The sequence below is a fragment of the Dyella amyloliquefaciens genome, from assembly GCF_004296575.1.
GTDB classification, from domain to species: Bacteria; Pseudomonadota; Gammaproteobacteria; order Xanthomonadales; family Rhodanobacteraceae; genus Dyella; species Dyella amyloliquefaciens.
On the sequence record NZ_SAYT01000003.1, the window covers coordinates 228,118 to 285,788 of the forward strand.

The 57,671-nt window shown below is 64.5% G+C and carries 41 protein-coding genes (1 of these 41 running past the window's edge); 26 read left to right on the top strand and 15 right to left on the bottom strand.

The window, feature by feature from the left end:
* From EPB08_RS09530 to EPB08_RS09545, 4 genes are all read left to right on the top strand, one after another.
* Positions 1–1,429 carry the 3' portion of a ShlB/FhaC/HecB family hemolysin secretion/activation protein gene (locus tag EPB08_RS09530; protein ID WP_130618849.1) on the top strand. 260 nt of this gene lie to the left of the window's left edge, so the window shows 1,429 of its 1,689 coding nt (coding positions 261–1,689); its start codon lies beyond the left edge, outside the window; its stop codon occupies positions 1,427–1,429.
* Between the two features lie 13 nt (positions 1,430–1,442).
* Positions 1,443–7,163, top strand: a complete 5,721-nt coding sequence (locus EPB08_RS09535; protein ID WP_165418463.1) for a two-partner secretion domain-containing protein — start codon at positions 1,443–1,445, stop codon at positions 7,161–7,163.
* Between the two features lie 285 nt (positions 7,164–7,448).
* Positions 7,449–7,961 carry a hypothetical protein gene (locus EPB08_RS09540; protein WP_130618851.1) on the top strand — a complete coding sequence of 171 codons (513 nt, stop codon included), beginning with the start codon at positions 7,449–7,451 and terminating at the stop codon, positions 7,959–7,961.
* 446 nt (positions 7,962–8,407) lie between these two features.
* Entirely contained in the window at positions 8,408–9,154 is a 747-nt protein-coding gene (locus tag EPB08_RS09545) for an alpha/beta hydrolase (RefSeq protein ID WP_267873348.1), read from the top strand.
* Between the two features lie 43 nt (positions 9,155–9,197).
* On the opposite strand, the gene EPB08_RS09550 is transcribed toward EPB08_RS09545, so the two are convergent.
* Complete coding sequence (locus tag EPB08_RS09550; RefSeq protein WP_130618853.1) at positions 9,198–9,713, bottom strand: cytochrome P460 family protein; 516 nt, start codon at positions 9,711–9,713, stop codon at positions 9,198–9,200.
* Between the two features lie 173 nt (positions 9,714–9,886).
* Between EPB08_RS09550 and EPB08_RS09555 the strand changes: the two genes are divergently transcribed.
* Positions 9,887–10,615: a response regulator transcription factor gene (locus EPB08_RS09555; protein ID WP_229238282.1), complete on the top strand. Its 729-nt coding sequence runs from the start codon at positions 9,887–9,889 to the stop codon at positions 10,613–10,615.
* Complete coding sequence (locus EPB08_RS09560) at positions 10,612–12,504, top strand: sensor histidine kinase (protein ID WP_130618854.1); 1,893 nt, start codon at positions 10,612–10,614, stop codon at positions 12,502–12,504. The genes EPB08_RS09555 and EPB08_RS09560 overlap by 4 nt, the downstream gene beginning before the upstream one ends.
* Here EPB08_RS09560 and EPB08_RS09565 read toward each other — a convergent pair.
* The 3 genes from EPB08_RS09565 to EPB08_RS09575 all read right to left on the bottom strand — a co-directional run bounded on the left by EPB08_RS09565 (position 12,501) and on the right by EPB08_RS09575 (position 15,042).
* Positions 12,501–13,496 (bottom strand): AraC family transcriptional regulator, encoded by a 996-nt coding sequence (locus tag EPB08_RS09565; RefSeq protein WP_130618855.1) that lies wholly within the window; start codon positions 13,494–13,496, stop codon positions 12,501–12,503. The genes EPB08_RS09560 and EPB08_RS09565 overlap by 4 nt on opposite strands.
* Positions 13,497–13,520: 24 nt before the next feature.
* Positions 13,521–14,405: an oxidoreductase gene (locus EPB08_RS09570; RefSeq protein ID WP_130618856.1), complete on the bottom strand. Its 885-nt coding sequence runs from the start codon at positions 14,403–14,405 to the stop codon at positions 13,521–13,523.
* 100 nt (positions 14,406–14,505) lie between these two features.
* Positions 14,506–15,042: a DUF2058 domain-containing protein gene (locus EPB08_RS09575; protein WP_130618857.1), complete on the bottom strand. Its 537-nt coding sequence runs from the start codon at positions 15,040–15,042 to the stop codon at positions 14,506–14,508.
* A 144-nt stretch (positions 15,043–15,186) separates the two neighbouring features.
* On the opposite strand from EPB08_RS09575, the gene EPB08_RS09580 reads away from it, so the two are divergent.
* Positions 15,187–15,570 (top strand): YidH family protein, encoded by a 384-nt coding sequence (locus EPB08_RS09580; protein WP_165418464.1) that lies wholly within the window; start codon positions 15,187–15,189, stop codon positions 15,568–15,570.
* 269 nt (positions 15,571–15,839) lie between these two features.
* On the opposite strand, the gene EPB08_RS09585 is transcribed toward EPB08_RS09580, so the two are convergent.
* The 3 genes from EPB08_RS09585 to EPB08_RS09595 all read right to left on the bottom strand — a co-directional run bounded on the left by EPB08_RS09585 (position 15,840) and on the right by EPB08_RS09595 (position 20,335).
* Positions 15,840–17,048, bottom strand: a complete 1,209-nt coding sequence (locus tag EPB08_RS09585) for an acetyl-CoA C-acyltransferase (RefSeq protein WP_130618859.1) — start codon at positions 17,046–17,048, stop codon at positions 15,840–15,842.
* 199 nt (positions 17,049–17,247) lie between these two features.
* Positions 17,248–19,635 (bottom strand): 3-hydroxyacyl-CoA dehydrogenase/enoyl-CoA hydratase family protein, encoded by a 2,388-nt coding sequence (locus EPB08_RS09590; RefSeq protein ID WP_130618860.1) that lies wholly within the window; start codon positions 19,633–19,635, stop codon positions 17,248–17,250.
* 76 nt (positions 19,636–19,711) lie between these two features.
* Positions 19,712–20,335 (bottom strand): TetR/AcrR family transcriptional regulator, encoded by a 624-nt coding sequence (locus tag EPB08_RS09595; protein WP_130618861.1) that lies wholly within the window; start codon positions 20,333–20,335, stop codon positions 19,712–19,714.
* 231 nt (positions 20,336–20,566) lie between these two features.
* Between EPB08_RS09595 and ndk the strand changes: the two genes are divergently transcribed.
* From ndk to moeB, 8 genes are all read left to right on the top strand, one after another.
* A complete protein-coding gene (gene ndk, locus EPB08_RS09600) occupies positions 20,567–20,992 on the top strand; it encodes a nucleoside-diphosphate kinase (RefSeq protein WP_130618862.1) in 426 nt (141 codons plus the stop codon).
* Between the two features lie 37 nt (positions 20,993–21,029).
* Positions 21,030–22,166: a dual-specificity RNA methyltransferase RlmN gene (gene rlmN / locus EPB08_RS09605; protein WP_130618863.1), complete on the top strand. Its 1,137-nt coding sequence runs from the start codon at positions 21,030–21,032 to the stop codon at positions 22,164–22,166.
* Positions 22,156–22,953, top strand: coding sequence for a type IV pilus biogenesis/stability protein PilW (gene pilW, locus EPB08_RS09610; protein WP_130618864.1), 798 nt, complete (start codon positions 22,156–22,158; stop codon positions 22,951–22,953). The genes rlmN and pilW overlap by 11 nt, the downstream gene beginning before the upstream one ends.
* 77 nt (positions 22,954–23,030) lie before the next feature.
* On the top strand, positions 23,031–24,002 hold the full coding sequence (locus EPB08_RS09615) for a helix-turn-helix domain-containing protein (RefSeq protein WP_324615232.1): 972 nt from the start codon (positions 23,031–23,033) through the stop codon (positions 24,000–24,002).
* Between the two features lie 152 nt (positions 24,003–24,154).
* Positions 24,155–24,799 carry a YfgM family protein gene (locus EPB08_RS09620; RefSeq protein WP_130618866.1) on the top strand — a complete coding sequence of 215 codons (645 nt, stop codon included), beginning with the start codon at positions 24,155–24,157 and terminating at the stop codon, positions 24,797–24,799.
* Entirely contained in the window at positions 24,796–26,022 is a 1,227-nt protein-coding gene (gene bamB / locus EPB08_RS09625; RefSeq protein WP_205746324.1) for an outer membrane protein assembly factor BamB, read from the top strand. Before EPB08_RS09620 ends, bamB begins: the two co-directional genes overlap by 4 nt.
* A gap of 24 nt (positions 26,023–26,046) precedes the next feature.
* Positions 26,047–27,447, top strand: a complete 1,401-nt coding sequence (gene der / locus EPB08_RS09630; protein ID WP_130618867.1) for a ribosome biogenesis GTPase Der — start codon at positions 26,047–26,049, stop codon at positions 27,445–27,447.
* 222 nt (positions 27,448–27,669) lie between these two features.
* Positions 27,670–28,836, top strand: coding sequence for a molybdopterin-synthase adenylyltransferase MoeB (gene moeB / locus EPB08_RS09635; RefSeq protein ID WP_130618868.1), 1,167 nt, complete (start codon positions 27,670–27,672; stop codon positions 28,834–28,836).
* On the opposite strand, the gene EPB08_RS09640 is transcribed toward moeB, so the two are convergent.
* The gene (locus EPB08_RS09640) at positions 28,800–29,399 is read right to left on the bottom strand and encodes a GNAT family N-acetyltransferase (protein WP_130618869.1); all 600 of its coding nucleotides are present in this window, start codon (positions 29,397–29,399) and stop codon (positions 28,800–28,802) included. The two genes, moeB and EPB08_RS09640, sit on opposite strands and share 37 nt — an antisense overlap.
* 64 nt (positions 29,400–29,463) lie before the next feature.
* On the opposite strand from EPB08_RS09640, the gene folD reads away from it, so the two are divergent.
* The 3 genes from folD to guaA all read left to right on the top strand — a co-directional run bounded on the left by folD (position 29,464) and on the right by guaA (position 33,841).
* On the top strand, positions 29,464–30,330 hold the full coding sequence (gene folD / locus EPB08_RS09645; protein WP_130618870.1) for a bifunctional methylenetetrahydrofolate dehydrogenase/methenyltetrahydrofolate cyclohydrolase FolD: 867 nt from the start codon (positions 29,464–29,466) through the stop codon (positions 30,328–30,330).
* A 243-nt stretch (positions 30,331–30,573) separates the two neighbouring features.
* The gene (gene guaB, locus EPB08_RS09650) at positions 30,574–32,031 is read left to right on the top strand and encodes an IMP dehydrogenase (RefSeq protein WP_130618871.1); all 1,458 of its coding nucleotides are present in this window, start codon (positions 30,574–30,576) and stop codon (positions 32,029–32,031) included.
* 229 nt (positions 32,032–32,260) lie between these two features.
* Positions 32,261–33,841, top strand: a complete 1,581-nt coding sequence (gene guaA, locus EPB08_RS09655; RefSeq protein ID WP_130618872.1) for a glutamine-hydrolyzing GMP synthase — start codon at positions 32,261–32,263, stop codon at positions 33,839–33,841.
* Positions 33,842–34,285: 444 nt separating this feature from the next.
* On the opposite strand, the gene EPB08_RS09660 is transcribed toward guaA, so the two are convergent.
* Entirely contained in the window at positions 34,286–35,761 is a 1,476-nt protein-coding gene (locus EPB08_RS09660; protein WP_130618873.1) for an APC family permease, read from the bottom strand.
* A 72-nt stretch (positions 35,762–35,833) separates the two neighbouring features.
* Positions 35,834–37,966, bottom strand: coding sequence for a beta-galactosidase (locus EPB08_RS09665; RefSeq protein WP_130618874.1), 2,133 nt, complete (start codon positions 37,964–37,966; stop codon positions 35,834–35,836).
* Positions 37,967–38,046: 80 nt separating this feature from the next.
* Here EPB08_RS09665 and EPB08_RS09670 point away from each other — a divergent pair, with 80 nt between their 5' ends.
* Together EPB08_RS09670 and EPB08_RS09675 are read left to right on the top strand one after the other, a co-directional pair.
* Positions 38,047–39,069 (top strand): phosphotransferase, encoded by a 1,023-nt coding sequence (locus tag EPB08_RS09670; protein WP_130618875.1) that lies wholly within the window; start codon positions 38,047–38,049, stop codon positions 39,067–39,069.
* Complete coding sequence (locus EPB08_RS09675) at positions 39,062–40,384, top strand: aminotransferase class III-fold pyridoxal phosphate-dependent enzyme (protein ID WP_130618876.1); 1,323 nt, start codon at positions 39,062–39,064, stop codon at positions 40,382–40,384. The genes EPB08_RS09670 and EPB08_RS09675 overlap by 8 nt, the downstream gene beginning before the upstream one ends.
* 20 nt (positions 40,385–40,404) lie before the next feature.
* Here the strand turns inward: EPB08_RS09675 and EPB08_RS09680 are convergent, their stop codons facing one another.
* Positions 40,405–41,124, bottom strand: a complete 720-nt coding sequence (locus EPB08_RS09680) for a FadR/GntR family transcriptional regulator (protein ID WP_130618877.1) — start codon at positions 41,122–41,124, stop codon at positions 40,405–40,407.
* Positions 41,125–41,693: 569 nt separating this feature from the next.
* Between EPB08_RS09680 and EPB08_RS09685 the strand changes: the two genes are divergently transcribed.
* Together EPB08_RS09685 and EPB08_RS09690 are read left to right on the top strand one after the other, a co-directional pair.
* Positions 41,694–44,261, top strand: a complete 2,568-nt coding sequence (locus tag EPB08_RS09685; protein ID WP_130618882.1) for a TonB-dependent receptor — start codon at positions 41,694–41,696, stop codon at positions 44,259–44,261.
* 148 nt (positions 44,262–44,409) lie between these two features.
* On the top strand, positions 44,410–46,437 hold the full coding sequence (locus EPB08_RS09690) for an MGH1-like glycoside hydrolase domain-containing protein (protein WP_165418465.1): 2,028 nt from the start codon (positions 44,410–44,412) through the stop codon (positions 46,435–46,437).
* 61 nt (positions 46,438–46,498) lie between these two features.
* On the opposite strand, the gene EPB08_RS09695 is transcribed toward EPB08_RS09690, so the two are convergent.
* A complete protein-coding gene (locus EPB08_RS09695) occupies positions 46,499–47,716 on the bottom strand; it encodes an MFS transporter (protein WP_130618884.1) in 1,218 nt (405 codons plus the stop codon).
* Between the two features lie 149 nt (positions 47,717–47,865).
* Here EPB08_RS09695 and tadA point away from each other — a divergent pair, with 149 nt between their 5' ends.
* Positions 47,866–48,354: a tRNA adenosine(34) deaminase TadA gene (gene tadA / locus EPB08_RS09700; RefSeq protein ID WP_130618885.1), complete on the top strand. Its 489-nt coding sequence runs from the start codon at positions 47,866–47,868 to the stop codon at positions 48,352–48,354.
* Between the two features lie 6 nt (positions 48,355–48,360).
* Here tadA and EPB08_RS09705 read toward each other — a convergent pair whose 3' ends face one another.
* From EPB08_RS09705 to EPB08_RS09715, 3 genes are all read right to left on the bottom strand, one after another.
* Positions 48,361–49,278 (bottom strand): CHAD domain-containing protein, encoded by a 918-nt coding sequence (locus EPB08_RS09705; protein ID WP_165418466.1) that lies wholly within the window; start codon positions 49,276–49,278, stop codon positions 48,361–48,363.
* A 78-nt stretch (positions 49,279–49,356) separates the two neighbouring features.
* Positions 49,357–50,184, bottom strand: a complete 828-nt coding sequence (locus EPB08_RS09710; protein ID WP_130619007.1) for an NAD-dependent protein deacetylase — start codon at positions 50,182–50,184, stop codon at positions 49,357–49,359.
* A gap of 10 nt (positions 50,185–50,194) precedes the next feature.
* Positions 50,195–50,911: an HAD family hydrolase gene (locus EPB08_RS09715; protein ID WP_130618887.1), complete on the bottom strand. Its 717-nt coding sequence runs from the start codon at positions 50,909–50,911 to the stop codon at positions 50,195–50,197.
* Between the two features lie 316 nt (positions 50,912–51,227).
* Here EPB08_RS09715 and EPB08_RS09720 point away from each other — a divergent pair, with 316 nt between their 5' ends.
* The 3 genes from EPB08_RS09720 (at position 51,228) to EPB08_RS09730 (ending at position 57,618) form a co-directional block, all read left to right on the top strand.
* On the top strand, positions 51,228–52,265 hold the full coding sequence (locus EPB08_RS09720) for a LacI family DNA-binding transcriptional regulator (protein WP_130618888.1): 1,038 nt from the start codon (positions 51,228–51,230) through the stop codon (positions 52,263–52,265).
* A 75-nt stretch (positions 52,266–52,340) separates the two neighbouring features.
* Positions 52,341–54,884, top strand: a complete 2,544-nt coding sequence (locus EPB08_RS09725; protein ID WP_130618889.1) for a glycoside hydrolase family 3 protein — start codon at positions 52,341–52,343, stop codon at positions 54,882–54,884.
* A gap of 307 nt (positions 54,885–55,191) precedes the next feature.
* Positions 55,192–57,618, top strand: coding sequence for a TonB-dependent receptor (locus tag EPB08_RS09730; RefSeq protein ID WP_130618890.1), 2,427 nt, complete (start codon positions 55,192–55,194; stop codon positions 57,616–57,618).
* Positions 57,619–57,671: the final 53 nt, after the last annotated feature.

Sequence of the window (57,671 nt, forward strand, 5' to 3'; positions counted from 1 at the left end):
CCCTGCCGAGCTGAGCATCACACAGATGCAGCACGTGGCCGATGCCATCACGCAACGCTATCGCGCGAATGGCTTCATCGTGGCCCAAGCCTACGTGCCGGCGCAGTCGATGGGGGCCGATCAGCTCGTCGAGATCCAGGTATTGGAAGGCAAGATCGGCAAGGTGGTGGTGCAGGGCGCGAAGCGTTACCGCACCGGAATCATCGCTGCCCCGGCCGAGCACCTCAAGGGCCAGGCGCTGCAGAAGGACGACGTGGATACGGCGCTGCTCTATGCGCGCGACTTGCCGGGTGTGGCAATCACCTCGACCTTTCAGCCGGGCGAACATACCGGCGAAACGGACCTGATCATGGTCGCGCAGGAAGATAACCGTCCCTATGCGATCACGGTCGGCGGCAACAACTACGGCACGGATGTCACGGGCCGCTATCGCGCGCAGCTGGGCGTGGCCTGGAACGACCCGCTGGGCATCGGCGACACGCTCAACGCCAATGTCGATTACGCACTGGACCCGAGCCAGAGTCTGTACGGCGCGTTGAATTACCGTGCGCCGACGGTGGTGGTGCCCGGCCTCAATGCCGTGGTCGGCGCGACGCGCAGCGAACTGGAAGTGGACAGCGGCGTGTTCGCCTCGCTGCACGTTCACGGCCCTACCACTACCTGGTACGGCGGCGCCGACTGGAAGTTCATCAACAACGCCGACCTGCAGGCACTGGGCACGTTCCGCCTGGTCAGGGAGGAATCCAAGCTCAGCAGCAGCGTGATGCTGATGTCGGACGAGCGCTTCGACGTGGCCGAGTTCGGATTCTCGATGAACCACACCGACACCAGCCTGCACGGCATCGACCTGCTGCAGCTGACAGTGCGGCAGTCGCTCAACGATCGTTCGCCGGAGCAGATGGATCTGGTCAGCCCGGGGCACGACAGCCATTTCCTGGTGGGCAAGTTCGCCTATACGCGCCTGCAGTTCCTGACGCGCACGCAGCGGCTCTATTTCAAGTTTTCCGGCCAGTACACCCATGACGCGCTGACGCCGATGGAGCAGTTCGTGATCGGCGGTCCGGACAGTGTGCGTGCCTATCCGATTGCCGATCTGCTCGGTGACCGCGGCTATTACACCTCCGTGGAATACCACGTCGATGCCCCCGGCTTTGCCGATGCGGTGTCTCCATTCTACGCCCGCCCGTGGCGCGAACTGCTCGAGCTGGAAGCCTTTGTCGACTACGCCAGGGGCTCTGCGGTGGGCGGCAACCGGCTCAATGGCGGAAAGACCCAGGAAGCCAGCGGCATCGGCGCCGGCTTCGTATTCCGGGTGCCGCGTTTCCAGCACTTCGAGATGCATGTGGACGCCGCCAAATCGCTGAGCTCGCTGCAGGCTTCCGATGGCAAGGGCTACCACGTGTATGCGCGCTTCGGCTTTACGTTCTGAGGGGGAGACGACCATGAATTCGATCCATGACCGCGTGCATCGCAACGCGTTTCCTTCGATGGCACACCTGAAGCGCAAGGCACTGCCGCTCAGCCTGTCGCTGCTCGGCATGGTGACGGGTTCACTGTTGCCGTGGAGCGAAGCGGCAGGGGCGGGACCCACCGCCGGTACGCTGCCGACAGGCGGCGTGGTCGTCAGCGGCTCAGCAAACATAAGCACCACCGGCACGACACTGACGGTGACCCAATCCTCGGCTCAGGCCGCCATGAACTGGACCAGCTTCGACATCGCGTCGAATGCCTCGGTCGTCTTCAGCCAACCCAGTGCCAACGCGATCGCGCTCAACCGCATCGGTATCGGCTCGAGCACGCCCGCGGCCTCGCAAATCTTCGGCAGCCTCAGTGCCAACGGACAGGTGTTCCTGATCAACCCCGCCGGCATCGTGTTTGGCGCTGCTGCCTCGGTGAATGTCGGCGGGCTGGTTGCCAGCACGCTGGACATGGATCCCGCGACGCTGGCCGGTGGCTCGCAGCGGTTTCACCTGGACAACAACACGGGTACGGGGGCGAGCGTAGTCAATCACGGCACGATCACCGCGGCCACCGGCGGTGGCGTGGTGCTGGCCGGCGGCAGCGTGAGCAACGATGGCATGATCCTCGCCAGCGCTGGCCATATTTTCCTGGACGGTGCCGACCACGCCACGCTCGATTTTGATGGCAACAACCTGATCAACGTCACCGTCACGGGCGGACTGGCTTCCGGTTCGGGCACGGCGGTGAACAACAGCGGCACGCTGCAGTCGGACGGCGGCACGGTGGTGTTGCAGGCATCGGCCACGCCCGGCCTGTTTAGCCAGATGGTGAACAACGCCGGCGTGATCAAGGCCGAAAGCCTCAGTGGCGCGGGCGGCACGGTGCAGTTGATCGGCACCGGCGGCGGTGTGACCAACAGCGGCCAGATTTCCGTCAATGGTACGAACGGCGGCAACGTGGCGATCACCAGCGACCAGGCAGTCAATGCCGGTGGCACCATCACCGCTACGGGTGGAAGTACAGGCAGCCTGGCGCTGAGCGGCAGCGCGCTGACGCTGGGTGGGGCGATTGATGCAGGGGGCGGGCAGATTTCGCTCACCTCGGGGGGCTCCACCACCCAGACTGCCGGCTCGCTTTCGGGCGCCACACTGACCGGCAGCTCGGTCGACGCGACAACGCTGGCGCAATCCGGCAATGCCATTACCAGCCTGTCCAACTATGAAAGCGGCGGCAACCTGACCCTGGCCACCAGCGGCAGCCTGGCACTGGCAGGCAACGTCAGCGGTAACGCTGTCACGTTGAACGCCGCAGCGATCACCGAGGCGGCGGGCGCGGTGTTCTCCGCGAATTCGTTGGCCGGTGGCTCCACCGGCTCTACCGTGCTGAACCAGGCCAACCAGCTCGGCACACTGGGCAACTACACCACGGGCGGCAATTTCACCCTCGTCAATGGGCAGGCCATCACGCAAAGCGGCGCGCTCCGGGTGCAGGGCAGTACGTCGCTCAGCGCCGGAAGCAACAGCATTACGCTGAGCAACGGCAACAACGCCCTGCTAGGCTCGGTAAGGGTGACCGGCGGCAACACGCAGATCAACTGTGCAAGTGCACTGACGTTTGGCGCCAGCGCCATTACCGGCAATCTGATTGCCACTACGGCCAATGCAGGCATCAACCAGATCGGCGCGCTGAACGTCACCGGCACGAGCACGTTCAACGCGGGTGCGGGCGCCATCGCATTGACCAACGCGAACAACACGCTGGCAACCTCGACGGGTCAAACCGTCAATGCCACCGGCACGGGCATCGCCATCACCAACAGTGGCGACCTGCACGTGGGCATGCTCGCCGATGGGGCAAATGGTGCCGTCAGCCTGGTGGCGGGTGGCTTGCTGTACCTGCCAACCACGGCCATCACTACCGGCACAGCCGACCTGACCCTGGTGTCGAACGGCGGTGTACTGGCTACGTCGGCCAATCTGTCCGGCAACAACGTGACGCTGTCGGGTAGCCAGGGCATCACGCTTGCGCACAACGTCACGGCGGCCAACACATTCAACCTGACCAGCAGCAACGGGGCGATATCGCAGACCGCCGGGACACTGGCCGCCAATACGTTGACGGGGACCTCGCAGAACGCCACCACGTTGAGCCAGTTCAACCAGGTCGCGCAGCTTGGTAACTTCTCGGCCAACGGCTTCAGCCTGAGTAGTAGCGGTGCGCTGGCCATCACGGGGGCGGTGAACAGCAGCACGGTTGCGTTGAACGTGATAGGTGCGCTCACTGAGACGACAGGTGGAAGTGTCACTGCGAGCAGCCTTACCGGTAGTTCGACCGGCGCCACGGCGCTCAACCAGACAAACAATCAGATCACACAGCTTGGTGGTTTCACCGCGAACGGGTTCAGCCTGTACAACGCTGGCGCGTTGTCCGTCGCCGGCCCACTGAACAGCACCGGCAATGTGGCGTTGACATCGCAAAGCGGCGATCTGACGTTGGCAGGCACGGTGAGCGGCACCGGCGTTACGCTGCAAGCCCATGGCGGTGCGATCGCGCAGCTGGCGGGCGGCCTCACGGCGACCACGCTGACAGGGGCGTCTCAGGGCAGCACGACGCTGACCCAGTCCGGCAACCAGGTTTCGCGGCTTGGCGGCTTCAGCGCCAATGGCTTCAGCCTGACCGATGCCAACGCATTGACCGTCAGCGGCCCGTTGAACAGCACTGGCGATGTGACGCTGACCAGCCTGGGTGGTGATCTGAGCCTGGCAGGAGCGCTGAATGGCGCGAACGTCGTGCTGACAGCGGGCAACGGTGCGGTAAATCAGGCAGCGGGCTCGCTTACGGCGACCAGCCTTAGCGGTCAGTCCAGCGGCATGACGTCATTGACCCAATCCGGCAATGCGATCAACCAACTTGGCAGCTACAGCAGTGGTGGCGACTTCGACCTGACCAACAGCGTAGCCCTGACGCAGTCCGGCCCGCTTCGGGTACTGGGCAACACCACGCTCGATGCCGGCACCCACGCGATCATGCTGGGCAACAACGGCAACGATCTGCACGGCGCGGTGAGCCTGCTCGCTGGCAACACGCAGATTGCCAATGATCGTGCCTTGACGTTCGGAACCAGCACCCTCTCAGGCAACCTGGACGCGACCACGGCCAACGCCATCATCAGTCAGGCGGGCGCGCTGAGCGTTGCCGGCGCCAGCACCTTCAATGCAGGCACTGGCGCCATCGCGCTGGGCAACAGTGCAAACCAGCTGCAAGGTGCGGTAAGCCTCAACGGTAGCGATGCGCAGATCGCCAATGGCCGCGCCCTGGTGCTAGGTACCAGCACGCTTTCGGGGAGCCTGGGCGCAAACACGGCGAACGGGGCCATCAGTCAGTCGGGTGTGTTGAGCGTGGCGGGTACCAGCACCTTCAATGCGGGTACTGGCTCCATCACGCTCAACAACGGCGCCAATGAACTGCTTGGAAGGATAAGCATCAACGGTGGTGACACATGGATCACCTCCGGCCTTGCCATGATCCTGGGCGCCAGCACTATTTCCGGCAATCTGGTTGCCACGACCGCCAATACGCTGATCACCCAGACGGGTGCGCTTAATGTGGCGGGTGCGAGCGTGTTCAACGCCGGTAGTGGCGCGATCACGCTCAACAACAGAACCAATAGTCTGCAAGGGGCGGTGAGCGTCATCGGTGGTGATACGCAGATTGCCAACAGCGGCGCTTTGGTCTTTGGAACCAGCAGCATTACCGGCAATTTGGGTGCAACCGCGGTCGACGCAGCGATCAGCCAGACCGGGTCGATAAAGGTGATGGGCGCAAGCGTGTTCGATGCGGGCACCGGCGCAATCACGCTGAGTCATATCGGTAACGAGCTGCACGGGCCGGTGAGCTTCAGCGGCGCCGACACGGTTGTGGCCAATGACAGGGATCTGGTCCTCGGCGCCAGCACTATCTCCGGCAATCTGGGAGTGACTGCGGCCAACGCGACCATCAGCCAGAGCGGCCGCTTGAACGTATCAGGTACAAGCACGTTCGATGCCGGCACTGGCACCATCTCGCTCGGGAGCAACGACAACGCCCTGGTGGGAGCTGTGAGCCTCATCGGCGGCAATGCGCAGATCGCCAATGGTCGCGCGCTGGTCTTCGGTGCAAGCCATCTCTCTGGCAACCTGGACGCGGCGACGGACAACGCCGCCATCAGTCAGACCGGTGCTCTCAGCGTGGCCGGTACCAGTGCGCTCGATGCCGGCACCGGCACGATCACCCTGGACCGTGGCAACGACCTGCGTGGCGCTGTAAGCCTTATCGGTGGCGATACGGAGATCACCAATGGTGGTCCGCTGCTGTTCGGTGCAAGCCAGATCAACGGCAATCTGAGCGTCACCACGACAGACCCGGCCATAGGGCAGAGCGGAGCCTTGAGCGTCACGGGAAACAGCTACTTCGACGCGGGCACCGGCAGCATCGCACTCACGGATGCGAACAACCGGCTGGGTGGACAGGTCAGTGCCACCGGCACGGGCATCGCGATCACCAATGCCGGCGATCTGCGCATCGCCGCACTGTCCAATGGTGCAAACGGAGCGGTCAGCCTGGTCTCGGTCAATGGCACCCTGATACTGCCGGGCACCGCCATTGCCGCCGGCACCTCGGATCTTTCGCTGATGTCAGGGGGCGGGGTGCTTGCCACGGCGGGTGCATTGAGTGGCGCCAACGTGGCGTTGTCGGGCAGCGGCGGCGTCAGCCTTGGCCATGACGTCTCGGCAACGAACGAGCTGAACGTGGTCAGCAGCAACGGCGCAATCACCCAGACCGGCGGCGTGTTGAACGCGGGCACTCTGACCGGCGGTTCGTATGGCAGCGCCAACCTGTCCCAGGCGAACCTGGTTCGCAACGTGGGCAGCTTCAGCGCCAACGGCTTCAGCATGAACAATGCCGCCAGCCTGACCATCCTGGGCCCGGTAAGCAGCACGGGCGATGTATCGCTGACGACACAGCACGGCGACCTCACACTGGCCGGGTTGCTGAGCGGCAACAGCGTCACCTTGAATATCGCCGGCGCGATCAACGAAGAGGCGTCCGGTAGCCTCGTCGCGACAACCTTGAGCGGCAGCGCAGGTGGAGCGACCTCGCTGGGTACGCACGATCAGCCGGCGAGCAACCGTATCGGCACGCTCGGACGCTTCACCTCGCCCGCCGGATTCAGCCTCACCAACGACCAGACGCTGACGCTCGCCTCGGTAAATGGCAGCACCTATACGGTGGATGCGGGTACGTCTTCGCTCTATCTCTGGGTTCGCGATGGTGATCTGTTGCAGATCGGTACGACGCCGCTCTATGACGGGAAGGGGACCTTTGCAGCGAGCAACCGTATCGGTACCGCAGCGGCACCGCTCTATGTGTTCGGCACGCAGCCGCAGGTGGTCGAGTTCGTCGGCAACCCGCCGGCTTATTTCTATGCGGTTGACCGTCAGGGCAATCCACTGACCGTGATTGGCGGGCAGTCGCGCAATCTCACCGCCAGCCTGTCATATGGCCGAGAGCGCAGCGCCATTCATCGCCAGGACTCCTATATCGATACGAGTGCGGTGACTCAGAGCGGCCACCAGTACGGCATTGTGGCCCCGGGCATACGATTGCCGCGCGATCTGAGTGCATGTGTTCCTCATCCACAGGCTGATTGCAGGAGCAACTGAGCCAGCAAGCTTGCTTGATGTCGGGTGCCGTCGGCACGCGGCGTTCGTGACAGCTTGAAGAGGCCGCGGGCTTCATCGCCTTCGTCAGGGGGCGGTGGAGCGTTTGAGCATCCACGGTGCGGGGAAATCCGCTCGTTAATCCGCAGCCATCATTTCGAAAATGACGGATGCCACACCACCGAAGTCTGTTCCGCCGGGTGATGTTTTCAGGGGCATGGCGGTACATACTCGCCTACGCTCGGCCCGCAGATCTCCCCCGTGAATCCTCGCATGGAAGGAAAGGACATGAAGCTCTTGCCGAAAGCGCTGGTGCTGGCCTCCTTTGCTGCTCTCTCGCTCACTGCCGCAGCCACATCCGGATCGTCAACGGAAATCGCGACGCACTTCACCGCGTCGCCTTTGCTCGGCAGCTGGACCCTGGACACATCGCGCATGCCGGTGCCGCCCGCGCAGCGCCCAAGAAGCGTCAGGTTCACGTTTGCCGATGCGGGCAACAACACATGGACCACGCACGTCGATATCGTTTATGCGCCCGGTGAAGAGGTCCATTCCGTTGGCACGGCGCCGCTCGATGGGACGTTGTCTGCCGTGGAGAACAGCCCCGAGGCCGACACTGGGGCAGTAAAGCAGCCGGCCCCCAATGTCCTGGTCATGGCACTGCGTAAAGGTGGTGTCCTTGTGTCGACGCGAATCTACTCCGTGATGCCGGACGGCCAGTCACTGGTCGAAACCGCGGTCTACCCAGGCAATGACGGCGTGCCGATCATGAAGACAAATTACTTCACGCGAGTTCGCTAGGCTTGCGGAAGTAAAGTCAACGCTGCGTTCGCAGATATGCCTTCACGGCATCATGTATCCCATGCGTGCATGTCGATACATGCATACCTGTTCTTGCCCCAGGCCTCGAAGGGGAAGGCAATGCTGATTGCTCATCGCACTGCCATTGTTCGGCTCCAAACGGACACAAATGACCAGCGTCCAGGCACCAGATCGTTCCAGGGTGGCGAAACCTTGGCTGCCTGCGTAGCGGATGCAGCCGGCATAAAAGGACAAATGGCTGGAACGTACGCCACTCAAGGGCAAGGATCATGGGAAAAAGAAGGACTGCAATCTGGTGTCTTCTCCCGGCGCTGATCGCGTTTATTGGACTTGTCGGCGTGTGGGTTGCCGGCTCATTTCTTGTCCGCCCCATTCGTGGTTCTATCGGCGCGCCACCTCAGGATCTTGCCGCACGGCCGGTCCTTATGGACAGCGCAGACGGTGAATCGATTCACGGCTGGCTTGCGAGTGGTATCGCTGGGCAGGGGGTTGTGCTGTTGCTACATGGCGTTCGCGCTGACCGACGGGCCATGATCGATCGGGCCAGGTTTCTGCACGCTGCAGGCTATACGGTGTTGTTGATCGACTTCCAAGCCGCAGGTGAGAGCCCTGGTAAAGCCATAACCTTCGGTTTTCGCGAAGCGGATGACGTGAAGGCATCGCTGCGGTATATCCGCTGGCAGTTCCCGGGTGAGCACGTGGGCATCATCGGCACATCCATGGGCGGGGCCGCTACGATCCTGGCCGAACCGGAGATGGAGGCTGATGCGGTCGTCCTGGAGCAGGTCTATCCAACGATCGAGCAGGCGACGGAAAACAGGCTCGCCATCCATCTGGGACCCATGGGGCCGTGGCTGGCTCCGGTCTTGCTCATGACTTTGCATAGCCATCTCGGCATCGTTCCCGAACAGCTGTGCCCGATCGAACATATCGGCCATCTAGCAATGCCGAAGCTATTGATCGCAGGCGGCCGGGACCGGGACACGACCATTGCCGAGTCCTACGCGATGTTCCGAGCAGCGTCAGGGTACAAACAACTCTGGGTGGTGCATGGGGCAGGGCATGTAGATCTATGCCGGTATGCCGGAGCTGACTATCAGGCGCGAGTGCTCAGCTTTTTCGCGACGTGGCTGCATGGAAATGCAGGGCAACTGCTAACTGCTGTCCACTAGGCGAGATGTCCGGATTTGGCACCCCAGCCCCGGTATTCCTTAGTCAGGGGGAATAACGCGTGAAGACAAAGTCGCGATCTTTCACGGGTACGTGACAGGCGTAGCACGCCGTGGCGGTTACGTGGGACGGTGCGCCGTCGTTGAACTGCGCGAAACCCCAGCCGCCAGTCGAGGCGTACTCGCGCGAATGCTTGACCATGAATTGAACGTTGGTCGGATGGCCAGCCACGAAGGATTGGGTGCGGCCGAAGGCCTTGTTGTTTTCCTCTGACGGCACATAAGCCCATGCGATGCGGGCGATGATGGCGCCGTCGGGAAATGGCAGGGTTCCTTCACGGTAGGCTTTCACCGCGATCTCGTTGCCAAGTATCGCCCGGATGTCGTTGAGGCTGCCTTCCTCGTGGGCGACGGAGATCAACTTCCAGTCGCGGTATCCGTCAGGGAGTTTTCCGCCGAGGACCGCGGCGCTGCCGCTGCTTTCCTGTGCCGACGACCACATGGCGGCGCCGAGCCCCACGATCGCTGCAGCCGCCATCGCCAGGGCCTGGGCTTTCCTCATGAGATGTCTCCAAAAGTGTGGACGAACGCACATTGTTGTCGTTCGAGATGACTGTTGCTTGTCTTATCCATGGGGCGGGGATTTGTTCCGGGGGATATGGCCTTATCGTCTTTCACTGTGTCCCGGGCCGGGTGGCGCCCGCTCTCGTCACAAAGCGAGGAGTGGTCGATACAATGGGGATGTCCAGCGAAAGGCGAGGGGCTTCCAAGGGAGGGGCAATGGATGCTGCCACGGGGTTGGGATTGACGTTGGTGGTGGATGATGACGCGTCGATGCGTCGACGCCTCGTAAATCTGGTTGAAGCGATAGGTGGCTCGGGCACGACCTGTGTTGCCGGATCGGTTGCCGATGCCCAGGGCAAGGCCCAGACGACACCGTCGCTGCGTACGGCGCTGGTTGATCTTGGCCTGCCAGACGGCCATGGCATCGAGCTGATTGCGTGGCTTGGTGATTTCCACCCCCATGTGACCTGCGTGGTGATTTCCGCGTGGGGCGATGAGCGCAGCGTGCTTGGCGCACTGCGTGCAGGCGCGGTGGGTTATCTGCTCAAGGAACGCGATGACGATGAATTGCGCCTGGCGCTGTTGAGCATGGCGCGGGGCGGGGCGCCCATCGATCCTTTCGTTGCGCGTGGCATCCTCGCCCTGTTGCCGAAGCTGAATGACACTCCCGTATCGAAGACGACTCCCACCAGTGGATCGGAACATGGCGGAATTTCGCGCCGGGAAACCGAGATCCTCGGGCTTGTTGCACAGGGGCACAGCAACCGTGACATCGCCGGAATGACAGGTCTCTCGCGGTTGACCATCGAAAGCTATACCAAGAGCATCTATCGCAAGCTCGCCGTGGGGTCGCGTACCGCAGCCGTCTTTGAGGCCAGGGCTCGAGGGATTCTCGATTGAAACGTTGGCCGGCGATCGTGCTGCTGGGGATCGCTGCGCTGCTGCTCTGCGCGTGCGCCCGGCATGCCGGCGAGTCTTCAACGACGGTTCGCACCCTGGATCGTGCCGATGCGGTGCGCTCGAACTGGGATGCCGCCACGCCCCCTGAGTCGGGCTGGACGCCGGTCGCGCTTCCCGACACATGGACGCGTCGCTGGGCAGCGCATGACGGCGTGGTCTGGTATCGGTTGCAGTGGTTTCAGGCCGATGATGCAGTGCCTGTCGGCTTGTTGCTGGACTATGTGTGCCTCGCCGACGCGGTGTATCTCAACGGCAGCCTGATCCACCGTGATCCGCAACTGGTAGAGCCGCTCACGCGCAGCTGGATCAAGCCGCAGTTTTTCCTGCTCGATCGCCCCTTGTTGCGCCGAGGCCAGAACGAGCTGCTGGTCCGCGTGTCGGGCCTCGCTGCCTATCAACCAGGGTTCGGCAGGGTGAGGGTGGGCGATCCGGCCGAGGTGCGCGCACGATACGAGACCCATGTTCGCTGGCAGTACGACAGCGAACTGTTCAGCGGTGCCTCGGGCATCGTGCTTGGCGGCATCTTCGGCATGTTCTGGCTGTTTCGCCGCAAGGATGCGGTGTACGGCTGGTATGCATTGAGCGCCTGGCTGTTCGCAGCCTACGGCAGCAATTACGTCACGCGCAGTCCCTGGCCGTTCGCAAGCACGGATGGTTGGCAGGCTTTTGTGGCCGTGCTTTACGTGGCTGCCGCCTTCAGCTTTGCGGTTTTTCTACTGCGCTATTGCGAAAAGCGCTGGCCTTGGACCGAACGCGTGCTCGGGCTGCTGTGCGCGGTGTTTTTCGTTTATGCGTTGCTGTGGCCCGCCTCGGCCGGGCCGCATCGAGCCGTGATGATCCTGATGGGTGGCGGGCTGTATTACGTGGCCATCGTGGCCTTTATCGTCCGTGCGGTGCGCGTCCGACGGATGGACCAGCGGATTCTTGCCGCCTGCCTGCTGATACCGCTGCTCACCTCGAGCCATGATTTCCTGGTGTTCTTCGGTATCGCCAATGACAGCGCTTACCTGCTGGCACTGACCTCGCCGCTGACGATGATCGGTCTTGGCTCGGTGCTCGCACACCGTTTCTATGTGGCGATGCGGCGTGTCGAGCATTTCAATGTCGAGCTGCACCAGGAGGTGGAGCAGGCGACGCGGCGCCTGAGCGAGACGTTGGCGCGCGAACACCAGCTGGCGATAGCCAATACGCGCGCGAGCGAGCGCCTGAACCTGGTGCGCGACGTGCATGACGGCTTCGGTGGAAGCCTGCTCGGCACCATCGTGGCGCTGGAGAATTCACCTGCCACGAGCGAGACCACCGCCATCGTCGGCCGGCTGAAGGAGCTGCGTGACGACCTTCGCCTGATCATCGATACGACGGCGCAGGAGCGCGATACGGATCTGGCCGGCCTGCTGGCATCGTTGCGGCATCGCTGGAGTCACCGCTTTGAAGTGGCCGGCGTGGAGAGCCGGTGGCAACTGGCCGGTGCGGAGCGCTTGCACCTCGGCGCAGCGCGCAGCCTGGATCTGCTCCGGTTTCTGCAGGAGGCGCTCACCAACGTGCTCAAGCACGCGCAGGCGAGCAACGTCAGTGTCGTCGTTCGCCGGGATTGTGACGATCTGATCGTCGAAGTGATCGACGACGGCGTTGGATTCGATTCGCGTGTATCCGGGGAAGGCCTGGGCCTCGCAAGCCTGCAGGCGCGGGCAGACAGGCTGGCTGCGCGGTTTGACCTTCGCGCCTGTCCCGGTGAGGGAACGGCGATTTCCCTCACGGCAAGCGTCTTTGCAACGACAGGTGCCACTGAAGATCGGTCGTTGCTGGTCGATCGAACGACGGGCGCTTAACCCGCGGCGGTGCGCCAGCGTGTTGGGGTATCGCCTTCCCATTGGCGGAACGCGCGATTGAAGGAGTTGAGCTCCTCGAAGCCGAGCACGAAGGCGATCTCGCCGACATCCAGATCGGTGGCATCGAGCAGGCGTCGCGCCAGGTGATGGCGTACCTGGTCCAGCACCTGTTGATAGCTGGTGCCGGCTTCGCCCAGGCGTCGCTGCAGGGTACGCGGACTCAGGTGCAGCGTATCGGCCACCTGGGCCATGCGCAGATGGCCACCGCGCATGCCGCGCGCCAGTACGTTCCAGACCCGGTCGCGCAATGGCGTGGCTGCCGTCTGCTGACGCAGCGAACCTTCGAGCAAGGGCAGCAGGTTGGCCAGGTGGCTGTCGTCCTGCGTGACGAAGGGGAGTTCCAGGTCCGAGCGCTGGTAGATGATCCGATCCTGCGGCGCGTTGAAGCGCAGCTCGCAGCGGAAGTGCGGTTGCAGCAGTGCCCCATCGGCCGGTCGTCGAGTCAGTTCGATTCGACGTAGATGCAATGCACGTCCGGTGCCGCGTTCCGCCAGCGCGAAATTCGAAGCGAAGATGGCGTCGACGAGCAATCGCGGCGTGTGGCCCTCAGCCAGCATCCAGCGCATGGAGACGGCGGCCTCGTCATGCGTGTGTTCCACCACGATGTCTTCCGGGCAGGTCAGGCGCTTGTAGCGCGCCAGCTTGTCCAGCGCATCGCCGAGGGTGCCGGAATGCAGCGCGGCGGCGGTCACCATGTCGTACACCTCGGTCCGCGTTCCGTCGCCGAGCCGAAGGCCCAGCGACGGATCCTGGCAGACGGCCTCCACCGACTGCCAGAACGCGAAGAACTGCGCCGTGCTCACCACGGGGCGAGGCGCCGACATCAGGTCCAGCGAGAGGCCCGCGTGCGTCAGCACGGCGGGCACGTCGAGGCCGAGTGCGTTCATGCGTGCAAAGGCGCCACGGCTCAGCGGGATCTGGTCGGCTCTCATCGTGGCGTCATCCGACAAGTGTGTTCATAGCACCGACCGCACCATGCGCTCGCGATCCTCGGCGGCTTGCGGCGAGAGGTCGAAGTCGGTCGAGAGACTGAGCGTACGCCATTTGGCGTCTTCGGCAGCGATCTTGGCCAGCTGCTGTTCGGCCAGGTACACCGCATCCGAGCCCAGCAGCAGACGCAGCGGGGGCTGCGGGTCGTTCGCGATGGTGAGGATGGCATGGGCCGCCTTCGCCGGATCACCGCTTTCGTTGCCCACGTAGCTCTGGCGGGCGGCGAACATGGGAGCGAGTACGGCGGTGTATTCCGAATCCTTCGCCGGCACGAACACGGTCATCGACGGGCCGCCCCAGTCCGTGCGGAAGCCACCCGGCTCGACCAGGGTCACCTTGATGCCGAACGCCGCGACTTCCTTGGCCAGCACCTCGGAGAAGCCTTCCACGGCCCATTTGGCGGACTGGTAGGCCGCCAGGCCGGGCACGCCGATGCGGCCGCCAATGGAGGAGAACTGGATGATGTGGCCGGCGCGCTGGCGGCGCAGCACAGGCAGGGCGGCGCGGGTGACGTTCACGGTGCCGAAAAAGTTGGTTTCCAGCTGCGCACGGAAGTCCTCGTCGCTGCCTTCCTCGATCGTGGCGAGGTTGCCGTAGCCGGCGTTGTTGACCACCACGTCGAGACGTCCAAATGCCTCGACGGCAGCCTGTACGGCAGCGTGAGCGGTTGCCGGATCGGTCACGTCCAGCGCAACGGTGCGCACCTGGTCGCCGTAATGTTTGACGAGGGATTCAAGTTGGGCGGGCTGGCGCGCCGTGGCGACCAGTCGATGGCCGGCGGCCAGCACGGCCTCCGCCAGCGCCTTGCCGAAGCCGCGCGAACTACCGGTGATGAGCCATACCTGGGACATGGGATACCTCCTGCGGGGTCTATGGGTGGGACAGACCTTAGGAGGAGGGCAGGGATGCCAGGTAATCCGATTGCGCCAAAAGAAAGGGCGCCTGGTCGGGTTACCAGGTCAGGTCGTCGGGGACCTTGAACTGGCTGTAGTACTCGTCGTCTTCGCTCTGGGCCGCAGCGTCGGCCGGCTGGCCGTGGTCGAGCACGATGGCTGAGGCGTCGCGCTCGCGGACCTTTTCGGCGGCCGCACGCGGCAGCAGTTCGTAACCATCGCCGGAGCGGACGACCACCAGTGAGCCCTTCGCCAGCTGCGCACGCAGCGGTTCGTTGACCAGCACGCTGTGAATCTTGTCGCCGTCCGTGAAGCGATAGCTGATCTCGCCCTCACGTTTCACCTTGTTGGCGTCGACGATCTGGCGGATCTGCGCGGCGAGCTCGCGGGCATGGGCCTGTGCGTTGCGCTCGGCAGCCAGTGCGCGGTCGCGCTCCGCGCGCTCGGCCTGCAGGCGCTGGGCATCGATCTTCTCGTCGGGAGCCACTGGCGCCTTGCCCTGGCGCTGCTTGGCCTGCTCGCGAGCGATCTGGTCCACCTTGCCTTTCTTGGCGAGGCCGGCTTTCAGTAGCTGTTCCTGCAGGGGATTGCGCATGGGCGGGTGGATCCGGGTAAGACGAGACCCCCGATTGTAGCGCGCCGCGCCGGACTCCTCCGGCCGTTCGAACACGACACGGTGACGGCGCACATGGATGATGGAAGGCGCCGGTGCTGCAAGACCCTACTGACAGGAGATTCCGTGATACCGAATTTCAGCGATCATTCGGCCAACGAGCGAACCTATCTGGCGTGGGTACGCACCGCGATCTCGCTCATGGCGTTCGGCTTCCTGCTGGAGCGGTTCGACATCTTCCTGCTGTTCACGACGCGCGCCGCGGAGCGCGTGGCCGAAGGCCTGCATACGCGTGCGTCGCAATGGCTGGGTCTTGGCCTGCTGCTGGTCGGCGCGCTGATGATCGTGGGCGCAACGATGCGCTTCTATCGCAACCGGCGCGCCATCGAGGCGTCGGAGCCGACGATGTACGGCGATTCCTGGGTAGCCAGGGCCATGGCGATCTTGCTGGTGCTGATGGCCATCTTCCTCACCGTTTACGTGGCAAGGCAGATTGCGGCACTGAGTTGATCGCACTGCCTCAGAAGGCCGTCATTCCCGCGAGGAGCATTTAAACGGCCGAAGGGCTGGTCAAGCGGGAATCTAGCGCCTTAGCTTTCAGCACGCCGAAAGTCACTGGATGACCAGCTTCGCTGTTGTGAAGCGCCTCCCGCTTGACCAGCCCTTCGGCTGTTTAAAAGCACTCCGCGGGAATGACGGTGTGGGTGAATGGGGCGCACATGTGCAAAAAACGGCGCCGTATCGCTACGGCGCCGTTCGCTGTTACAGAGCAGGGCAGATCAGAGCGCTTCGAACACGCCCGCTGCGCCCATGCCGGTGCCGATGCACATGGTCACCATGCCGTACTTCTGCTTGCGGCGGCGCATGCCGTGCAGCAGGGTGGCGGCGCGGATCGCACCGGTGGCGCCCAGCGGGTGGCCAAGCGCGATGGCGCCGCCCAGCGGATTCACCTTGGACGGGTCAAGGCCGAGGTCGCCGATCACGGCCAGCGCCTGCGCGGCGAAGGCTTCGTTGAGCTCGATCCAGTCCAACTGGTCCTTGGTGAGCCCGACCTGCTTGAGCGCCTTGGGAATCGCTTCCTTCGGACCGATGCCCATCACTTCCGGCTTCACGCCCGCCACCGAGTAGCCGACGAAGCGGCCGATCGGGGTGAGGTTGAACTCCTTGATCGCCTTCTCGCTGGCCAGCAGCAGGGCGCCGGCGCCATCGGACATCTGCGAGGAGTTGCCGGCCGTCACCGAGCCGCCGAACTTGTCATTGCGGAACACCGTGCGCAGCTTGCCGAGCACGTCCATGGTGGTGCCGGCGCGCGGGCCTTCGTCGGTGTCGATCAGGCGGCTGTCGGTCTTGATGCCGCGCGTGGCGAGGTCGGGGTAATGGTCATCGAGCTGGAACGGGGTGATCTCGTCCTTGAATTCGCCGGCGGCGATGGCGGCCAGCGCGCGGCGATGGCTTTCCACCGCGAAGGCATCCTGCTGCTCGCGGGTGACCTTCCACTGCTCGGCCACCTTCTCGGCGGTGATGCCCATGCCGTAGGCGATGGCCACATCTTCCTTGTTGGCGAAGATCGCGGGGTTCATCGCGATCTTGTGGCCCATCATGGGCACCATGCTCATGCTCTCGGTGCCGGCGGCGATCATCAGGTCGGCGACGCCGAGCTGGATGCGATCGGCGGCCATGGCGATGGCCTGCACGCCGGAGGAGCAGAAGCGGTTGATGGTGACGCCCGGCACCGTATACGGCAGGCCGGCCAGCAGCGCGCCGATGCGGGCGACGTTCATGCCCTGCTCGGCTTCGGGCATGGCGCAGCCGACGATGACGTCTTCGATGCGATGCGGATCGATGCCCGGGGCCTGCGCCATCACGGCGCGGATCACGTGGGCGAGCATGTCGTCCGGACGGGTGTTGCGGAACACGCCACGCGGCGCCTTGCCGACCGGCGTGCGGGTGGCGGCGACGATGTAGGCGTCTTGCACTTGCTTGGTCATGGTTTTTGCTCCGTGGCGTCGCGCGTGATTCGCAGCGACGCTATTGGTGTTTTTGATCGCCATCAGTGGTGCGTGATGACGAGCCATAACGGTTTTTGCCCTTTGCTCGTCATTCCCGCAAAAGCGGGAATCCAGTGTCTTTAAAGCCTTCAAGTCGCTGGATCCCCGCCTTCGCGGGGATGACGAGCCGAGAGGCTCGTCAGTTACGCAGCGGCTTGCCGGTGGTCATGGTGTGCGCGATGCGGGCCTGGGTCTTCTCGGTCTTGGCCAGCTCCACGAAGTGTTTGCGCTCCAGCGCCAGCAACCACTCCTCGTCGACCTGCGAACCACGCTCGATCTTGCCGCCGCACAGCGTGTCCGCGATGCGCGTGGCGATCGCCACGTCATGCGGCGAGGCGAAGTAGCCCTCGGCGAGGTTGGCGAGCGAAGCCTGGAACGTGGCGGTGCCCACGTCGCCGGCGACCGGGATGTTGCGACCCATCATCGGCGGACGCCAGCCGGTTTCGGCCAGCGACAGCGCGACCTTCTTGGCGACGTACAGCAGCTCGTAGGCGTTGAACACGACCACGTCGCTGTCGCGCAGCAGGCCCAGCTGCCTGGCTTCCAGCGCGCTGCCGGAGACCTTGGCCATGGCGACCGTCTCGAACACCTTCTTCAGCGATTCGAACGGATCTTCCGGGTTCGCCTTGGCGGCGCGCACGGCCAGCTCATGCAGGCCGCCACCGGCCGGCAGCAGGCCGACGCCGGCCTCGACCAGGCCGATGTAGCTTTCCAGTGCGGCCACGGTGCGGGCCGAATGCATCTGGAACTCGCAGCCGCCGCCGAGGGCGAGACCGCGCACGGCCGACACCACCGGCACCAGCGAGTGCTTGATGCGCATGCTGGTGGCCTGGAAGTTGGCGACCATCTTCTCGAAGTCGTCGAACTTGCCAGCCTGCAGCAGGCCCAGTGCACCCTTGAGATCGGCACCCGCCGAGAACGGCTCGCCGGTCTGCCAGATCACCACGGCCTTGAGCTGCTGCTCGGCGACGTCGATCGCCTGCTGCACGCCATCGAGCACGTAGTCATTGACCGTATTCATCTTGGTCTTGAACGAGATGATGCCCACGCCGTCGTCGCCCAGCGTCCACAGGCGCACGCCCTCGTTCTCCCACACCGTGGTGCCCTGGTCGAACTTCTCGCCCAGGATCGGATCGGGGAACAGCTGGCGCTGGTAGACCGGGTGCTGCGAACGCGGCTTGTCGGCGTTGGCGCCGGCCGAGTACGAACCGTTCTTGCCGTGCACGCCAGCGCGGCCGTCGGTGACCCATGCCGGCAGCGGGGCCTTGCTCATGGCCTTGCCGGCAGCGATGTCCTCGGTGATCCAGCCGGCGACCTGCTGCCAGCCGGCGGCCTGCCAGGTCTCGAACGGACCGAGCTTCCAGCCGTAGCCCCAGCGGATGGCGAAGTCGACGTCACGCGCGGTGTCGGCGATGTCGGCCAGGTGGTAGGCGGTGTAGTGGAACAGGTCGCGGAAGGTCGCCCACAGGAACTGCGCCTGCGGATCGCTGGATGCGCGCAGCTTGCCGAACTTCTCGGCCGGGTCCTTGATGGCGAGGATGGCGGACACCTCATCCGAAGCCTTCTGCTCGGACGCGCGGTAGTCCTGCTTGGCCACGTCGATCACGACGATGTCCTTGCCGGCCTTGCGGTAGAAGCCCGCGCCGGTCTTCTGGCCCAGCGCGCCCTTCTCGATAAGGGCGGACAGCCACACCGGCGCCTTGAAGTATTCGTGCCACGGATCGTCGGCCAGGGTGTCGGCCATGGTCTTGATCACGTGCGCCATGGTGTCCAGGCCCACCACGTCCGCGGTGCGGTAGGTGGCGCTCTTGGGGCGGCCCACGGCCGGGCCGGTCAGGGCGTCGACCACGTCGAAGCCCAGGCCGAACTGCTGGGTGTGGTGCATGGTGGCCAGCATCGAGAACACGCCGATGCGGTTGCCGATGAAGTTCGGGGTGTCCTTGGCGATCACCACGCCCTTGCCGAGCGCGGTGGTGAGGAAGGCCTCGAGGCCGGCCAGCACATTCGTGTCGGTCAGGCGGGTCGGGATCAGCTCGACCAGGTGCATGTAGCGCGGCGGGTTGAAGAAGTGCACGCCGCAGAAGCGGTGGCGCATCTCTTCCGGCAGCGCCTCGGCCAGGCCGTTGATCGACAGGCCCGAGGTATTGGACGCGATCACGGCGGTCGGCGACAGGTGGGTAGCGATCTTCTTGTAGAGATCGAGCTTCCAGTCCATCCGCTCGGCGATCGCCTCGATCACCAGGTCCACGTCCTTCAGGTGCTCCAGATCCTGGTCATAGTTGGCGGGGATGATCGCGCCGGCGATGGTCTTGTCGGCCAGCGGGGCAGGCGAGAGCTTCTGCAGGTTGGCGATGGCCTTCAGGGCGATGCCACTCTTGGGACCTTCCTTGGCGGCCAGGTCGAACAGCACGGTTTCGACGCCGGCGTTGGTCAGGTGCGCGGCGATCTGCGCGCCCATGACGCCGGCGCCGAGCACCGCAGCCTTGCGGATGCGCAGCGCTGCCTTGGGTGTGGATGGAGCGGTCATTGGTTTCTCCGTAGTGCAGGACACAGGAAGGTGAAGCGGGTGGCCGTTGCCGGCCGAGGGCGTTCGGTCGCTGGTATCAGGGGGACTTGAGACCGGCGGCGGCGAAGCGGATCAGGTGTTGAGCGGTCTGCTCACGGTGCACGTGTTCGGTGACATCGCTTTTTCGCTGGATCATGCCGAAGCCAGACATGGCGTGAGTCAGGGCGCCGGTGACCAGGTCCACGCGCCAGTACAGCTCCTCCTTGTTCAGGTGGGGCAGCAGGCGGGCGAACTCCGCGGTGAACTGGCGCATGACGTGGCCGTAGTTTTCCGACAGGAACTTGCGCAGGGTGTCGTCGTGCTCGGCGAAGGCTCGCGCCAGCACACGCATGAACAGGGAGCCGTTGCCATCGTGGGAAAGCTCCAGTGCAGGCACGATGAAGGCGGCCAGCACCTGCTCGATGGTGGTATCAGGCTCGCCCGAGACCGTCTGCAGGGCGGCCATGCGGCGGCTGCTCAACTGGTCCAGGCGGCGGCGGAATACCTCTTCGATCAGGCGGTCCTTGGACCCGAAGTGGTAGTTCACGGCGGCAAGATTGACACCGGCGGCGGCCGTGAGCTGGCGTAGGGATGCGCCTTCGAAGCCGTGCCTGGCGAACAACTCCTCGGCGGCGCCGAGGATTCGCTCCTTGGTCGGCAGGGCGGCGTGCGATGCTGACATGGTCTTGGACCCCGGAATCAAACGATCGTTTGAGCATACGCGGGTCGATTTGCAGCCGTCAAACGATCGTTGGGATTCCTGGCACGCGAGCCTGCGCGCGGCTTGCGTATCAGTTAGAATCTGTCAAACTTTCGTGAGCTAAATCCGCATATTGACGCCGGATTTGGCGTAATTTGCCGGTAACGATCGGCACGCCCACTCAAATACCAGTTTTCCCGGAGCAGACCCATCATGGCGCTGGAGCGCACCCTTTCCATTATCAAGCCCGACGCCGTTGCCAAGAACGTGATCGGTGAAATCTACGCACGCTTCGAAAAGGCTGGCCTGAAGGTCGTCGCCGCCAAGATGAAGCACCTGTCGCGCCAGGAAGCCGAAGGCTTCTACGCCGTGCACAAGGAGCGTCCGTTCTTCAAGGCTCTCGTCGAGTTCATGATCTCGGGTCCGGTGATGATCCAGGCGCTGGAAGGCGAGAACGCCATCCTCAAGCATCGCGACCTGATGGGCGCCACCAATCCGAAGGACGCTGCGCCGGGCACGATCCGCGCCGACTTCGCCGACTCCATCGACGCCAATGCAGTGCATGGTTCCGACGCCGCCGAAACGGCTGCCGTCGAGATCGCGTACTTCTTCGCGACGACCGAAACGTTTGCAAGGTAATTAGGAACAAGAGGGCGGCTTTAAGCCGCACAAGAAGATGACTGACCAGGCAATTTCCACCACCACCGACAAGGTCAACCTACTCGACTTCGATCGCCAGGGCCTGCGTGATTTCTTTGCGCAGCTGGGCGAGAAGCCGTATCGCGCCGAGCAGGTGATGAAGTGGATCTACCACCGCCTGGAAGACAACTTCGAAAACATGACTGACGTCGGCAAGGCGCTTCGGGCGAAACTCGAAGCGTCGTGCTATGTCGGTCCGCCGAAGACCCTGTTCGACAAGGGCGCCGCCGACGGCACGCACAAGTGGCTGCTCGGCATGGATGGCGGCAACGCCATCGAGGCGGTGTACATCCCGGAGCCGACCCGCGGCACGCTTTGCGTGTCCTCGCAGGTCGGCTGCGGCCTCAACTGCCAGTTCTGCTCCACCGCGACGCAGGGCTTCAACCGCAACCTCTCCACCGCCGAAGTCATCGGCCAGATGTGGGTGGCTGCCAAATACCTCGGCAACGTCACGCACCAGAATCGCCGCATCACCAACGTGGTGATGATGGGCATGGGCGAGCCGCTGCTGAACTTCGACAACGTGACCAAGGCCATGAGCCTGATGCGCGACGACCTGGGCTTCGGCCTGGCTTCCAAGCGCGTCACCCTGTCGACCGCCGGCCTGGTGCCGATGATCGACAAGCTGTCGGAAACCATCGATGTGTCGCTGGCCGTCTCGCTGCACGCTGCCAACGACGAGCTGCGTACCGAGCTGGTACCGCTCAACAAGCGCTACCCGATCGCCGAGCTGATGGCTGCCTGCCAGCGCTGGCTGGATCGCAAGCAGCGCACCTCGATCACCTTCGAGTACACCCTGATGAAGGGTGTGAATGACCAGCCCGAGCACGCGCGCCAGCTGATCAAGCTGATGCGCCGCATGCCCACGTGCAAGGTCAACCTGATTCCGTTCAATCCTTTTCCTGGCACGCGTTTCGAGCGCTCTGACGCCGAAACCATTCGCGCCTTCCAGACCCAGTTGCTCAACGCCAATGTGTTGACCATGTTGCGCCGTACTCGCGGTGACGACATCGATGCCGCATGTGGTCAGCTCAAGGGGCAGGTATTGGATCGCACCCGTCGCCAGGCCGAATTTCGCAAGCGTCTGGACGAAGGGGCGAGTCATGCGGCTTGAACGAATCCTGCTGGGCGCCGGCCTGATCGGCGCACTCGCGGGCTGTGTCACCACGACGACCACCGAAGCCGGTGGCGTGGCAACGAAGATTCCACGTACGACCAAGGCGGAGCAGCGCGAAGATGGCGCGCGCATCCATACCCAGCTCGGCCAGCAGTACATGGAGAACGGGGACCTGCAGGACGCCCTGGTAAAGCTCAACAAGGCGCTGGAGTTCGACCCCAACTACGTGCCGGCGCATACCGTGCTCGCCGTGGTGTACGAGCGCATCAACGATCTGCCCAATGCGGAGCTGCATTACCGCAAGGCGCAGTCGCTGGCACCGACCAAGGGCGACACCAACAACAATCTGGCCCTGTTCCTGTGCAGCCGGGAAGACAAGTCGGCCGAGGCCATGCCGTATTTCCAGAAGGCCCTGGCGGATCCGTTCTACCAGACGCCTGCGCTGGCCTGGACCAATGCCGGTACCTGCCTGTCGCGTAGCCATGACCTGGCGGGCGCCGAGGTGGATTTCCGCAAGGCCATCGAGATCGACCCGCAGAACGGCGAGGCGTTGTATCAGCTCGCCAACGTGCTTTATCTTCAGAACGATGCGTTCCGTGCTCGTGCCTTCATTCAGCGCTTCGATGCGCTGGGGCAGCAGAGTGCGGCGGCGCTCAAGCTTGGTCACGACATCGAAGCAAGGTTGGGCAACAGGGATGCTGCTCTCAACTACAGCAGGCGACTGCAAAGCCAGTTCCCGGATTCGGAACAGGCTCGCGCCCTCGACGCAACTGCACGCCAATGACATCTCAGCAGTCAAATACGGCCAACAGCAGCAACCGAGCCTTTCCCTTTACCGAATCATCCGACGCTACCATGGACATGGAACATTCCTCGTTGGAAACGACCCACGGCAGGCTGGGGAGCCGCCTGCGCGCAGCGCGTGAGGCGCGCGGCCTGGACGTCGAGACCTGCGCACATGCGCTACGTCTTCCTGTGCGGGTGATGCGCCAGATTGAAGGCAACGAATACGAAGGCATCGATTACCAGGTCTACCTGGGAGGCTACCTGACCAAGTACGCGCGCTACCTCGGCGTGGACGAATCGGAAGTGAAGGGCGAACTGGAGCGCATCAAGCCCAGCCAGCCGACCCTGGTGGCCACGGGTGGCATCTCGCATTCGCGCTACCTGCTGGAACACTACGCACGTGCTGCCACATATGTGGTGCTGACTGCGGCGATCGTGGTGCCCACCATCTGGCTCGGTGTGCGCGGCACGCTCGATCGCGACGTGAGTCACCTGGCGCCGCTCGATGCCGCGCCGGTGGCCCAGGTCGATGCGCCACCTGCCAGTGCCTCCACGGCAGCATCGGCATCGACACCTTCGGTCGCTGATGTGCGCGGTTCGAACGAGGGCAATGCCGTCGCCTCCACCGCACCGTCGACCCAGCCGTCGGCTGCGCCCGCACCTGCGGCACCGCAGGACCAGCAGCCGCTGATGGCCTCCATGGCGCCGTTCCCTGGCCTTGGTAACGACACGACGCATGCCGCGCCGGCACCCGCTGCCGCAGCGGTGGGCAATGGCGCGCACAGCCTGGTGCTCAGCCTGCAGGGTGCGAGCTGGGTCGAAGTCACCGCCAAGGACGGGTCGCGCCTCGAATACGGTCTGCTGCCCGCCGGCAGCTCCAAGACCTACCACAGTGACCAGCCGCTGGAAGTTCGTATCGGCAATGCCAATGGCGCACAGGTCATGCTGGATGGCCAGCCCATGCCGCTGGACAGCTATCGCCGCTCGAACGTGGCCCACTTCCGCGTCGAAGTGCGCGACGGCAAGGCCTCGCCGGCTGGCGCCTGAAGCTCACGCCGGACCTGTGCGGTCCGGCGGCGCAATCGGTTATGCTTGCCCATTGTCCGCCCGGAAGCGTGCGGACCATGGGCTGATTTCTTTTTCCCGTACGTCAGGCACGTCGCAAGTGCTTTCGGCGCGCGGTTCCCAAGGGTGATTGCATGGCATTTGAAGAGTACGACGAATTCGAACAGAGCGAACGCGTACAGCAGTGGTTGCGCCAGAACGGCCTGTCCATCGTCGTCGGCATTGCCATCGGTCTCGTCGGCATCTTTGGCTGGCAGCAGTGGAACAAGCACAAGGCCGATCATCAGGCGGAAGCCGCCAATCTCTATCAGCAGGTGCAGGACGCTGTCGCCGCCGGCAAGCCGGATAGTGCCGATTCGCTGACCGAGCAACTGCTCAAGGATTACGCCGATACCTCGTACGCCACGTTCGCCGTGGGCGATCGTGCGCAGCGACAGGTGCAGGCCAAGCAGCTGGACAAGGCGCTTGAGTCGCTCAGCGTGGCCGAAAGCCATGCCAACGACGCCAACCTGAAGGCCCTCATGCAGCTGCGCTCGGCGCGGGTGCTGCTGGCGCAGGGCAAGGGCACCGAGGCCCTGGCTGCCCTCGACCGCATGCCGGCCAAGACCTATGAAGGTGTCGCTCAGGAACTACGGGGCGATGTGCTGGTCAAGCTTGGGCGTCCGGACGATGCCCGCAAGGCATATGAAGCCGCCAAGGCGGCGCTGGGCGAGAACGCGCCTCAGAGCGTGCAGATGAAAATCGATGATCTGGCCGTGGCCGGGAAGCAGGGTGCATGAAACCTGAAGTGAAGAAGCACGGTGCGATGAAGCGCGTGTGGCTGGTGGCCTTGACCTCGCTGGTCGTGCTCGCTGGCTGCCACTCGTTCAAGAAGGAAAACGTCCAGCCGCCGACGCCGCTGGCCAAGGATTTCAAGCCGACCGTACAGGTCACCAAGCTGTGGACCAGCAGCGTGGGTGACGGCGCCGGCGACAGCGGCGTGCGTCTGCGCCCGGCGTTCGCCGACGGCGTGCTCTACGCCGCCAGCACCGACGGCAAGCTCGCGGCGTTCGATGCGGCCAGCGGCAAGACGCTGTGGTCCAAGAGCTCGCGTACCCAAGGCTGGTTCGGCTGGGGTGACAAGAAGCGCGCCGATGCGCTTTATGCGGGTGGTCCGGCCGCGGCCGGCGACCTGGTGGTGGTCGGCACGCTCGACGGCCACATCTACGGTATCAATGCGAAGGACGGCAGCCCGCGCTGGGAAGCCGTGGTGAACTCCGAGGTGATCTCCTCGCCGGCCATCGCCGGCAACCTCGTGATCGCCCGCACTCAGGACGGTCGCCTGTACGGCTTCGACAGCAGCAACGGCGAGCGTCGCTGGGTCTATGACCAGGACACCGTGCCGCTGCTCAGCCTGCGCGGCAATGGTCCGCTGCTGGTTGCCAATGGCGTGGTCTTCTACGGCAGCGATGCCGGCAAGCTCGTGGCGCTGCGCCTGGACAACGGCGAAAAGCTGTGGGAACAGGCACTCGCCAGCGGCGAAGGCCGTACCGAGATCGAGCGCCTGAGCGATGCTGACGGCGGCATCCTGCTCCAGGGCAACACGCTGTATGGCGCGGCCTACCACGGCAACCTTGCCGCGGTGGATGGCCCCAGCGGCCGCCCGCTGTGGAGCCGCCCGTTCTCCACCTTCACCTCGCTCGACGTCAGCAACAATGCGCTGTACGGCGTCAATGAGGACTCGCAGGTGTGGGCGTTCGACAAGAACGGTGGCGCCGACATGTGGAAGAACGACCAGCTGAAGTATCGCTGGCTCACAGGTCCGGCCGTGCTCGGCGACTACGTGGTGGTCGGTGACCTGGAGGGTTACGTGCACTTCCTGCAGACCGGTGATGGCGCACTGGCGGGCCGCGAGCGCCTGTCCAAGAAAGCCATTCGTGCCCAGCCGCTGGTGGTGGGCGATACCGTGTACGTCGAAGACGTGAAGGGCCGCATCGGCGCTTACCGTCTCGGCGCGCGCTGATCGCGTCATAAGGTTGTCTGACTCATGCTGCCCGTCGTTGCCCTGGTCGGTCGTCCCAATGTCGGTAAATCGACCCTCTTCAACGCACTGACGCGCAGCCGTGACGCCCTGGTGGCCGATATGCCAGGCGTCACGCGAGATCGTCACTACGGCGTGTGCCGCACCGGCGCACGCCCGTTCGTGGTGGTGGACACCGGCGGTCTCTCCGGTGTCGAAGAAGGCCTGGATGGCCTGACCGCACAACAGGTGCGCTTCGCCATCGAAGAGGCGAACGTGCTGGTGTTCGTGGTCGATGCCCGCGATGGCCTGCTGCCGCAGGACCGCACGATCCTTGACGAGCTGCGCCGCAGCGGCAAGCCGATCATCGCCGGGGTGAACAAGACCGATGGCCTGGATCTGCAGAACGCGATGGCGGAATTCGCCGCGTTCGGCATCGCCAACACCTTGCCTCTGTCCGCGGCGCATAATCGTGGCACCGATGACCTGGTGTCTGCGGCGCTCGCGATGCTGCCGGAAGACGAGCACGAGGAAGTCGATCCGAGTGATGCGGACAGCGTCCGGGTCGCTATCGTTGGCCGTCCGAATGCGGGCAAGTCCACCCTGATCAATCGCCTGCTGGGCGAAGATCGCCTGATTGTCTCCAGTGTGGCCGGCACCACGCGTGACCCGATCAAGGTCTCGCTGGAACGTGATGGCCGCAAGTACACCCTGATCGACACCGCTGGCGTGCGCCGCAAGGCTCGCGTGGAAGAGGCGGTGGAGAAATTCAGCGTCATCAAGACGCTGCAGTCCATGGCGGCCGCCCAGGTGGTGGTGGTCATGGTCGACGCCCGCGAGAACCTCGCCGACCAGGATCTCACCCTGATCGGACATGCCGTCGACGAGGGCAGGGCGCTGGTGATCGTCGTCAACAAGTGGGACGGCATGGACAGCTACCAGCGCGAGCAATGCCAGAGTGCGCTGGCTCGCCGCCTGCAGTTCGTCGACTGGGCCAAGACCGTATTCATCTCCGCGCTACACGGCTCCGGCCTGCGTGAGTTGATGAAGGCCATCGTGCGTGCGCACCACGCGGGGACCAAGGAGCTGAGCTCCTCCGACCTCACCAAGACGCTGGAGATGGCCTACGAGGGCTATCAGCCTCCGCTGGTCCGTGGTCACGCACCCAAGTTGCGCTTTGCGCATCCGGGCGGGACCAACCCGCCGACCATCGTGATCCACGGTAGCCGTACCAAGCACATTGCTCCTGCCTACCGGCGCTACCTGGAAAACTTCTTCCGCAAGCGCTACAAGCTCGAAGGCACGCCGGTGCGCATTGCTTTCCGTGACGGCGAGAATCCGTTCGCCGGCAAGAAGAACGTGCTGACCGACAGCCAGAAGCGCAAGCGCCAGCGCATGATCCGCGAGATGAAGAAGCGCGATCGCTGATCGGCCGCGCTCGCGTCGCCCCCCCACCTTGTAGGAGCGCACCCAGTGCGCGACCGCAGTGTCTCGGTTGATCCATCCTGTCGGTTTTGGCCTGCAGTTGCCGGTCGCGTCTCCTGCCGCCCCGCGTCCATGGGGCCGATCGCGCACTGGGTGCGGCCCTGCAGGTGATCATTCCGCGCTCCGGATGTGGAGCGTCTGCCCGGTCCGCCGTAAGCTAGTCCGATGACAAGCCTCAATCGCGACAGCTGGCTGGAGTCGCTCCGCGCCAGCGTTCCAGAGATTTCTCCCGCCGATGCGTTGGCCCGCCAGGTGCAAGGCGGTCTGCTGATCGATGTGCGCGAGGACGCCGAGCGGGCCAGCGGTACGCCCATAGGTGCCGTCGGACTTTCGAGGGGCTTTCTTGAGCTACGCATCGAGCAGGTCGAGGCCGATCGGAGTCGTCCGATCATCGTGCTTTGCGGCAGCGGACAGCGCTCGCTACTCGCGTCGGAAGCGCTGCAACGCATGGGCTATCGCCAGGTGGCTTCGGTGTCCGGCGGCTTCCAGCGCTGGAAGGCCGAAGGTTTGCCGGTCGCTGCGGGAGCGCTGGACGGCGATGCCGTCGAGCGTTATGCACGGCAGTTGCAGTTGCCGCAGGTCGGTGAAGCAGGGCAGGCGAAACTCTCGTCGGCGCGTGTCGCCCTGCTGGGCGCCGGTGGCCTTGGTGCGCCCGCTGCGCTCTATCTGGCCGCCGCCGGTGTTGGCCAACTTACCCTGATCGACGACGACCGCGTCGAGCGTTCCAATCTTCACCGCCAGGTGATCCATGCCGACGCGCGCGTCGGCATGCACAAGACGGAGTCCGCCCGCATCACGCTGGCTGCACTCAATCCGCGCGTGCAGGTCGATATCCGCAACGAGCGGCTGCTGGCCGACAACGTGGAGCGCCTGCTCGGTGGCCACGATCTGGTGATCGATGGTGCGGACAATTTCCCTGCGCGTTATCTGGTGGCGGCCGCTTCGCAACGGCTGCAGCTACCGATGATCTACGGCGCGGTCGAGCGCTTCACGGGGCAGGTCAGCGTGTTCGATCCGCGGCGAGCCGATTCGCCATGCTATCGCTGCCTGTTTCCCGAGCCTCCGTCGGCCGCCGAGGCGCCCAATTGCAGCGAGGCCGGTGTGCTCGGCGTGTTGCCCGGCATCGTGGGCCTGTTGCAGGCAACCGAGGCGTTGAAGTTGATCCTCGGCATCGGTGAGCCGCTGGTGGGGCGTCTGCTCGGGTTCGATGCGCTGGCCATGCGTTTTCGCGAAGCGCGCCTGCCGCGCGATCCGGAGTGCCCAGGTTGTGGTGCTGGTGTCGCGTTCGGCGGCTATCAGGACATCGCCGAGCTCTGCGCTTCCGCCGGCTGATCGAGGTCGGCTGGCAGCAAGCCATAGACCGCCGCATCCACCGGGGTTGACCCGATCACCAGCCGATGGCGGCCGATGCCTTCGAAGCGGGCGCCGGCTTTTTCCGCGCAGCGGCGGCTCGCCAGATTTTCCACGGCCGCGACAATCTCGATACGGCAAAGGCCCAGCGTGTCGAAGCCGAATGCCGCCAGCCGACGAACAGCACGCGGTGCCACGCTCCTCCCGTGGGCCCGTTCGCGCACCCAATAGCCCAGGTTCGCGCTGCGTTGCTGTGTGTCGAAGCGGTTGAGCGCCACACCGCCAAGCAGCAACCCCTCGTCATTGAAGATGCCGAAGGCACAAGGCTCCCCGCCTTCGGAGGCATCCCTGCAACGCTGGATCCAGCCGACTGCATGCTCCCGGGTGTAACCGGCATGACACCAAGGCAGCCAGCGCCCAACGGTGGAAATCGACTCGCGGGCGGCCTCGTACAACGCGTCCGCGTGCGACGGTTGCCACAGGCGGAGCTGCAGGCCAGGGGCTTCCAGTTGCAAGGTGACGGGCAGCGCCGAGAGGTCGTTCATGCGTTTGGTTTGTACGCGCAGGGGGGAGCCGGGATAATACGGCTCTTTGCAGCCAGGCCTGACCATGACCGCACGCATCCTCGACGGCAAACGCATTGCGCAGGAACTGATGGAGCGGATCGAGCGTCGCGTTGCCGAACGCAAGGGCAAAGGCCACGCGGAGCCGGGTCTGGCCGTGGTGCTGGTCGGCGATGACGCCGCCTCCTCGGTCTACGTACGCAACAAGCGCAAGGCCTGCCACCAGGTCGGTTTTCGCTCGTTCGATTTCGACCTGCCATCGAGCACCTCGCAGGAAGAGCTGATCGCGCTGATCGACCGGCTCAACGCCGATCCCGCCGTACACGGCATCCTGGTGCAGTCGCCGCTGCCCGCTCACATCGACGAGGACGCACTGGTCGATCGCATCGATCCGGGCAAGGACGTGGATGGTTTCCAGGCGGTGAACGTCGGACGCCTCGCTCTGCGTCGTTTCGGCCTGCGCCCCTGCACGCCGCGTGGCGTGATGGCCTTGCTGGGCCACACCGATCGTCCCGTGCGCGGACAGCACGCCGTGGTGGTGGGCGTCTCCAATCACGTCGGTCGTCCACTCGCACTGGAGCTGCTGATCGCCGGTTGCACCACGACGTGCTGCCACAAGTTCACTCGCGACCTCGAGAGCTTCATCCGCCAGGCCGACATCGTCATCGTTGCCGTCGGCAGGCCGGGTCTGGTCAAGGGCGAGTGGATCAAGCCGGGTGCGGTGGTGATCGACGTCGGCATCAATCGCCTGGAAGACGGCCGCCTGGTGGGTGACGTGGATTTTGCCGCCGCCGCCGAGCGCGCCAGCTGGATCACGCCGGTGCCGGGCGGCGTCGGCCCGATGACCGTGGCGACGCTGCTGGAAAATACGCTGGAAGCCGCCGAAGCACGGGATGTGGAGCATCGCGGCTGAGCTGTCGACGTAACGGTCGCCGCCGGTTGTGGGAGCGCACCTTGTGCGCGACCGGGCGGGTCGATTGCCTTCGACGATGGCGCCCTCGCAGGCCTTGGGAGGGCCGGATTTTTCCGGACGTTGCTGTCGCGCACAGGGTGCGCTCGCACAAGAGATGGGACGGGCGGCCTTTCCGTTCATGCGACGAGTAGCGAGCCTACGGCCTTCCGCGTATAATCTCCTCTTTGCAGCGGGACAAATCGCATGCGTATCCTCGCCGAGGCTCTCACCTACGACGACGTTTACCTCGTTCCGGCCCATTCGGCCGTTCTGCCACGTGACGTAGACACCTCCACGCGGCTCACCCGAAACCTGCGCCTGAACATTCCGATCGTGTCCGCCGCCATGGACACGGTGACCGAAGCCCGCCTCGCCATCACCATGGCCCAGCAGGGCGGCATCGGCATCATCCACAAGAACATGACCGCCGAGCAGCAGGCCGCCGAAGTGCGCCTGGTGAAGAAGTTCGAGGCCGGCGTCATCCGCAGCCCGATCACTGTCGGTCCGAACACGTCGATCCGCGAAGTGCTGCAGCTCACGCGTGCTCACAATATCTCCGGCGTGCCGGTGGTGGACGGCGAGAAGCTGGTCGGCATCGTCACCAGCCGCGACCTGCGTTTCGAACGCAAGCATGACGACCCGGTGCGCAACATCATGACGCGCCAGGACAAGCTCGTGACCGTGCGCGAAGGCGCCAGCCAGGACGATGTGCTTCAGTTGCTGCATCAGCACCGCATCGAGAAAGTCCTGGTCGTCAACGACGACTACCAGCTGCGTGGTCTGATTACGGTCAAGGACATCCAGAAAGCCCGCGACAATCCGAATGCCGCCAAGGATCGCCTCGAGCGCTTGCTTGTTGGCGCCGCCGTGGGCGTGGGTGGCGACACCGAACAGCGTGTAGAGGCATTGGTTGAGGCTGGCGTGGACGTGTTGGTGGTCGATACCGCGCACGGCCACTCGCAGGGCGTCATCGAGCGCGCCGGTTGGGTGAAGAAGCGTTACCCGCACGTCGAAGTCATCGCAGGCAACATCGTCACCGGCGAAGCGGCGCGTGCGCTGCTCGGCGCGGGTGTCGATGCGGTGAAGGTGGGCGTGGGCCCGGGCTCGATCTGCACCACGCGCGTCGTCGCTGGCGTGGGCGTACCGCAGATCACTGCGATCGACCTGGTCGCCACCGCGCTGAAGGACGAAATCCCGCTGATCGCCGACGGCGGCATCCGCTACTCGGGCGACATTCCCAAGGCGCTGGCCGCTGGTGCGTCCACCGTGATGCTGGGTTCGATGTTCGCCGGCACCGAAGAGTCGCCGGGCGAGGTTGAGCTGTTCCAGGGCCGCTCCTACAAGAGCTACCGCGGCATGGGTTCGCTGGGCGCGATGGCGCTGGGCTCCAAGGATCGCTACTTCCAGGACGAGGCCGACGCCGACAAGCTGGTGCCGGAAGGCATCGAAGGTCGCGTGCCGTACCGTGGTCCGCTGCGCAACATCATCCACCAGCTGATCGGCGGCCTGCGTGCCTCGATGGGCTACCTGGGTGCGGCCACCGTCGAGGACGTGCGCCAGAAGGCGCAGTTCGTGAAGGTGACCAGCGCCGGCGTCACGGAAGCGCATCCTCACGACATCCAGATCACGAAGGAAGCGCCGAACTATCGGCTGAATTCCTGAGGGTGAAGAGTGGCGCGGCCGATCCATCGTCAGCGCCTTCTCCCTTTACCCGCTGAGGTGACCTTGCAGCATCGTCGTTCCAGCGAAAGCTGGAATCCAGCGCCTTCGATTTGGTGTGGAAAGGCACTGGATCCCGGCCTTCGCCGGGATGACGGTGAGGAAGATTTTCACGGGTCGGGCGCTCCAGCGTTCCGACCCTTCTCATTTTCGACTCCGGACGTTCGCCGTCATGACCGACATCCATAGCGACAAAATCCTCATCCTCGATTTCGGCGCGCAGTACACCCAGCTGATCGCCCGCCGCGTGCGCGAGATCGGCGTCTACTGCGAGATCTGGGCGTGGGATCACGACCCGGCCGAGATCGCCGCGTACGGCGCCAAGGGCATCATCCTGTCCGGCGGCCCGGAGTCGACCACGCTGCCCGGCGCACCCGCGGCGCCGCAGGAAGTGTTCGATGCAGGCCTGCCGATCCTTGGCATCTGCTACGGCATGCAGACCCTGGCCGCGCAGCTGGGCGGTGCCACCGAGGCCGCCAACGCGCGCGAGTTTGGTCATGCGGAAGTGGACATCGTCGCCAAGAGTCGCCTGTTCGCGGACCTCAGCGACCACGACAGTGCGCATCGCCTGGACGTCTGGATGAGCCATGGCGACCACGTGTCCAAGGCGCCGCCGGGTTTCGTCATCACCGGGTCCACCGATCGCATCCCGGTCGCGGTGATGGAAAACGAGGACAAGCGCTGGTACGGCGTGCAGTTCCATCCGGAAGTGACCCATACCAAGCAGGGCACCAACCTGCTCAAGCGTTTCGTCACGGAAATCTGCGGCTGCCAGACGTTGTGGACCGCCGCGCACATCATCGAGGACCAGATTTCCCGCGTGCGCGAGCAGGTCGGCAACGACCACGTGCTGCTGGGCCTCTCCGGCGGCGTGGATTCCTCCGTGGTGGCCGCGCTGCTGCACCGGGCCATCGGTGACCAGCTGACCTGCGTGTTCGTCGACACGGGCCTACTGCGCTGGCAGGAAGGCGACCAAGTGATGGCCACCATGGCCGAGCACATGGGCGTGAAGGTGATCCGCGTGAACGCCGCCGAGCGCTACTTCAGCGCGCTGGAAGGCGTGGCGGACCCGGAAGCCAAGCGCAAGATCATCGGCCGCCTGTTCGTGGAGATCTTCGACGAGGAGTCGGCCAAGGTCACCAACGCCGGCCATGGCCAGGTGAAGTGGCTGGCCCAGGGCACCATCTATCCCGACGTGATCGAGTCGGCCGGCAGCAAGACCGGCAAGGCGCACGTCATCAAGAGCCACCACAACGTGGGCGGCCTGCCGGAGCACATGAAGCTCAAGCTGGTCGAGCCGCTGCGTGAGCTGTTCAAGGACGAGGTGCGCCGCATCGGCGTGGAACTTGGCCTGCCGCGCGCGATGGTCTACCGCCATCCGTTCCCGGGCCCCGGCCTGGGCGTGCGCATCCTGGGCGAGGTGAAGCCGGAGTACGCCGAGCTGCTCGCTCGCGCCGATGCGATCTTCATCGAAGAGTTGCGCGCCTGGGAGCTGTACGACAAGACCAGCCAGGCCTTCGCCGTGTTCCTGCCGGTGAAATCGGTGGGCGTGGTGGGCGATGCCCGTGCCTACGAGTGGGTGATCGCGCTGCGTGCCGTGGAGACCATCGACTTCATGACGGCGCATTGGGCGCACTTGCCGTACGACTTCCTTGGCAAGGTTTCCAATCGCATTATCAATGAGTTGCGCGGTGTTTCTCGTGTCGTTTATGACATCAGTGGCAAGCCGCCCGCAACCATTGAGTGGGAGTGACTTAGCACTGTTTCACCTCGTTTCGTGGTGGACCTTACAAGCAGGCGAGTGCTCTCTTGATTCGATGTAGCCAAAGATCCTGACGTGCTGGGTTTCGATCGCACGTTGGGTTGGCGGTATGTGGCAGACGAATGGGGTGGGGTATCGGTGTTCCACGTCCAAGGCCCGACAGCAGGTCTGCTCACGACGGGCATGCCGGGCCCCAATGCAAACGTCGCGCCTATCGATATGACGACCCCTCGGGCGTACTTGCCACCCACGTCACTGGCGGGTGAACCCATGCTGCGGATCACTGATCCTCAACGGTGAATCAGCCAAGGCACCGCTATGGCGTCGGCTCGGTTTTTCGACCTTGCTGAAAAGTAGAGATGGGGTCGCTGCGCCGAGGTCTGGATGGGCAGGGTTCGGTGCACGACGCGTTCCGACAACTTAGGCGAGTGTGGCTCAGACGGCAGTCGAGTCCGCCGGATCGGGCGCCGGCAGCCCTTCGGCCTGGTTAGCCAGCGGCGCCTGCTGACGGGCGCCACGCCGGTAAAACACCAGGCCGATGGCGATCAACAGCACCGAACCGCCGACCACCTTGCCCAGGAACAAGGCCGGCTGGCTGTGCTCGGGCGGAACCATCGAGGTGAGGATGGCCAGGCTGACCACCGCAAAGCCGCACAGCCCGGCCAGCCACGCGAGCAGCGTGGCCGCCCGCGAATGGCGCCGCCAGGCCGCCTGCCTGGTGGCACGGTGGCGCAGCAGCGGGTAGGCCAACAGGATGTAGCACAGCGGCAGTAGTGACAGGACCGCGGTCATGTCGATCAGGATGACGTAGGCGTCGTGGATATTGGAGCCTGACAGCGCCATCGCCAGCACCAGCGACGTCAGCACGCCCTGCACCAGCAGGGCGACGTGGGGCGTGCCAAAGCGGGGATGCAGTCGGCCCAGTGCCTGGGGCAGGAAACGATCCACGCCCACGACGAAGGGAAGCCGCGCGGTCGCCGTCACCCAGGCGGCGATGGAGCCGACCGTGCCCAGCGCCACGAGGCCCGCGGTGAGCTGGCCGAACCGGGGCAGCCCGAGCCGCTCGCCAATGGCCGTCAGCGCCTGCGGAATGCCGGCGATGATGTCGATGGTCGAGGCGGGCAGGGCGACCAGTAGCGAAGCGGTGCCGGCAATGTAGATGGCGGCGATGACCACGCAGGAAATCAGCGTCGCACGTGGAACCTGCCGTGCCGGGTCCTTGATCTCCCCGCCCATGATGAGCCCGAGCTCCAGCCCCTGGAAGGCGAGCGCGATGGTGGCCAGGGTCGAGAAGGTCGACAGCTTGCCGAAGTCAGGGAGCAACCTGGTGGCGGTGATGGTGGCGGCGCCATCGTAGCGGTACGCCGCCAGTGCACCGGCTGCCAGGATGATGATCGCCGCGGTCCAGGTTGCGATGCCGCCGATGTTCTGCAGCCATTTGGCGCGTTCGAGTCCGACCACGCCGAACGCGGTGGTAATCCACAGCACGACCAGGCCATACAGCAGGTTGTAACTGTTGTCGTGGGCGTGGCCCACCCAGTGCTCGCCGCCGACGTGCAGGAAGATGCCTGCGCTGAAGAGCAGTGCGGCGGGAAAATAAGCGAGATTGGAGACCCAGTAGGTCCATCCCGCGATGAAGCCGTGCATCTCGCCGAACGCGGTCTTCGACCACAGGTAGAGGCCGCCTTCGCCTGGTACCCGCGCACTCAGGTCGAGCACGGCCAGGGCCAGCGGTATGAAGAAGCCGACCAGGCCCAGCACCCACAGGGTCAGGCTGGACGGTCCGATCTGCGCCGCCAGCGAGAGCCAGCGCAGGGCGACGATGGCTGCGATGTTGAACAGCACCAGGTCCCAGGTGCCCAGGACGCGGCGCAAACGTGGTGTGGCTTGCTCACTCGGCGAGGTGGCCATGCCTTTTGCAGCTCCATCGCATCGAAACGGGTGGTTCGCCGGCCTCCCGGTGGTGGCCGGCGCTGCTCAGGGTCAGGCAGAGGGTTCTTTCCACACCAGAACCTGCGCCGGCGCGAGTGGCGCCTTTCCATGCACGATGGTCGACGCGGCGGGCAGGGCGGGACCGAACGGCTGCGGGTTGTAATTCACCATGAAGTAGTAGCCGCCGCGCCAGTCGATGAAGACGCCCTTGGGCAGGTCTTCGATCGCCACGCCGGCACGCTGGTAGACGCTGCGTACAACCTCGCGTTCCAGCTCGCCGTCGTCGGTGGACACACCGATCATGGTCACCGTGCCCTTGCCGAGGCGGCGGGTCGTGGCCGCGGCCTTGCCCGCGTAATAGTGGTCGGCGTAGGTGGCCAGCACTTCGGTGCCGGCGCGCGGCGCGAGGATGTCAGCCCAGCGATGCCAGTCATGCGTCTGGCCCGCCACGCTTGCCTGTGCCTTGGCGCTGGGCGGAAGCATGTCGAAGCCCTCCACGTCGGCGCCGATCAGGTCGAGGATGGGCGCAGCCCACGGGCCTTCATGGAAATGGCCGAGCGCATTCTTCTGGCCGCTGCGGCTGGTGAGGATCAGGTGGCCACCCTGTTCCACATAACGGCGCCATTTCTGGACCAGCGCATCGCTCACCATCTGGTAGGCCGGCGCGATCAGGAAAGGATAGCGACTGAAGTCGTCGCCCTCGGCGATGAAGTCCATCGGCGCGCCGGTGCTCTTGACCGCCAGCGTGTAGCCATTGCGGTACGACCAGCTGTTCCACTCGGTGGTCTGCGGCTGGATCTCCAGATCCCAGAACACGTCGTGGCTCCACAGGTAGCCGGTGTAGCGCGCTGCCAACTTCGCCGGCAGCTTCGCCTTGGCGTCGAGCTTGCCTTCCAGCGACTGGATCTCGTGCAAGGTGTCGACGAATTCGCGGCCGGTGCGCGAGAGCGTCGTGCCGTCGGTGCCGACGATGCCTTCGTGGTACATCTCGCTGCCGCGCAGCGGGTGGCGATAGCGGTAGGTGCTGAGCAGCGAGGCGCCCGAGGCGAACGCGTGCCACATCCACATGCCGACCGCGCCGGGCATCGGCTGCGGATTGATCCCGCCCCAGTTGACCTGGCCCGGCTGCAGCTCCATCACGCCGAAGGTGCCGGTGATCGGGCGGTAGTACGCCGCCGCTTCCATCAGGTTGGCCGGTTTGCCGATCGCGTAGCTGTCACCACCGAGGACGTTGGTGCCTGCCACCGGATAAAGCGTGAAGGTGTTGAAGTCCAGGCCATGGCTGCGGCGCGGGTCGGTGGCCGTGCTGACATTGGTGTAATTGGTGGTCACCCACTGCGCGGGCTCGGCGTACTTCTTGATGATGGCCGCCTGCGCGTCGAGGAAGCTCGCGGTGGTGTCGGCCTGGAAGCGCGCGAGATCAAGCAGGGCATGCGGGCTGAGCTTGTCCTCGGCCGCCAGCGTGGCATTGGGTATCAGCACCTGGTCGAAGCTGGTGTAGCGGCTGCTCCAGAACGAACCGCCCCAGGCTGCGTTCATCGCGTCGATGCTGCCGTAGCGCTTCTGCAGCCAGCGGCGAAAAGCGGAGCGCGCGCTGTCGCTGTAGTCGGCAAAGCTGCCGGGCTCGTTGTCTACCTGCCAGCCCCATACCCGGCGGTCATGGCCATAGTGCTGCGCCATGGCAGTCACGAGGCGAGTGACGAAGGCCTGGTACTTCGCATCGGACAGGGACACTTCGGCGCGAATGCCGTGTTCGTGGCGTTGCCCGTGCTCGTCGACCCGATAGACCTCGGGATAGTGTTCACCCATCCAGCTCGGCGGTGCGGCCGAGGGCGTGCCGAGGATGACGCGCAGTCCAGCCTTGTCGGCCAGGTCGATGGCGTGGTCGAGCCAGCTGAAGTCGAAGCGACCTTCCTCAGGCTCGAGGTAGGTCCAGCTGAATTCCGCCATGTGGGTGAAGTTGAAACCCAGCTTGGCGATGCTGTTCAAGTCGCGCTGCCACTGTTCGCGCGGCCACTGTTCCGGGTAATAGAACACGCCGAAGCTCATCGCTTCGGACTGGTGCAGAAGGGCGGCACCCTGTGCCTTGGTTGCAGGCGCGTCCGAGGCATGGATCGGAGAGGCGCAGGCGCTCGCGATCATCAATGCGGCAGTCAATGCCGTCACGAGCAATGGCCGGAACATGGATGCGCCTCTGGTCAGATTGAATTGTCAAATTATACTACTATTGGATCAGTCGCAACGCCCGGTGGACAGGCCATCCGATGGACATACTTACCGCAGACGCCGCCCTGGTGCTCGCACGACGTCATTGGAATATCCGCGGCGAGATCGAAGCGCTGCCCTCCTATGCCGACCAGAATTTCCGCATCCGCGGCGAGGATGGCGACTACGTGCTCAAGGTCGCGCATCCGTCGTGGTCGCGCGCGGACATCGAACTGGAAAACCAGGCGATGATCACCCTGGCTGCGCGCGAGCCCGGCCTCGGTGTGCCACGCGTGCAGATGGCCGAAGGTGGCGAGCACCTGTTGGCGCTGCCTGTCGATGGTCAATCGTGTCTGGTGCGCATGCTCAGCTACGTGCCTGGCGCGACCTATGCGGAATCGATCGATGCGCTCGATGCGTCGCAGCGCTCGGTCCTGCATGCGAGTCTTGGCCAGGCCGTGGGTCGCCTCACCCGGGGACTGCGCGACTTCGAGCACCCGGCGGCTGATCGCCAGCACGACTGGAACCTGATGCGGCTGCCGACCCTGATGTCGGAGCTGCGCCATATCAGCGACACGTCCCTGCATGACATCGTGGACCAGCATGCGGGCGCGTTCTGCGCGGCCTTGCCGCAATGGCGTGCCGAGCTGCCGGTGACGGTGCTGCATAACGACGCCAATGACCTGAACGTAATCGTCGCTGACGCCAACGGTGGCGGAAAGCAGGTCGGCGCCGTGATCGACTTCGGCGACATGTGCACCAGCTTCCGGCTCGCCGACCTGGCCATTGCGTGCACCTATGCCATGCAGCACGAAGCCGACCCCGTTGCCTGCGCACAGCGCATCGTTGGTGGCTACCTGGCCGAACTGCCGCTGCGCCGGGCCGAGCTGGAGCAATTGCACGGCTTCATCCTGGCGCGGCTGTGCCATAGCGTGCTGATGGCGACGCGTTCGCACCGGGAGCAGCCCGACAATCCCTTTGTCCTGGTATCCCAGCAAGGCGTGCGCGAGCTGCTACGGCAGCTCGCCGGCACCGAGCGTGATGTCATCGTTCGCCCCTTCCTCGAGGTGCACCATGATTGACGTCCGAGCCATCGCCCCCATTCCGGTGCGCGACAACGACGAACTGCTGCGCCTGCGGCGTCAGCACCTGAATCCGACGCTCAGCGTGGCCTACCGGGAACCGCTGAAGATCGTCAGGGGCGAGGGTGCGTGGCTGTACGACCAGCACGGCCAAGCCTATCTGGATATGGTCAACAACGTCTGCCATGTCGGCCACTGCCACCCGCGCGTGGTGCAGGCGGGGCAGGCACAGATGGCGCAGCTCAATACCAATACGCGCTACCTGCACGACAACATCGTCGAGTACGCGTTGCGCCTCACCGCCACGTTGCCATCGTCGCTCTCGGTGGTGTTCCTCACCAACTCGGGCACCGAGGCCAACGACCTGGCCTTGCGCCTGGCACGCGCGCATACCCGGGCCCAGGGCGTGGTGGTGGTGGATCACGCCTACCACGGGCATTCGCCCTCGATGATCGAACTCAGTCCGTACAAGTTCAACGGCAAGGGCGGGGTGGGGCAGAGTTCGCATGTCGGCGTGGTGGCGATGCCGGACGTCTACCGCGGCTCGTTCCGCGACATGCCCGGGGCAGGCCGCGAATATGGCGAACTGGTCGCGCCGGCCATCGACGAGCTGCGCGGGCGCGGCATCGCGACCGCGGCGTTCTATGCCGAATCCCTGCTTGGTTGCGGTGGACAGGTCGTGCTGCCGCCGGACTATCTTTCCACGGCCTATGCGTCAGTGCGCGAGGCCGGCGGCGTGTGCCTGGCCGACGAGGTGCAGGTGGGCTTCGGCCGTGCCGGCGAGCACTTCTGGGCATTCGAGTGCCAGGGTGTGGTGCCGGATATCGTGACGCTGGGCAAGCCGATCGGGAATGGCCATCCGATGGGCGCGGTAGTGACGACTCCGGAAATTGCCGCGAGCTTCGTGACCGGCATGGAGTACTTCAATACCTTCGCGGGCAACCCGGTGTCATGCGCGATCGCCCTGGCCGTACTCGAGGTGATCGAGGACGAGCGGCTGCAGCAGCAGGCCATGCGCGTCGGCAACTTGTTGATGACGGGACTGCGCGACCTGCAGCAGCGCTTCGAAGGGATCGGCGACGTGCGTGGGCAGGGCCTGTTCATTGGCGCCGAATTCGTGCTCGACGATGAGAGCCGGACGCCGGACCGCCATCGGGCCAGGGCAGTGGTGGAAGCCATGAAGGCGCGACACATCCTGCTTTCCACGGACGGTCCCGACGACAACGTACTCAAGATCAAGCCGCCGATCGTCTTCAGCGAGGCCCATGCGGAAGAGTTCCTGGGCAAGCTGGAGCACGCGCTGCGCGAGGTCTAGTCGCGCGACGACGCACGACGTCAGCGCTGCTTCTTCCCGTTGGTTTTGCGGCGCTTGTCCAGGTTGCTGCGCGCATCGACGATCATGGCCTGCATGGCCTTGCGTGCAGCCTCCGGCTGGTTGCGCCGGATCGCCTCAAGCACTTTGTGGTGCTGCGGCAGGGAGTACTTGAAATCGCCTGCGGTCTCGGCCGACAGCACGAAGAACATGCCGAACACGCTTTCGATCACGGCGAACAACGAGCTCATCAGCTCGTTGCCGGTGGCTTGCAGGATGGCATTGTGGAAGGCCAGGTCGGCTGTCGCCCATTCTCCGGCATCCCTTGAGGCTTCCATCTTCCTGTAGGCCGCGTCGATCCTGGACAGGTCCGCGCTGGTGCGCCGTTGCGCGGCCGCGGCGGCGGCCGCCGGCTCGATCAACTCTCGCATCTCCACCAGCTTGTCGACGAAGTCGTCGGTGGGCATGGATGCGCAGCGCCAGGACAGCACGTCGGCATCCAGCTGGTTCCAGAACTCGCGTGCGCGCACGCGAGTGCCGATCTTGGGGCGCGCTTCGATCAGTCCCTTGGACGAGAGCACCTTGAGCGCCTCCCTGAGGGCGTTCCGGCTGACTTGCATGCTCTCGGCCAGCGCATCCTCGCGCGGCAGCACGTCACCAGGCTTCAGGTCGCCGGCGACGATGCGCGTGCCCAGTTCGCGAACTACATGGCCGTGCAGACTGCGTGCATCGGTCGGTTTCATGCCGGATTGCTCTCCACGTGGCGCGGTGCTCGCCTGGCTCGCGCCAGGTGCAGGCGGCCGGAGAGTCGTGTTTCGTCCTGTAATCGCTACCGCATGCTGCGGTGCAATGTCTGTCGCAATTTATCACACCGATGAGAGTTGCGAGCCCCGCGTCGATGCTCTCGGGTGCCCGCACGCATGCGCGCTGCGTTGTGCATCTCCACTGGCGGCTCGCTTCGCGCGGCGTGCATGCGGCGAGAGGGATCCCATTGCTGCAGGCCAATGCGTTGGGAGTGATCGGCTCGTGCGTGGAGCTCCCCGTGAGCCGCTCTTGTGCAGCGCAAACACGCATGTCTGCGCTGCCGCCGGCCACCATACGCGACCGTCCATATTGTCTGTTTTTCGTATCGTACTATTGTCGGACAAATAGGAAGAAGTCTGATAGGATCCCTGCGCGTCTCGCAGGCCGGTGGGTGGCTTCGCGCACCAGGGGTCAGTGGGAATTGGGCAATACGGGCCGTGCGTCAGCGCGGCCGAATCGATTTCACCAAGAAGACAACATTCATATGTTCCGGGGAGGAACTTTCCACATGAAAGGTTGGAAGCAGATCGATAAGCGGATACTGGTTACGGCGATCAGTACGGTGCTGATGACGGGCGCGCTCCGTGCGCAGGATGCAGCACCCCCGGTGGCGAATGGCCAGGCGCAGCCCGCGCCTGCGCAGGCCGGCAAGCCGGCCGATCAGCGGCAGCAGGATGCGTCCGCCAACAAGACGGTGCAGAGCCTGGACCAGGTGGTGGTCACCGGCAACTCGTCGGCCGGCGGCATCAAGAAGATCGATGCCAGCTATTCGGTCACGACGGCCAGCCTGGAGCAGATCAAGGAACTCAATCCGATCAGCGTGGCGGACCTGCTGAAGGTCTCGCCGGGCGTCTACCCCGAATCCTCCGGCGGCCAGACCGGCGCCAATATCGAAGTGGCAGGCTTCCCCTCCGACAGCGGTGCGCCCTTCGTCACCATGCAGATGAACGGCTCGCCGCTGTTCCCGAAGTGGGACTACTTCACTGACGCCATGGTCCGCCTCGACGATACCGTCAACCGCCTGGAAGCGGTGCAGGGCGGCACCTCGGTGCTTTACGGCAACGGCCAGCCTGGCCTGATCGCGAACTTCATCCTGCGCGAAGGCAGCAGCACGCCTGCCGGCGACATCGGCGTCACCTACGGTTCCGAAGGCATGGTTCGCGTGGATGGCTTTTACGGCTTTCCGATCAGCAAGGACAGCGGCTGGTACGGCAGCATCGGCGGCTTCTGGCGCGAGTCCAACGGTGTGCGCGATCCGCAGTTCCCGGCCGACAAGGGCGGCCAGCTCACCGCGACGCTGAGCCACGACCTCGAGCACGGCTCGCTGATGTTCTATGCGCGCGACCTCAAGGACAAGAACCAGTTCGTCACGGATACGCCCATCCTGAATCCGAGCGCGGGGCAGTTCTCGGCGTATCCGGGCTTCAGCCCGCTGACCGGCACGTTCGGCAGCAATGCCGACCGCTACCAGTTCCTGGAACTCGCGCCTTGCTATACCGCGGGCTGCTCGCCGAGCGGCCAGCACATCGACATGGCCAACGGCCAGGGCGGTGACGTGCACATGCTGGGCGCCAACCTGGACCTCGATTTCGACAACGGCTGGTCGCTCTCGGACAAGCTGCTGTTCGTCGGCGGCAATATGGATACGACGGCGTTCTTCAGCACCGGCGCCAACCCGCAGACGCTGTCCAGCTTCATCTCCGATTCCGAGGCCGCGTTCGGCCTGCCGTCCAATCTCACCGCCACGGCCACCTATCGCAACGGCCAGCCGGCGAACATGAACGAGAACATCTCGGTCCAGAATCCCGAGTACATCCACAAGCGGATAAAGTCGGTCAGCAACGAGTTCCGCCTGAGCAAGGAATTGTTCGAAGGCAACACGTTGACCATGGGCAACTACACGGCCGTGTACTCGCTGCATCACGTGGAAGAAGACGGCCTGAACATGCTGCTGCAGGCCAAGAACAACCCGAACCCCATCGTGGTCAACCTGTCCGATGGCGTGAACAACTACGCGCTCACCGATTCGCAGGGCCTGTTCTGGAATTCCCAGCCGCAGTCGTGGATGGCCTTCAACGAGAGCTGGCACGCAACCACCACGGCGTTCTATCTGGCCGACGAATGGAACATTGGCAAGTGGCGCCTGGACGGCGGCGTGCGCATGCAGCATGACGACATCGGCGGCTGGTTCCAGAACACCGCCTCGGGCGATCTCGACAACAACCCGTACACGGTCTACAACAACAACGCCGAGTTCCTGACCGACAGCTACCAGCATCCCAGCAGCTCGCGCAGCGCGCCGTCGTGGACACTGGGTGCGAATTACCTCATCGACGATCATATGAGCGCCTACGCGCGCATCAACGACGGCGTGTTCCTGCCGAGCTTCGATGACGTAGTCAACCTGGGCCACCCGCCGGTGCAGAAGATCCACAACATGGAGCTGGGCTTCAAGTACCAGTCCTCGTGGATCTTCGCCGACATCGCCGCCTATCGCCGTCTGTTCCACGGCGTGCCGTACTCGATCACCACCGACGCTGGCCAGATCAACCTGGTCTATGGTTCGGAGACCAAAGGCGTCAATGCGGCGGTGACGGTCAAGCCGTTCGAGAACTTCACGGTGGCGTTGAGCGGCAACTACATGGATGGCCACTACTCCGACTACCAGGGCTGCGTGCCCTACGTGGCGCAGGACGGCAGCGACCAGTGCGACAGCATCGACGGCAAGCGCCTCGACCGCCAGCCGCGCATCCAGTACCGCGTGACGCCGGCCTACTCCATCCCGACGGTGTGGGGCAGCATGAAGTTCTGGCTGACCTATGAGTATGTCGGCGACCGTTATGGCGACCAGCTCGAACAGCAGCCGCTGGGCGACTTCTACGACCTCAGCTTCGGCGCGATGGCCAACATCGGCAAGAACTGGGTGCTTACCCTGCGTGGCACCAACCTGACCAACCAGATCGGCATTACCGAAGGCAATGCCCGCCTGTTTGGTTTCGCCAGCGGTGGCGGCGTGATCCTGGCGCGTTCGATCGAGGGGCGCGAGGTCAACTTCCAGGTCAAGTACCAGTTCTGACCGACGTTCTGGCAGCCATGACTCCCATTGGCTAGTCTGCATGGCGGCGGTTCGACGCCGCCATGCAGGCGCCAGGCCTGTTGGGTGTGGCAGGACGTGTGCGTGCCGACCGTCCTGCCGTCGTGCATTGAATCCCCGGGGGCTCGCTTTGGTTCGTCCATTCCTCAAGCATCGATTTGCCGCGGCGTTGGCCGCGGCGCTGGTCTTCGGCGGTGCGGCGCGCGCCGCGGTGACGGATGGCGTGCCGCCTGACGCGCACTATCTGGACGTGCTGGACATGCATGGCACCCCGGCGGATGCCAGGGACCGAAGCTTCAATATCTTTTTCGACGCCGGCGCGTGGCATGGCTACAGCCTGCCGCTGGCCGGCGATGCAACGAGCGGCTTCTCAGGCCCGTTCGTGCACAGCCTGCAGGACGGGCGCTGGGCGGGACGACGCTTCGCCCAGATGCAGTTGCGCGATGCGGCCAGCGGGCAGGACATCGCGCTGCGTTCGCAGGAGGCGCATGCCGGCCCCGGCTACCTGATGCGCAACTATGCGGCTGACGGTCTGCAGGTACGACAGACGCTGTTCTACGCCGACGCCCGGCTGGCGGTAGTCAGGATAGAACTGAGCTCAAGCGTTGCGCGTGATACCAGGCTGTCGATCCTCGGTACCGCGGAAAAGCTGGCGGGCAGCCAGTTAGGCGCATCGGCCGGTGAGGTGACGCAGCGCTTCACGGGCTCGCCCTCGCGCGTGGTCACGCGCTGGCGCGCCGGTGGCAACGATGAGGCGCACGCCTCGGTGAATGGCAGTCAATACCGCATCGAACCAGCGCAGGCCTTGCACCTGCAGCCGGGCGAGACGACCACGGTGTACGTCGAGCAGATGCTGGTCGATGATGCGGCTGCCTGGCCATCGATCGACGAGGCGGCCGCGTGGACGCAAAACCGTGTGCGCTGGGAGTCCTATCTGAAGTCGGCCAAGGTAAGCCATCTCGCAGGCGTGACCGATGAGGTGGCGGAGCGCCTGTCGGTCAAGGCCATGCTGACCTTGCTGGGCAACTGGCGTGCCGCTCGCGGCGACCTGCACCACGACGGCGTGGTTCCTTCGTATTCCAATCCTGATTTCAACGGCTTCTGGGCCTGGGATTCGTGGAAGCATGCCGCTGCTCTGGCGCATTTCGCGCCGGCGCTGGCCCGCGACCAGGTGCGCGCCATGTTCGACTTCCAGGGCGCGGACGGCATGGTTCCCGACTGTGTCTACCTGGACAAGGCCGGCAACAACTGGCGCGACACCAAGCCGCCGCTGGCGACCTGGGCGGTGCTGGAGATCTATCGGAGCACCGGCGACAAGGACTTCGTCGCCGAGATGTACGACAAGCTGGTGCGCTATCACCGCTGGTGGTTCAGCGCGCGCGACCACGACCACAATGGCCTGGCCGAATACGGCTCAACCGATGGCACGCGCATCGCCGCGGCCTGGGAGAGCGGCATGGACAACGCCGTGCGTTTCGATCGCGCACGGATGCTGAAGAATGCCGACGGCGCCTGGTCGCTGGACCAGGAGTCGGTCGATCTCAATGCTTACCTGTATCGCGAGAAGCTCGACCTGGCCGAACTGGCCGGCGTGCTGGGCAAATCCGCCGACCAGGCCCGGTGGCGCGAGGAAGCGGGCCGGATGAAGACGCTGATCCGCCAGCGCATGTACGACGGCACGGCCGGCTACTTCTTCGACGCGAGGCTCGGTCGCGACGAACGCGTCACCGTGTTTGGCTCGGAAGGCTGGATTCCGCTATGGGCCGGCGTGGCCAGCGCGGAGCAGGCCGGCCGGGTTGCCCGCGTCATGCTCGACCCGAACAAGTTCGCCACGCTGATGCCGTTCCCCACGCTGGCCAAGGATGATCCGCACTTCGCGCCCATCAAGGGTTACTGGCGCGGCCCGGTGTGGCTGGACCAGGCGTATTTCGGCGTCGTCGCGCTCAGGCGCTACGGTTACCAGCAGGAAGCCGACGCCATGGCACGCCGGCTGGTACTGCAGCCACCAGGGCTGACTGGACAGGCGCCGACCTATGAAAACTACGACCCGTTGACGGGGCGCGGCTATCAGTCGCGCAACTTCAGCTGGGCGGCGGCCAGTTATCTCCTCCTGCTGCAGGACACGACGACGAAGCAGGATGAGGATCCGCCGGGCTGAGTTTCACTCAGGCCGGAAAAGACAGCGTGCGCCCCGAGGGGGGCACGCTTCATCAGGGCAGCTAGCTCCCCCAGGTGTGGTCTGCGGGCGCATATCTCCAGCCCACCGACAGCCCGAGCAGAGCCAGCAGGATGATCAGTCCTGCGAATGCCGCGTGCGCGGACGCGGGGCCGGTTTGCGCCGACAGCAGCCCGATGCCGATGACAGGCAGCGAATTGCCACTGAACATCACGATGAGATAGGTCGACACGACCTCCCCGCGCCGCTCTTCCGGCGCGATTCGATTGACCACGGCCAGGCTGCCCCGATAACCCAGTGATGCCGCGCCGCCGGTCAGCGCCGATGCGGCCAGCAGCAAGGACAGGCGATGCATGTGCTCGGCCATGATCAGCAGGGCGACGGCCAGTGGAAACAGCGCGAGACCGGTCAGCATGGCGGTGCGGCTGGCCATCCCGCGGGTGGCGATGACCGCGACCGCGGCAACCGTGAAGAGCAGGAAAAGCACCCCGCCCGATACCAGGGGGCGTGTTTCCTTCAGCGCGTCGGACAGCACGCCGGGGATGAGCGCGGCATAGAAGCCGATCACGGCAAAGGTGACAAATGCGGTGACCGCGGGCGCCGTGAAAGCGGCGATCAGCTCCCTGGGTACGCCAAGGCGCGGGCGCAGTGACACTGCGGCGAGCTGGCGCTTCGGCGCTTTGACGGTTTCGCGCACGCGCAACAACGCGATGGCGACGACGAGCAGGGCCGCGAAGTACACCGCGAACGGCAAACGCAGCGGCTGCAAGGCGAGCTGGGCCGGCAGTCCGCCAATCAGCGGTCCGATCGCGAGCCCCGAAAAATTCGCCACGGAGGCCGTCACGGCCCCCGCATTGCCACGCCCCCTGGACTGCAGTTCCGCGATCCACGCGGTCAAGGTGCTCGAAGTGAGGCCCGTCGCGAAGCCACTCAGTGCACGCGCAACAAACAGCCAGGTCGTGCCGCCAGCGAAGCCGAACGCCGCAGCGCTGAGCATGCCGATACCGATGGCCGGCCATGCCGTGACCTTGCGGCCGATCTGGTCGGACAGTCGCGCAAAGAAGAACAGCGCGCCCAGGTTGCCCACCACATAGACCGAGTACACCAGCGTGAGCGTGACTTCGCTGAAGCCGAAGCGTTGCCGGTACAGCGGATACAGCGGCGCGGGAAGCGTGGCGCCGATGAACATCACCGCCAGGGAGGCGGCCACGATGATTACCGGGCCGGCGCCGCGATCGCCCTGTGCGTCGGAAGCATGCATGCACCGGATGCTAAGCCGGCTTTCGGCATCGGGACCTCTGCAAAACGTGGGGAAAGCGTGAGGGCAAGGGAGTGGTTCATGTTCGGAGGCGCGGTTTCAACGACTTCAGGCAGTAGAATGGCCGCCGCCGTTCATGCCTCCGACCTTCGATGACCGACCCGATGCAGCTTCCGGTCCCGGCCTTTTCCCCGGAAGACGAAAACTATATGCGCCGCGCCCTGCAGCTGGCGGCACATGCGCGCGACGCCGAGAACGAAGTGCCGGTGGGCGCCGTGCTGGTGCAGGGGGACGAAATCATCGGCCTGGGGTGGAACCGAAACATCACGCTCAACGATCCGAGTGCGCACGCTGAGATCATGGCCTTGCGTGTGGCTGGTGAGAAGCTGTCGAACTACCGCATGCCGGGTGCCACGCTGTACGTGACACTTGAGCCTTGTGCCATGTGTGCGATGGCTCTCGTGCATGCACGCATTGGCCGCGTGGTCTACGCGGCTACCGACCCCAAGACGGGTGCTGCCGGCAGCGTTTTCGATACCCTGATCTCCGAGCGCCACAATCACCGGGTGGTCGTCGAAGGCGGCCTGTTGCCGGAGGAATCGTCGGCGATGCTGCGCGAGTTTTTCCGCGCGCGCCGCTGACTTCGCTCAGTTGGCGTGCTCGCGCCAGTAATGGCGCAGATGCTCCAGTCGGGTCAGTGACTGCGCAGCCTTTTCCGAAGCTTCGTAGGCGGTGCGCTTGGCCCAGCGACGGAACGGCTTGGGGGCCTTCGCATCATTGCTGGATGCAAGCGCATTGATGAGCTTGCGGCCCATCATGCGATCGTGCGCCAAGCCCAGATGTTCCTGCAAGTCAGCCAGCTGCTTCAGCCAGGATGTGGTCGCCTGCTTGGAAAATGCAGGCGCGTAGAGCTCGATGGTGTAGCGAAGTTTCTTGGTGGCCGTGCGCAGGCGGTGCAGTGTCTTCTGGCCGCCGTCGAGTTTGGATGCACGTTTCTGCAGCGAGCTGTAGCGTTGTTCGATGGCGGTGGCCGCCAGTTTGCGCGTCATCGCCTTGGTGGGTGATTCGAGCGTGGCCTCCCAGTGTCGCCAGGCGCGCAGCGGCACGGTCAGGTCGTATTTCCTCAACTCGACCAGGGCTTGCGCGTGAGCTCGTTGCTGCCGTTCGGCAACTATGCGCACGGTGTCATCCTGACCGCCTGCCTGGTTTTTCCCGAGAAAGCTCGGCAGGGTTTCCTGCGCGAGGATGTCGATATCACGGCATTGCCCGGTCGCTTCGCGGCACTCGCGCAAATAGGCGTGGACATCATGGAGGTCATCGTCGGAGAAGCGCGCGACGTCTTTCAGTGTGGCGGTGACGCGGCGCAGGTTGACGCGCCATGCGTGCAGCAACTTGGGATCGTAAGGTTCATCCAGCAGGCGCTTGCGCGCGTCGCGTGCCTTGGCGAAATAGCCGTCCATTGTCTTCAGGATGCGATCGAACGCCGAGGGTGTGAATGGCTTGACCATGGCATGACCCGATGTGGCGTGTGGCGACGTGGCCTGATGCTGCAGCCTGGCACTCATGGAATGATTTTCCAGACGACCGGGAAGTCTACTTTGCATCAAATTGTCACAATGCGCGAGCGGCGCATGGCCACATGCTCAGGCTATGAAGGCCAGGGCGGTTGCGCAAGATTGTTCGATCTTGAGGGTGAGCAGCGGATCGGCACGCGTCCGCCCCAGGTTTACTGCGGCGATCGGCTTGCCATCTCGGGCCGCGGCCGCCACGAAGCGGTAGCCGGAAAACACCATCAACGACGATCCCACGACCAATACGCCATCCGCGTTGTTCAGTGATGTGATGGCCGCGTCAACGCGATCGCGCGGGACATTTTCGCCGAAGAACACCACGTCCGGCTTCAGGACGCCGTCGCATGAGGGGCAGGGCGGAATATCGAATCCGGAAAAGTCCCGGCCGTCGAGGTCGGCGTCGCCGTCCGGTGCATCGCCCGCGTCGAGCTGGGCCCAGTCGGGATTGCGTTCGACCAGCGCATGCTGGAAGACGTCACGCGGAAGGCGCGCCCCGCACGCCATGCAACGCACCTCGTTCAATCGGCCGTGCAGGTCGATCACGTTGCGGTGTCCGGCGGCCTGGTGCAGTCCGTCGACATTCTGGGTGAGCAACATGTGAGCGTGACCCCGTTGTTCCAGTCGCGCCAACGCATGGTGGGTCGCATTAGGCTGTGCCTTGCCGAAGCGGCGCCAGCCCACCAGGCTGCGGGCCCAGTAGCGTTGGCGCGTGCGGAGGTCGCCCATGAACGCCTGGTAGGTGACCGGCTGGGGTCGCTTCCAGCCACCCTGCGTATCGCGGTAATCGGGGATGCCGGAATCCGTGCTGCACCCTGCACCCGTCAGTACGAACAGCCTGGGATGAGCCTCGATGAAAGCGCGCAGGCGTTCGTGATCACGCGTAACGTCGGCATCGAGCATGGAGGTGGATTCATGCGGCAGCACGGGCCTGCAACTCCTCGATGGCGGCGGCAATGCCATGTGGGCCTTCGACCTGGGTTACGTGCGAAGTGTGGTCGACGAAATCCGAATCGGCTTCGTGCGCCCAGGTGACGTGGTAAGGCATGTACACCCCCCATCCACCCAGTTGCACCACGGGCGCGATGTCCGAGCGCAGCGAGTTGCCGACCATGGCGAAACGTTGCGGTTCGATATTGAATTCCGACAGCACGCGACGATAGGCGTGCTCGTCCTTCTCCGACACGATCTCGATGCGATGGAAAAGGTCGGCAAGCCCGCTGCTCGCCACCTTCTGCTCCTGGTGGAACAGGTCGCCCTTGGTGATCAGTACCACGCGATGCCGGGCGGCCACAGCCTCCACGGCGGCGCGGATGCCCGGCAACAATTCCACGGGGTGCGCCAGCACGTCCTTGCCGATGGCGATGATGCGATGCAGCTCCGCGGCGCTGATGCGCGACTGCGTGATCTCGATGGCGGACTCCAGCATCGAGAGCGTCATGCCCTTGGCGCCGTAGCCGAACAACTGGATATTGCGTCGCTCCGTGGCCAGCAGGCGATCGCGCAGGCCGAGACTGGTGAGATCGACATAGCCTCCGACGATCTGTTCGAACGCATCATGCGCCGACTGGTAGAAGCCTTCGCTGTGCCACAGCGTGTCGTCGCCATCAAAGCCCACCAGCTCTATCACGTGTCACCCGCTTGCAGAAAGTCGAAAACGGCGTCGGCCAGGCGACGCGCCCTGAGGGCATTTTCCCAGATAAAGACGTCGCTGTCGGAGTAGTTCACACACCAACAGTAGTCGCGCGTACGCGCGCGCGACCTCATAGGTTGGGACGAAGCGCGCGAATGCAACGGTTGAGATGACGCACCATGGCGGCGCTTCCAGTGTGCGCCGGGCCCGGTGCTAGGATGAAGAAGCCTCTCCCTCGTGAGCCGCGATGCTTCTCTGCATGCGCGAGTCAGGGATTCGCCGGGGCGCGACACGACCGTGACTTCAGGTGACTATGCGCGCACGCATCGACGATGTGGCGAAAGTGGCGGGAGTGTCTCCCAAGACGGTTTCGCGGGTACTCAACAACGAGCGCAACGTGCGCGAGGATACCAGGCAACGCATCCTCGAAGCGGTGCGATCGCTGGATTACCGCCCGCATCCTTCGGCGCGCAGTCTTGCCGCGAATCGTTCGTTCCTGGTCGCGTTGCTCTACGACAATCCATCGCCAAGCTACATGATGGAAGTGCAGGACGGCGTGCTCGAAGCATGCGATGCCCAGCGCTACAGCATGATGCTGCAGCCACTGGATGCAACCAGCCCGCGATTCGTCGAGCAGGTGGAGAAGCTGATCTCCGAGCGCCGGCTGGACGGCCTGATCCTCACGCCACCCATCAGTGATCATGTGGACCTGCTGGCACGACTGCGGGAGTGGGGCACGCCATTCGCCTGCGTGGCGCCTCGCGATCACAGCTGCGCCGGTGTCGTGCTCGACGAGCGGCGGGCTGCGTGCGAGATGGTCGTGCACCTGGCGTCGCTGGGACATCGCCGGATCGGCCATATCACCGGCCATCCGGATCACGGCGCATCAGGCTGGCGCCTGGATGGCTATCGCGATGGACTGGAACGATGCAGCCTGCGTTATGACCACCGGCTGGTGGTGCAGGGACATTTTTCGTTCGACTCGGGTGTGGTGGCTGCGCGGACGATGCTCGCGCTGGCATCACCACCCACGGCGATCTTTGCTGCGAACGACGACATGGCGGCAGGCGTGATCTGGGCCGCCAACGAAGCGGGGTTGCTGGTGCCGCGCGATCTCTCGGTCTGCGGTTTTGACGACACCCCCATGTCGCGGCAGATCTGGCCGTCGCTCACCACCATTCACCAGCCATGCCGCGACATGGGCCGGATCGCCGCCAACCAGCTGCTGCGGGCTATTCGGGAAGGTGAAGGCGCCATGGTCTACGCGAAATTTGCCCTCTGCCTGCGGGGATCCACCGGGCGGGCGCCGGACAGACCGCTGCGGGGGGCTTCCGCGGGGCGCCATGGCTGATTTGTTGCGGCGCAATTTGACAGCGCTGTCATTTCTGGCAGTCTGCAACACCCAGGCTCCCGGGGAGGAGCCGCCATGCGTCTGTCCTGGGAGAGCTTTGTGCCTTTGACCAGTCACCGTTTGCGTCTGGCCTCTACCGTCCTGGCGACGGCGTGCGTGGCGTTGCTGACGGGCGGCGCCATCGCCGCCAGTGACACCGCTGTCCACCCGGAGCAATGGCCGCGGGCGACCTGGCCGCTGCCGAAGGACGCCGCGCTCGAGCAGCGCGTCGCGGCACTGATGGCGAAAATGACGGTGGAGGAGAAGGTCGGTCAGCTGATCCAGGCCGACATCCTCAGCGTGACCCCTGATGACGTGCGCAAGTATCGGCTCGGCTCGATCCTCGCCGGCGGCAACTCCAAGCCGAACGGCCAGTTGCTGGCCAATGCGGACCAGTGGAAGGCGTTGGCCGATGCGTTTCACCGCGCGGCGATGGATACCAGCGGTGGACATGTGGCCATCCCGCTGCTGTTCGGCATCGATGCCGTCCACGGCCACAACGGTACCGTCGGCGCCACGCTGTTCCCGCAGAACTCCGCATTGGGCGCCACGCACGATCCCGAGCTGATGCGTGAAATCGGCGCCGCGACGGCAGAGGAAGTGCGTGCCACCGGGCTCAACTGGACTTTCGCTCCCGCGCTGTCCGTGCCTCATGATGTGCGCTGGGGACGCTCGTACGAAGGTTACTCGCAGGATCCGAAGCTGGTGGCGCAATACGCAGGCGCGACGGTCGAGGGGTTGCAGGGCAAGGTGGGTACGCCGCAGTTTCTCGATGGCATGCATGTGGTGGCATCGGCCAAGCATTTCCTGGCCGATGGCGGCACCAGGGACGGCAAAGACCAGGGTGACGCGCAGATCAGCGAAGAGGTTTTGCTCACCGTGCATGCCGCCGGTTATCCACCCGCGATCGATGCCGGCGTACAGAGCGTGATGGCGTCGTTCTCGAGCTGGAACGGCCAGAAGATGCACGGCAACAAGGCACTGATCACCGATGTGCTCAAGGGGCGCATGGATTTCGAGGGCTTCGTCGTCGGTGACTGGAACGCCCACGGCCAGGTGCCGGGTTGCACGAACGAAGATTGCCCGGTGTCGTTCAACGCGGGCGTCGACATGCTGATGGCGCCGGACAGCTGGCGCGGCTTGTACGAGCACACGCTGGCCGAGGTGAAGTCCGGCGCGATTCCCATGTCGCGCATCGACGATGCGGTGGCTCGCATCCTGCGGGTGAAATTCCGTGCCGGCCTGTTCGAGGCGGGCTTGCCCTCATCCAACCCGCTGGTGGCCAAGTCGGCGGACGTGGTCGGCAACGCCGCGCATCGCGCGATTGCGCGGCGCGCCGTGCGCGAGTCGCTGGTGTTGCTGAAGAACAATGGCGGTTTGCTCCCGCTGGATCCACGCAAACACATCCTGGTGGCGGGCGAGGGTGCGGACAACATCTCGCGGCAAAGCGGTGGCTGGACGCTGACGTGGCAGGGGGCGGGTCTGAAGAACGCGAATTTCCCGGGCGCGCAATCCATCGGTGCCGGCATTGCCGAGCAGGTGAAGGCAGCGGGCGGCACGGTGGAGATCGCCGCCGATGGCCATCACGCCGGCAAGCCGGATGTCGCCGTCGTGGTCTTCGGTGAAGACCCGTATGCGGAATTCCAGGGCGACATTCCCAACCTGTTGTATCGACCTGGCGACGACCGCGATCTGGAATTGATCCGTCATCTGCGCGGCGAAGGCATGCCTGTCGTCGCGGTGTTCCTGAGTGGCCGGCCGTTGTGGATGAATCGCGAGATCAACGCGGCCGATGCGTTCGTTGCGGCCTGGCTGCCCGGCAGCGAGGGCGGCGGCGTGGCTGATGTGTTGTTGCGCACGCGCGACGGCAAGGTTGCGCATGACTTCCATGGCAAGCTCTCGTTTGCCTGGCCGCGCAGCGCCGTGCAGGGGCAGGGCGCTCCGCTGTTTCCGCTGGGTTACGGCCTGACCTATGCCGATCGCAGCACGCTGCCTGTGTTGCCGGAAGTGTCCGGCATCAGCGGCGAGCAGATTCCCGTCGGCAACTATCTCGAGCGTGGCAAGCCGGTGCACGGCTACACGTTCACGCTGATGGGCGCGAACGGAGTTGCAGCGCCTGGCGATGTATCGCCTGCCAGTACGTCCGATGGCGCGTTGCGCATGACGGCGCTCGACTACAAGGCGCAGGAAGATGCGCGGCGTTTCATCTGGAGCACGAGCGATGCGCAACTGAGGATCAGCGCTCGCGCGCCGATGGACCTCGATCGCGAAACCAATGGCGATGTGTTGTTGATCACCACGCTTCGCGTCGATGCCTTGCCCGGCAAGGACGCCTGGATCGCCATGGGATGCGGCAAGGGTTGCCAGGGGCGCGTCGAGCTGGGTCCGCAATTGGCCATGCTGACGCCTGGGCAGTGGTTGCGTATCGGCGTGCCGCTCAAGTGCTTCCGCAAGGCGGGGGCCGACATGCACCACATCGAGCAGCCGTTTGCGTGGGGCGCAGGCAAGGGAGCGGAGGTGGCGATTGCCCGCGCCGCGCTCGGCACCGATGCCGATCAGGTCATGGAGTGCGCCAAGTAAAGGGGAAGGGTTGGCCAGCCGTTCGCAGGGTTTCACGGATATCGGGCAGCTGGACATCTCCGCTCTGCGTCATAAGTGCCTGCAATACCGCAAGATTGACCGGCGATAGTTGGTTGAAACAATGACTTGGGGTGGCTTCAGGCTATGTTGCCCCGCGTCAAGCTTCTGCCGGGGAGGCGTTCTATGATCAAGCCATGACAGCGCTGTCATCACGATCTGACAGCGCTGTCACTGGATGGGAAGGCAAACGTGGCACGTCGAGGGGGCGCTGCCGCACAACTATCCGAACTATGAGAGGGGAAGTTAAATGAAGCTGCGCTACTCGGCTTTGTACGTTGCCATGTCGCTGGTGCTCGCTCCGGGCGTGGTGCTGGCGGCCGACCAGGACGCGACATCGCAAGATCAATCCCAGGGTTCGGCTCCGGTCGAAAAGAAGGTCAAGCAGCTGGACGCGATCGAGGTCAGTGCGACCAAGCGCGAAACGCCGCTGCAGAAGACCCCGGTAGCCGTCAGTGCGATCACGCCCGATACGCTCGACAAAGAGCGCGTGATGACCGTGCAGGACCTGACCAAGCTGGTGCCGGGCCTGCAGGGCACCTCGCAGGGCGACCATGGCGTCGTTACGCTGACCTTGCGCGGCATCGGCAATGACAGTGCCAAGACCGAGTATGCGGATCCGGAAGTCGCCACCTTCGTCGATGGCGTGTATGCGCCGCGCGCCGAGGCTGCCTCCGGCCTGCTGCTGGACATGGACGGCGTGGAAGTGCTGCGCGGTCCGCAGGGCACGCTGTGGGGGCGCAACTCGACGGCCGGTGCGATCAGCTTCCAGACCGCCAAGCCCGATCTCAATGCCGGCTTCTACGGCAACGCCCAGATCGAAGCGGGCAACTACAACCAGATGGGCGCCCGCGCCGCGGTGAACCTGCCCATCAGCAGCACGTTCGCGATGCGTGTGGCGGTTGTCCATGAGCAGCATGATGGCTACGTCGATTACCAGAATCCGAGTGCGCAGCTGCCGTCGGTAGCGTCACAGCAGGCTGCCTATCTCGCTTCCGGCGGCACCGCGGCCAACTTCCGCCCGATCGATCCGAGCGTGTTCGTGCAGAGTGGCGACAAGTACAACGCGCAGGATCAGACCGCTGCTCGCGTGAGCGCGCTGTGGCAGCCGAACGAATCGTTCAAGTGGAACCTGTCGTACGAGTACTTCATCGATCGCGGCACGCCCGACATGAGCCTGATGCAGACGCCGCGCCAGGGCCAGGATTTCTGGTCGGCACTGATCGACACGGCGCCGTACCTGAATCGCAATTCGGGCACGTTCCGCAGCCGCATGGACTGGAACATCAACGACGGCATGCAGCTGAGCTATGTCGCCGGCTACAACCGCTTCTCGGGCAAGAGCCAGTTCGACCAGGACGATGGCGTGCAGGTGCCCACCAGCTTCAGCACGGGCGCGTCCAACCAGAACGACCGCACCAACTACTCCAACTACAAGAGCTACAGCAACGAAGTGGACCTGCGTTCGATGGGTCAGCAGACCATCGACTGGATCGTGGGTGCGTACTACGGCTACGAAGACAACAATATCCGCTTCGACATCCCGATCATGAACGGCACGCAGTACGGCTCGGTGTCGTGGCAGGGCTCCTTCATCCAGCCGAAGGAAACGGTGGATTCGAAGGCGGTGTTCGGCCAGGCGACCTGGCACATGTCCGACCACTGGCGCCTCACCGGTGGCCTGCGCTGGTCCGATGACGAGAAGCAGAACGTCGGCGGGCGTGGCTGGGGCTGGGACTACGACGCGACGGTGCCGCAGGTTCCGATCGCGATAAGCACCATTCCGAGCGCCGCCACCGGCTTCGCCGTGTCGACCTACAACGACGCGAAGTACAGCGACGATGAGGTCACCTGGCTGGGACGCATCGATACCGATATCGGCGAGAACGGCCTGCTGTACGGCAGCATCTCCACCGGCTACAAGTCGGGCGGCACGCAGGACGCCGGCACGCTGTACAAGCCCGAGAAGCTGACCAACTACGAAGTCGGCGCGAAGTTCGCGTTCCTCGATGGTCACATGACCTGGAACAGCGCGCTGTACTACGAAGACTTCAAGGACTTCCAGCTGTCCGCGCCGATCACCTATCCGGACGGTAATCGAGGTCTGGGCTTCAACAACGTCGGCGGCAGCACCAAGGTCATCGGCTTCGAGTCGGAGCTGGCCTACCAGCAGCAGGACGATCGCGCCAACTTCGTGCTGTCCTACATCCCGAAGAAGGAGCTCGGTACGCTGGTCTACGCCGGCAGCAACGACTACCAGGGCCTGCCGGCCTGCGCACCGCAGTCGGGCATCGCCAGTTGCATGGACGTCACCGGTAACGACTTGCCGCACGCGCCGACGTTCTCGCTCACTGCGATCTACGAGCACGACTTCCACCTGGGCAACGGTGGTCGCCTGACGCCGCGCTTCAGCGGCCAGTACCAGACCGACCAGTGGCTGAGCGTGTTCAATCTGGGAGACGGCGACAAGCAGAAGGCGTACTTCCGCGGTGATCTCGGGTTGCGTTACACCGAGCCGCAGGATCGCTGGTGGGTGAATGCGTACGTGCAGAACTTCACCGATGGCCGCGTACGCACCAGCGCGGGCCGCTTCCTGATCTCGCCAGGCGTGTACCAGTACGTGTCGCAGTACCTGCCGCCGCGCACCTTCGGCGTCCAGCTCGGCGTGTGGTTCTGACCTGTTGAATGACGGCGCCCGTCACGCGGGCGCCATCGATGGTTTGCCGTTCT

Coding starts and splice junctions, on each gene's coding strand:
- EPB08_RS09535 (WP_165418463.1), top strand. CDS start 1,443: ATGAATTCGATCCATGACCGCGTGCATCGCAACGCGTTTCCTTCGATG.
- EPB08_RS09540 (WP_130618851.1), top strand. CDS start 7,449: ATGAAGCTCTTGCCGAAAGCGCTGGTGCTGGCCTCCTTTGCTGCTCTC.
- EPB08_RS09545 (WP_267873348.1), top strand. CDS start 8,408: ATGGACAGCGCAGACGGTGAATCGATTCACGGCTGGCTTGCGAGTGGT.
- EPB08_RS09550 (WP_130618853.1), bottom strand. CDS start 9,713: ATGAGGAAAGCCCAGGCCCTGGCGATGGCGGCTGCAGCGATCGTGGGG.
- EPB08_RS09555 (WP_229238282.1), top strand. CDS start 9,887: ATGGGGATGTCCAGCGAAAGGCGAGGGGCTTCCAAGGGAGGGGCAATG.
- EPB08_RS09565 (WP_130618855.1), bottom strand. CDS start 13,496: ATGAGAGCCGACCAGATCCCGCTGAGCCGTGGCGCCTTTGCACGCATG.
- EPB08_RS09570 (WP_130618856.1), bottom strand. CDS start 14,405: ATGTCCCAGGTATGGCTCATCACCGGTAGTTCGCGCGGCTTCGGCAAG.
- EPB08_RS09575 (WP_130618857.1), bottom strand. CDS start 15,042: ATGCGCAATCCCCTGCAGGAACAGCTACTGAAAGCCGGCCTCGCCAAG.
- EPB08_RS09585 (WP_130618859.1), bottom strand. CDS start 17,048: ATGACCAAGCAAGTGCAAGACGCCTACATCGTCGCCGCCACCCGCACG.
- EPB08_RS09590 (WP_130618860.1), bottom strand. CDS start 19,635: ATGACCGCTCCATCCACACCCAAGGCAGCGCTGCGCATCCGCAAGGCT.
- EPB08_RS09595 (WP_130618861.1), bottom strand. CDS start 20,335: ATGTCAGCATCGCACGCCGCCCTGCCGACCAAGGAGCGAATCCTCGGC.
- ndk (WP_130618862.1), top strand. CDS start 20,567: ATGGCGCTGGAGCGCACCCTTTCCATTATCAAGCCCGACGCCGTTGCC.
- rlmN (WP_130618863.1), top strand. CDS start 21,030: ATGACTGACCAGGCAATTTCCACCACCACCGACAAGGTCAACCTACTC.
- pilW (WP_130618864.1), top strand. CDS start 22,156: ATGCGGCTTGAACGAATCCTGCTGGGCGCCGGCCTGATCGGCGCACTC.
- EPB08_RS09615 (WP_324615232.1), top strand. CDS start 23,031: ATGGAACATTCCTCGTTGGAAACGACCCACGGCAGGCTGGGGAGCCGC.
- EPB08_RS09620 (WP_130618866.1), top strand. CDS start 24,155: ATGGCATTTGAAGAGTACGACGAATTCGAACAGAGCGAACGCGTACAG.
- bamB (WP_205746324.1), top strand. CDS start 24,796: ATGAAACCTGAAGTGAAGAAGCACGGTGCGATGAAGCGCGTGTGGCTG.
- der (WP_130618867.1), top strand. CDS start 26,047: ATGCTGCCCGTCGTTGCCCTGGTCGGTCGTCCCAATGTCGGTAAATCG.
- moeB (WP_130618868.1), top strand. CDS start 27,670: ATGACAAGCCTCAATCGCGACAGCTGGCTGGAGTCGCTCCGCGCCAGC.
- EPB08_RS09640 (WP_130618869.1), bottom strand. CDS start 29,399: ATGAACGACCTCTCGGCGCTGCCCGTCACCTTGCAACTGGAAGCCCCT.
- folD (WP_130618870.1), top strand. CDS start 29,464: ATGACCGCACGCATCCTCGACGGCAAACGCATTGCGCAGGAACTGATG.
- guaB (WP_130618871.1), top strand. CDS start 30,574: ATGCGTATCCTCGCCGAGGCTCTCACCTACGACGACGTTTACCTCGTT.
- guaA (WP_130618872.1), top strand. CDS start 32,261: ATGACCGACATCCATAGCGACAAAATCCTCATCCTCGATTTCGGCGCG.
- EPB08_RS09660 (WP_130618873.1), bottom strand. CDS start 35,761: ATGGCCACCTCGCCGAGTGAGCAAGCCACACCACGTTTGCGCCGCGTC.
- EPB08_RS09665 (WP_130618874.1), bottom strand. CDS start 37,966: ATGTTCCGGCCATTGCTCGTGACGGCATTGACTGCCGCATTGATGATC.
- EPB08_RS09670 (WP_130618875.1), top strand. CDS start 38,047: ATGGACATACTTACCGCAGACGCCGCCCTGGTGCTCGCACGACGTCAT.
- EPB08_RS09675 (WP_130618876.1), top strand. CDS start 39,062: ATGATTGACGTCCGAGCCATCGCCCCCATTCCGGTGCGCGACAACGAC.
- EPB08_RS09680 (WP_130618877.1), bottom strand. CDS start 41,124: ATGAAACCGACCGATGCACGCAGTCTGCACGGCCATGTAGTTCGCGAA.
- EPB08_RS09685 (WP_130618882.1), top strand. CDS start 41,694: ATGAAAGGTTGGAAGCAGATCGATAAGCGGATACTGGTTACGGCGATC.
- EPB08_RS09695 (WP_130618884.1), bottom strand. CDS start 47,716: ATGCATGCTTCCGACGCACAGGGCGATCGCGGCGCCGGCCCGGTAATC.
- tadA (WP_130618885.1), top strand. CDS start 47,866: ATGACCGACCCGATGCAGCTTCCGGTCCCGGCCTTTTCCCCGGAAGAC.
- EPB08_RS09705 (WP_165418466.1), bottom strand. CDS start 49,278: ATGAGTGCCAGGCTGCAGCATCAGGCCACGTCGCCACACGCCACATCG.
- EPB08_RS09710 (WP_130619007.1), bottom strand. CDS start 50,184: ATGCTCGATGCCGACGTTACGCGTGATCACGAACGCCTGCGCGCTTTC.
- EPB08_RS09720 (WP_130618888.1), top strand. CDS start 51,228: ATGCGCGCACGCATCGACGATGTGGCGAAAGTGGCGGGAGTGTCTCCC.
- EPB08_RS09725 (WP_130618889.1), top strand. CDS start 52,341: ATGCGTCTGTCCTGGGAGAGCTTTGTGCCTTTGACCAGTCACCGTTTG.
- EPB08_RS09730 (WP_130618890.1), top strand. CDS start 55,192: ATGAAGCTGCGCTACTCGGCTTTGTACGTTGCCATGTCGCTGGTGCTC.